The sequence below is a fragment of the Paenibacillus sp. Soil766 genome (assembly GCF_001428105.1).
Taxonomy (GTDB): domain Bacteria; phylum Bacillota; class Bacilli; order Paenibacillales; family NBRC-103111; genus Paenibacillus_E.
Genome location: NZ_LMSJ01000024.1, coordinates 1 through 57,671 on the forward strand (window position 1 = coordinate 1; position 57,671 = coordinate 57,671).

Annotated in this window: 43 protein-coding genes and 1 rRNA gene (1 of these 44 running past the window's edge); 13 read left to right on the top strand and 31 right to left on the bottom strand. The window is 47.4% G+C overall.

Features of this window, described 5'->3' with window-relative positions:
- The 21 genes from ASG89_RS19445 to ASG89_RS19545 form a co-directional block, all read right to left on the bottom strand.
- Positions 1 to 185: ribosomal RNA gene (locus tag ASG89_RS19445) — 16S ribosomal RNA — on the bottom strand; the annotation flags it as partial.
- 221 nt (positions 186 to 406) lie between these two features.
- Complete coding sequence (locus tag ASG89_RS19450) at positions 407 to 1,420, bottom strand: DUF1835 domain-containing protein (protein ID WP_057312683.1); 1,014 nt, start codon at positions 1,418 to 1,420, stop codon at positions 407 to 409.
- 27 nt (positions 1,421 to 1,447) lie between these two features.
- A complete protein-coding gene (gene ligA, locus ASG89_RS19455) occupies positions 1,448 to 3,469 on the bottom strand; it encodes an NAD-dependent DNA ligase LigA (protein WP_057312685.1) in 2,022 nt (673 codons plus the stop codon).
- Positions 3,470 to 3,537: 68 nt separating this feature from the next.
- Complete coding sequence (gene pcrA, locus ASG89_RS19460; protein WP_235549833.1) at positions 3,538 to 5,934, bottom strand: DNA helicase PcrA; 2,397 nt, start codon at positions 5,932 to 5,934, stop codon at positions 3,538 to 3,540.
- Between the two features lie 7 nt (positions 5,935 to 5,941).
- Positions 5,942 to 6,643, bottom strand: coding sequence for a heptaprenylglyceryl phosphate synthase (locus ASG89_RS19465; RefSeq protein WP_057312689.1), 702 nt, complete (start codon positions 6,641 to 6,643; stop codon positions 5,942 to 5,944).
- 177 nt (positions 6,644 to 6,820) lie between these two features.
- On the bottom strand, positions 6,821 to 7,294 hold the full coding sequence (locus ASG89_RS19470; protein WP_157276724.1) for a DUF6130 family protein: 474 nt from the start codon (positions 7,292 to 7,294) through the stop codon (positions 6,821 to 6,823).
- Between the two features lie 188 nt (positions 7,295 to 7,482).
- The gene (locus ASG89_RS19475; protein ID WP_057312692.1) at positions 7,483 to 8,412 is read right to left on the bottom strand and encodes a spore coat protein; all 930 of its coding nucleotides are present in this window, start codon (positions 8,410 to 8,412) and stop codon (positions 7,483 to 7,485) included.
- 28 nt (positions 8,413 to 8,440) lie between these two features.
- Positions 8,441 to 8,665 carry a hypothetical protein gene (locus tag ASG89_RS19480; RefSeq protein WP_057312695.1) on the bottom strand — a complete coding sequence of 75 codons (225 nt, stop codon included), beginning with the start codon at positions 8,663 to 8,665 and terminating at the stop codon, positions 8,441 to 8,443.
- A gap of 114 nt (positions 8,666 to 8,779) precedes the next feature.
- On the bottom strand, positions 8,780 to 9,712 hold the full coding sequence (locus tag ASG89_RS19485) for a DUF4340 domain-containing protein (protein ID WP_057312697.1): 933 nt from the start codon (positions 9,710 to 9,712) through the stop codon (positions 8,780 to 8,782).
- A complete protein-coding gene (locus ASG89_RS19490; RefSeq protein ID WP_057312700.1) occupies positions 9,709 to 11,097 on the bottom strand; it encodes a GldG family protein in 1,389 nt (462 codons plus the stop codon). The genes ASG89_RS19485 and ASG89_RS19490 overlap by 4 nt, the downstream gene beginning before the upstream one ends.
- Positions 11,098 to 11,102: 5 nt before the next feature.
- The gene (locus ASG89_RS19495) at positions 11,103 to 11,819 is read right to left on the bottom strand and encodes an ABC transporter permease (RefSeq protein ID WP_057312702.1); all 717 of its coding nucleotides are present in this window, start codon (positions 11,817 to 11,819) and stop codon (positions 11,103 to 11,105) included.
- Positions 11,812 to 12,891, bottom strand: a complete 1,080-nt coding sequence (locus ASG89_RS19500; protein ID WP_057312704.1) for an ABC transporter ATP-binding protein — start codon at positions 12,889 to 12,891, stop codon at positions 11,812 to 11,814. Before ASG89_RS19500 ends, ASG89_RS19495 begins: the two co-directional genes overlap by 8 nt.
- A 762-nt stretch (positions 12,892 to 13,653) precedes the next feature.
- Positions 13,654 to 14,799, bottom strand: coding sequence for a glycosyl hydrolase family 8 (locus ASG89_RS19505; RefSeq protein ID WP_057312705.1), 1,146 nt, complete (start codon positions 14,797 to 14,799; stop codon positions 13,654 to 13,656).
- A gap of 66 nt (positions 14,800 to 14,865) precedes the next feature.
- Positions 14,866 to 15,795 (bottom strand): carbohydrate ABC transporter permease, encoded by a 930-nt coding sequence (locus ASG89_RS19510; protein WP_057312707.1) that lies wholly within the window; start codon positions 15,793 to 15,795, stop codon positions 14,866 to 14,868.
- A 36-nt stretch (positions 15,796 to 15,831) separates the two neighbouring features.
- On the bottom strand, positions 15,832 to 16,767 hold the full coding sequence (locus ASG89_RS19515) for an ABC transporter permease (RefSeq protein ID WP_235549835.1): 936 nt from the start codon (positions 16,765 to 16,767) through the stop codon (positions 15,832 to 15,834).
- Between the two features lie 136 nt (positions 16,768 to 16,903).
- Positions 16,904 to 18,601 (bottom strand): ABC transporter substrate-binding protein, encoded by a 1,698-nt coding sequence (locus tag ASG89_RS37185; RefSeq protein WP_057312711.1) that lies wholly within the window; start codon positions 18,599 to 18,601, stop codon positions 16,904 to 16,906.
- Positions 18,602 to 18,695: 94 nt separating this feature from the next.
- The gene (locus ASG89_RS19525) at positions 18,696 to 20,483 is read right to left on the bottom strand and encodes a sensor histidine kinase (RefSeq protein ID WP_057312713.1); all 1,788 of its coding nucleotides are present in this window, start codon (positions 20,481 to 20,483) and stop codon (positions 18,696 to 18,698) included.
- On the bottom strand, positions 20,455 to 22,083 hold the full coding sequence (locus ASG89_RS19530; protein WP_057312715.1) for a response regulator: 1,629 nt from the start codon (positions 22,081 to 22,083) through the stop codon (positions 20,455 to 20,457). The genes ASG89_RS19525 and ASG89_RS19530 overlap by 29 nt, the downstream gene beginning before the upstream one ends.
- A 145-nt stretch (positions 22,084 to 22,228) precedes the next feature.
- Positions 22,229 to 23,251 carry an endo-1,4-beta-xylanase gene (locus ASG89_RS19535; protein WP_082593446.1) on the bottom strand — a complete coding sequence of 341 codons (1,023 nt, stop codon included), beginning with the start codon at positions 23,249 to 23,251 and terminating at the stop codon, positions 22,229 to 22,231.
- 43 nt (positions 23,252 to 23,294) lie between these two features.
- Positions 23,295 to 25,364, bottom strand: coding sequence for an alpha-glucuronidase family glycosyl hydrolase (locus ASG89_RS19540; RefSeq protein WP_057312716.1), 2,070 nt, complete (start codon positions 25,362 to 25,364; stop codon positions 23,295 to 23,297).
- A gap of 304 nt (positions 25,365 to 25,668) precedes the next feature.
- Positions 25,669 to 28,221 (bottom strand): DUF3656 domain-containing U32 family peptidase, encoded by a 2,553-nt coding sequence (locus ASG89_RS19545; RefSeq protein WP_057312826.1) that lies wholly within the window; start codon positions 28,219 to 28,221, stop codon positions 25,669 to 25,671.
- Positions 28,222 to 28,449: 228 nt separating this feature from the next.
- Between ASG89_RS19545 and ASG89_RS19550 the strand changes: the two genes are divergently transcribed.
- From ASG89_RS19550 to ASG89_RS19575, 6 genes are all read left to right on the top strand, one after another.
- Positions 28,450 to 31,710 carry an FG-GAP repeat domain-containing protein gene (locus ASG89_RS19550; protein ID WP_235549834.1) on the top strand — a complete coding sequence of 1,087 codons (3,261 nt, stop codon included), beginning with the start codon at positions 28,450 to 28,452 and terminating at the stop codon, positions 31,708 to 31,710.
- A gap of 49 nt (positions 31,711 to 31,759) precedes the next feature.
- The gene (locus tag ASG89_RS19555) at positions 31,760 to 32,011 is read left to right on the top strand and encodes an acyl carrier protein (protein WP_057312719.1); all 252 of its coding nucleotides are present in this window, start codon (positions 31,760 to 31,762) and stop codon (positions 32,009 to 32,011) included.
- A 7-nt stretch (positions 32,012 to 32,018) separates the two neighbouring features.
- Positions 32,019 to 33,218, top strand: coding sequence for a hypothetical protein (locus ASG89_RS19560; RefSeq protein ID WP_057312721.1), 1,200 nt, complete (start codon positions 32,019 to 32,021; stop codon positions 33,216 to 33,218).
- Positions 33,219 to 33,307: 89 nt separating this feature from the next.
- Positions 33,308 to 34,225, top strand: coding sequence for a hypothetical protein (locus ASG89_RS19565; RefSeq protein ID WP_057312723.1), 918 nt, complete (start codon positions 33,308 to 33,310; stop codon positions 34,223 to 34,225).
- A gap of 90 nt (positions 34,226 to 34,315) precedes the next feature.
- Positions 34,316 to 35,470: an MBOAT family O-acyltransferase gene (locus ASG89_RS19570; RefSeq protein WP_057312725.1), complete on the top strand. Its 1,155-nt coding sequence runs from the start codon at positions 34,316 to 34,318 to the stop codon at positions 35,468 to 35,470.
- Between the two features lie 51 nt (positions 35,471 to 35,521).
- A complete protein-coding gene (locus ASG89_RS19575) occupies positions 35,522 to 36,490 on the top strand; it encodes a sugar phosphate isomerase/epimerase family protein (protein ID WP_057312727.1) in 969 nt (322 codons plus the stop codon).
- Positions 36,491 to 36,574: 84 nt separating this feature from the next.
- Here the strand turns inward: ASG89_RS19575 and ASG89_RS19580 are convergent, their stop codons facing one another.
- The 4 genes from ASG89_RS19580 to uvrB all read right to left on the bottom strand — a co-directional run bounded on the left by ASG89_RS19580 (position 36,575) and on the right by uvrB (position 42,402).
- Positions 36,575 to 36,778, bottom strand: coding sequence for a hypothetical protein (locus tag ASG89_RS19580; protein ID WP_056611440.1), 204 nt, complete (start codon positions 36,776 to 36,778; stop codon positions 36,575 to 36,577).
- Positions 36,779 to 37,068: 290 nt separating this feature from the next.
- Complete coding sequence (locus ASG89_RS36505; protein ID WP_157276725.1) at positions 37,069 to 37,218, bottom strand: hypothetical protein; 150 nt, start codon at positions 37,216 to 37,218, stop codon at positions 37,069 to 37,071.
- Positions 37,219 to 37,480: 262 nt separating this feature from the next.
- Complete coding sequence (gene uvrA / locus ASG89_RS19585) at positions 37,481 to 40,363, bottom strand: excinuclease ABC subunit UvrA (RefSeq protein WP_057312729.1); 2,883 nt, start codon at positions 40,361 to 40,363, stop codon at positions 37,481 to 37,483.
- Between the two features lie 41 nt (positions 40,364 to 40,404).
- Positions 40,405 to 42,402: an excinuclease ABC subunit UvrB gene (gene uvrB / locus ASG89_RS19590; protein WP_057312731.1), complete on the bottom strand. Its 1,998-nt coding sequence runs from the start codon at positions 42,400 to 42,402 to the stop codon at positions 40,405 to 40,407.
- A gap of 270 nt (positions 42,403 to 42,672) precedes the next feature.
- Here uvrB and ASG89_RS19595 point away from each other — a divergent pair, with 270 nt between their 5' ends.
- Positions 42,673 to 43,464, top strand: coding sequence for a flagellar motor protein (locus ASG89_RS19595; protein ID WP_057312733.1), 792 nt, complete (start codon positions 42,673 to 42,675; stop codon positions 43,462 to 43,464).
- A complete protein-coding gene (locus ASG89_RS19600; RefSeq protein ID WP_057312735.1) occupies positions 43,448 to 44,269 on the top strand; it encodes a flagellar motor protein MotB in 822 nt (273 codons plus the stop codon). Before ASG89_RS19595 ends, ASG89_RS19600 begins: the two co-directional genes overlap by 17 nt.
- 132 nt (positions 44,270 to 44,401) lie before the next feature.
- On the opposite strand, the gene ASG89_RS19605 is transcribed toward ASG89_RS19600, so the two are convergent.
- From ASG89_RS19605 to ftsE, 5 genes are all read right to left on the bottom strand, one after another.
- A complete protein-coding gene (locus ASG89_RS19605; protein WP_057312737.1) occupies positions 44,402 to 45,685 on the bottom strand; it encodes a PDZ domain-containing protein in 1,284 nt (427 codons plus the stop codon).
- Positions 45,686 to 45,804: 119 nt separating this feature from the next.
- Positions 45,805 to 47,268, bottom strand: a complete 1,464-nt coding sequence (locus tag ASG89_RS19610) for a S41 family peptidase (protein ID WP_057312739.1) — start codon at positions 47,266 to 47,268, stop codon at positions 45,805 to 45,807.
- 108 nt (positions 47,269 to 47,376) lie between these two features.
- Positions 47,377 to 48,570, bottom strand: a complete 1,194-nt coding sequence (locus ASG89_RS19615; protein WP_057312741.1) for a murein hydrolase activator EnvC family protein — start codon at positions 48,568 to 48,570, stop codon at positions 47,377 to 47,379.
- 202 nt (positions 48,571 to 48,772) lie between these two features.
- Entirely contained in the window at positions 48,773 to 49,690 is a 918-nt protein-coding gene (ftsX, locus tag ASG89_RS19620) for a permease-like cell division protein FtsX (RefSeq protein ID WP_057312742.1), read from the bottom strand.
- The gene (gene ftsE / locus ASG89_RS19625; RefSeq protein ID WP_056611468.1) at positions 49,680 to 50,366 is read right to left on the bottom strand and encodes a cell division ATP-binding protein FtsE; all 687 of its coding nucleotides are present in this window, start codon (positions 50,364 to 50,366) and stop codon (positions 49,680 to 49,682) included. The genes ftsX and ftsE overlap by 11 nt, the downstream gene beginning before the upstream one ends.
- A gap of 217 nt (positions 50,367 to 50,583) precedes the next feature.
- Between ftsE and ASG89_RS19630 the strand changes: the two genes are divergently transcribed.
- The 5 genes from ASG89_RS19630 (at position 50,584) to ASG89_RS19650 (ending at position 56,648) form a co-directional block, all read left to right on the top strand.
- Complete coding sequence (locus ASG89_RS19630) at positions 50,584 to 52,017, top strand: VanW family protein (RefSeq protein ID WP_057312745.1); 1,434 nt, start codon at positions 50,584 to 50,586, stop codon at positions 52,015 to 52,017.
- 113 nt (positions 52,018 to 52,130) lie between these two features.
- On the top strand, positions 52,131 to 52,916 hold the full coding sequence (locus tag ASG89_RS19635) for a DUF1700 domain-containing protein (protein WP_057312747.1): 786 nt from the start codon (positions 52,131 to 52,133) through the stop codon (positions 52,914 to 52,916).
- Positions 52,917 to 52,919: 3 nt separating this feature from the next.
- Positions 52,920 to 53,810: a DUF4097 family beta strand repeat-containing protein gene (locus ASG89_RS19640; protein ID WP_057312749.1), complete on the top strand. Its 891-nt coding sequence runs from the start codon at positions 52,920 to 52,922 to the stop codon at positions 53,808 to 53,810.
- A gap of 89 nt (positions 53,811 to 53,899) precedes the next feature.
- Positions 53,900 to 54,670 (top strand): DUF975 family protein, encoded by a 771-nt coding sequence (locus ASG89_RS19645; RefSeq protein ID WP_268795635.1) that lies wholly within the window; start codon positions 53,900 to 53,902, stop codon positions 54,668 to 54,670.
- Between the two features lie 232 nt (positions 54,671 to 54,902).
- Entirely contained in the window at positions 54,903 to 56,648 is a 1,746-nt protein-coding gene (locus ASG89_RS19650) for a methyl-accepting chemotaxis protein (protein WP_057312753.1), read from the top strand.
- A gap of 134 nt (positions 56,649 to 56,782) precedes the next feature.
- Here ASG89_RS19650 and argH read toward each other — a convergent pair whose 3' ends face one another.
- A protein-coding gene (argH, locus tag ASG89_RS19655; RefSeq protein ID WP_057312755.1) for an argininosuccinate lyase crosses the window boundary here: on the bottom strand, positions 56,783 to 57,671 show its 3' portion. Its footprint extends 527 nt past the window's final position; only the last 889 of its 1,416 coding nucleotides appear in the window; its start codon lies beyond the right edge, outside the window; it ends in the stop codon at positions 56,783 to 56,785.

Here is a 57,671-nt window from a genome sequence, read left to right on the forward strand (position 1 = left end):
CGAGAAAACCAGTTATCCGGTCTTAGCTATCGTTTCCGATAGTTATCCCAGTCTTAAAGGCAGGTTACCTACGTGTTACTCACCCGTCCGCCGCTAGCTTACCCCGAAGGATAAACCCGCTCGACTTGCATGTATTAGGCACGCCGCCAGCGTTCGTCCTGAGCCAGGATCAAACTCTCCATAATAGAAAGATGACTTGCTCATTTTGATGCTAGCGAGATTTTGCAATCTCAATTGTAGTCACTTGCGTGACTGAATTTGCTGATTTGCTTCATTCATTTGTTCAGTTTTCAAAGAGCTTTATTGCGTTACCGTTTAAAGCGTTAATGCATCGCTCTTGCGGTGACAAGAACATATACTATCAGGTTTCAAAATGAAATGCAAGCGTCATTTTAAATCCATTATCTTACAGCATAGAAAACCCTGTTGTTACTGCGTTTCGCCGCCATACATCCTTCGTACCAAGTAAATGAACGCCACCGATCCACTCATCGATTCCATTCAGGAAGATATGATCCTGCTTGCACGTAAGAATAAGTTTACCCAATTCTGTTATCTTTACTCTGTATTCATCAAATTGTGGCGGCCATGCTTCATTGTACCTCGGCAGCTTATCACCACCTAGCACTTGGATTAGCGGATATTCGCAATGCCAAAGCCCCTCCAGGATGCCGAAGAATTGCAAATCACCTAAGCCATAGTGGCTCGCTTGCTCTGCAAGGTTTTGAAATAAAGATGGAGGAGATACCTCTTCATCCACTAACAGCTCAAGCGTCAGCTGATGAATGGCGGACAAGCCATTTTGCAGAGAAGGAAATCGAGCTGTATGGGCCGCTAAGGCCTTTTTAAGAAAAGGGAGGGCCGATAGGTCTTCTTCTAATAAAGCCGCCATAGACAAAGGCTCGGAAGCCGAATAGGCTGTCCAGACCTTGCAGGCAAGGGCGAGCTGATCTTCACTTACAGGTAACCAAGTGCCATGCAGATGCAGGATTTGATCCACGGCTAACTGCCCTAAGCCATAGAAAGGGTCTACGCCAGGGAAAGCATCCACGCATATCAAGGACAAGCGGAAGGAATGACGGGGTAAATCAGCGATTCTTGAAAGCAGATAACAAAGCATTAATTGATCATATAGGTCATGTTCAAACCACAGGACAACCTCGTCCACGCCGCTCGAGAGAGTATCTAGCTTCTTTTCCTGCTGTAGGGTCTGTGACTTGAAGGTATCCTCAGGAATTCCATATCGGTTATTCATATAGGAGGCCCTCACAGATAAAAGGACGCTATCTGACATCTGCATGCCAATAGGCCCCTCATAAAGCGACTCGCGCCACACCAAAATCTCACCATCGATACCAGATGCTCGCAGCTTATCTCCAAAAGAGTCTCCGTTGACGATATGCAGGGTTGTTTTTGGCATGGCACTGTCACCTCTCTTATCTAAAAATTAAGCTTCACCCAGCATTTGCAAAAGCTCCTGCTCGTCTTCAATAATTCGGATACCAAGCTCTTGCGCTTTCGTTAGCTTACTTCCTGCACTTTCGCCAGCGATCACGATGTCTGTTTTTTTGGAGACGCTACCGGTGATTTTCGCTCCCATAGCTTCGAGCTTCTTCGCACATTCGTCCCGTCCCATCGAGGAAAGCGTTCCTGTAAGGACGATGGTTTTGCCGAAGAACGGGTTATCTTCACTAGCCACGATGACCGGGGCTTCCTCTGCAACGGGGTTCACGCCTGCGGCTAGCATCCGCTCAATGCTGGATACCATCACAGGGTCGCGGAAGAACGAATGAATGCTCTCCGCTACGATACCACCCACGTCAGGAAGTGTAATGAGCTCCTCTGTCGTCGCTTCCATGATGCGAGAAAGACTGCGATAGTGATCGGCCAGTACTTTCGTGGTGGTTTTGCCCGAGTTCGGGATGCCAAGTGCATACAGGAAAGACGCGAGATCGCGGGACTTGCTCTTATCAAGGGCGCCAAGCAAGTTGCGCGCCTTCTTCTCGCCGAAGCGATCGAGCTTAACGAGATCGTCGAATTGCAAGGTGTACAGATCCGCAGGATCGCGGACATCCAGCTCTTGGTGCAGCTGTGAAGCGGTCATCTCGCTGAAAAATTCAATGTCCATCGCATCGCGCGAAGCAAAATGCGCCATCCGGCCCACGAGCTGCGGAGAGCAGCCGAGACGGTTGAGACAGAAGAGGTGCGCACCGCGCATCTCGAGCTCACTGCCGCAAGACGGGCAATGCGTCGGTGCTACGATTTCTTCGCCGTCATTCTCCTCGGTGACCTTGCCGAGAATCTCTGGAATGACGTCATTCGAACGGCGAATGTAGACGAGGCTGCCGAGGGCGTGCTTGAGGTTCTTACGCTCAATGTCCCCGATGTTGTTGAGCGTACAGTTTTGCACTGTTACGCCTGCGAGATCAACGGCTTCTACGCGGGCTAATGGTGTGATTTTGCCTGTGCGGCCGACTTCCCAAGAAACACTTTGCAGGGTCGTCGTCGCTTCTTCAGCTTCAAACTTGTAAGCGATCGCCCAACGCGGGAATTTCTCCGTATAGCCGAATACTTCCCTTGTGCGCATATCCGTCAGCTTCACGACGCTTCCATCAATGAGGAAGTCGAAGCTGGAGCGCTCTTCCGCGATACGTTCAAGCTCACCACTGACTTCTTCGATCGTGGAGAAATATCGCGTGCGATTACTCACTTTGAACAGATTGTCGCGTAGAAATTGAACCATATCGTCGTGATTTTCAAATTGGAGATCACTGCTATAGCCCACATTATAGAAGAAAGCGTTCAGTTTGCGCTCTGCGGTTAGCTTAGGGTTCTGATTACGCAGGGCACCTGCTGCGGCATTTCGCGCGTTTTTGAGCGGTTCTGCGGCCGTCTGATTGTAAGCTTCAAGGACAGACAAGAACATGACACCCTCGCCTTGCACTTCAATCGTCCCTTGATCATAAGGAATCTCCATGGGGATCGACTTGATTGTTTTGACTTGGGCCAAAATACCCTCGCCAACGGTTCCGTTTCCGCGTGTAGAGGCTTGGACTAACTGACCATTCTCATAAGTAAGGTTTAGTGTAAGTCCATCGAACTTGAGCTCTACCACGTAAGTAGGATCTGGCAGAGGCGTGTCCGGATTCTTGCTATTGTAATCAGCAATCAGCTTGAGTACTCGTGTATGCCACGCTGCTAAATCATCAGCATTTTGAGCCTTATCCAAGCTCCAGAGTCGTGCTAAATGACGGTGCGGTTCGAAGCCTTTGAGGATATCGCCGCCTACTCTATGGGTAGGGGAAGCAGGCAGGGTGACCCCTGTCTCCTGCTCCAGCTTGGACAATCTATCATAAAGCGCATCCCACTCCGCGTCAGAAATCGTGGGCTGATCCAGCGTATAGTAATTGTGGTTATGCTTGTTAATTTCTTGGATGAGGGTTTTCATTGCCGCGAGTTTATCGGTCATGGCGGACTCTTCCTCTCTCATTGGGAGTTGTTATAGGGCAAAGCAAAGCTGACAAGAGCAGAGCGCTCCTACACCTTCGTGATCGGAGCGAATTTCGCGAGCAGGCGCTTCAAGCCGTTCGGCGCCGGGAAAGCAATTTGCAGCTCGGTATCGTCTCCCGCGCCCTTCACGGCCACTACGGTACCGATGCCCCACTTGCCATGCGTCACACGGTCGCCGGCTTTGTAGTCCGTCGTGCCGCCTGCGGCAGGCTGCGGGGCCCGGAACGCAGCCGGTCTTGACGCTGCTGCAGGGCTTGGCGCAGCCGCACTCGGGCTTGGCCGTCCGCCAAAGGAGGACGGCGTTCCTGTTCCTGGCCGCCCCCCGAAGGAGGACGGCGTGCCCCAGGCAGACGAGCCGGTGGCAGCGCCACCGCGGCTCGACGATGCAGCGGTGGCGCTGCCGCCGCTGCCCCACGAGGTGCCTCCGACGGAACGGCCACCTCGGGAGAAACCGCCGCTTGCGCCGCCAGCGGCGACGGTTTCCAGGAGTTCCTTCGGAATCTCCTGCAGGAATCGCGACGGCGCATTCGCGGCGGTGCGGCCGAAGAGTGTGCGCATGCGTGCACACGTGAGGAACAGCTCTTGCTCAGCGCGCGTGATGCCTACATAGGCCAGACGGCGCTCTTCTTCAAGCTCTTCGTTGTCGGCGAACGCACGGCTGTGCGGGAAGACGCCTTCTTCCATCCCGATGATGAAGACAACCGGGAACTCCAGTCCTTTGGCGCTGTGCATCGTCATGAGGACGACAGCGTCCTGCTCTTCTTCGGGCTTATCTTTATCTAGTGTATCGATATCTGCGATAAGGGCTAGGTCAGTTAGGAAGGAAATAAGGGATTTATCCTCATTTCGCTTCTCGAAGTCCATGGTTACGGACAGGAACTCTTCAATATTTTCGAGACGAGCCTTGGATTCAATCGTGTTCTCGCGCTGCATTTCTAAGCGGTACTGGGACATTTCTAGGATCTTCTCAGTCAGCTCGGTTACGGACAAGTAGTCCACCATGCGATTCAGGTTATCCACCATTTCGCGGAAGTCGGCAAGGGCATGCTTCGCCTTCGTATTGATTTCGAGGGAGTCCACTTCCTCCAGCATCACAAACAAGGAGATCCCTCTGCGTCCGGCCATATCCGCCACTTTGTCCAACGTGGTACCCCCAACGCCCCGCTTCGGCACGTTAACAATACGGTTGAGTGAAATATCATCGTTCGGATTGGAGATGAGCCGCAAGTAAGCCAAAATATCCTTAATCTCTTTACGATCATAGAACTTGACCCCGCCGACGATCGTGTAGGCGATATCGGATTTAATCAGAATTTCCTCGATAACCCGTGACTGAGCATTCGTACGATACAAGATCGCGTGATGACCGAAGTTCTTCCCGTTCGACTTATTCTTATTAATTTCATTCGTAACGAAATAACCTTCATCATACTCGGAATCCGCTTGATACAGCTTAATCGGAACGCCGCCTTCTTTATCTGTCCACAGATTTTTCGGCTTACGTCCTGAATTATTCCCAATCACCTTATTCGCTGCCTGCAAAATATTCGAGGTCGAGCGATAGTTCTGCTCTAAGAGAATCGCCGTTGCATCCGGGTAATCCTCTTCGAAATTGAGGATATTGCTAATATCTGCTCCGCGCCAACGGTAGATAGACTGGTCACTATCCCCTACGACACAAATGCGTTTATGCTTGGACGCGATCATCTGACACAGCATATACTGCGCTCTGTTCGTATCCTGATACTCATCGACATGAATATATTGAAATTTGTTTTGATAAAATTCCAGTACTTCCGGAACTTCCTTAAACAAATGAATCGTCGCCATAATTAGATCGTCAAAATCCAAAGAGTTATTAGCTCTTAGCTTCTTCTGATAGAGTGTATAAATTTTCGAGGTGAGCCCGTCGAAGTAGTCCCCGATTTTTTCTTCGAATTGTTTAGGAGAAATAAGTTCATTTTTAGCTGTCGAGATCGCCGCTTGAAAGGTTTTGGGCTCATATTTCTTCGTATCAATGTTGAGCTCTTTGCAGCAGGTTTTGATAACCGACAGTTGGTCGCCTGAATCTAGGATCGTAAAGTTCGAAGAGAATCCGATCCGATTGATGTCTTTGCGCAGCATGCGCACACACATGGAGTGAAACGTAGATACCCAAATATCACTTCCACTGCCACCCACCAGCTTACCTACACGATCTTGCATCTCACGTGCTGCTTTGTTCGTAAAGGTTAGCGCTAGAATGTTCCACGGTGCCGCTTTGCGCGTACCAATGAGGTAAGCAATTCGATGCGTAAGCACGCGCGTCTTACCGCTTCCCGCTCCAGCCATAATTAAGAGAGGGCCGTCTACGGCTTCTACAGCTTTGCGCTGCTGGGGGTTTAACTTTTTGATCGCTTCTAAAATATTGACAGTTTCATTCACGTTAGGGTTACCTTCCATTTCTATCAAAGTTCACATTCACGGTCTGAAGCGCCTGCTCCAAGTCACTATATATAATGTTGCCGACCACAATGGTATCTGCTGCTTCGGCTGCTAGTTGCGCTTTCTCAAGGGAGTCGATCCCGCCGCCATACAATAACCGAGCATTCTCCAGTACCTGCCGCGTCCGACGGACGAGCTCCATATCACCAAAGGTGCCGCTGTACTCCACATACACAATCGACATGTGAAATAGCTTGTCCGCCATACGCGCATAAGCTGCTACGTCCTTCACATCCAAGTTGGTACGCGCTGAGGTCAGCTGGGCTGCCGTCGCTTCTTTATTCAATATAATGTAGCCTTCGGCTACAATCTCATCCCAATTCAGTAATGCGCCATATTCCTTCAGCGCCTCATGATGCTGCCCGACGATCCATTTGGGATCATCTGCATTCAGCACTACGGGGATTAGAAAGAGGTCAAAGCCCGGCACGATCGATTCCTGATTCGAAATCTCTAAGACAACAGGAACCTCATACTGACGGATTCGCGATAGAAGATCCACCGTGTTATCGAAGGTCACTCCAGAGGAGCCGCCTACGAGAATCGCATCTGTACCAGATAAGCAGAGCCGATCTAACGCCTCGTCTGAGATGTCCCGGTCTGGGTCGAGCTTAAATACATGTTTCCACTTGCGTATATCGACGATCAATTGCTTCCCTCCGATTAGGCGGCAGTCCTGCCATACTAACAACAGTCTATGCTACGCTTTCTGGTGTGTCAAATGACAAAAGACGGGCTAATCGCCCGTCTTTTAGAGGAATATGCAACTGTACGTGTCCGATCTTCACTGCTGCTACATTTGCGCCGAAATACGTACAAATGTTCGTTATTTCACGACGATGTTGAGAATTTTCTCCACATTGATTTCTTTGTGATCATTTTGCTGAAGCTCAAGTTTAATTTCATGTGCACCTGTTGTTAAATTCGTGAGCGTTAAGGGGCCTGTCTTACCGATCATCGCCTTCTGCTTGCCATCCACATACAGGTGGAGATGCCCCACACCCAGTACATTGGCTTTATTCATGTCTTCTTCAGATAATTTGAAATTGGACGTTTGGTACGTGATCGTGACATTCTTCCCATCTACCTTGTAGCTGGCATCAATTGCAGGCTTTGCACTCGTTGTTGTAGCTTTCGTTCCTGTTCCTGTCTCCGTCTTCACTTGGATTGTTGTCGCAGTGCCCGCATCCTTCGCCCCTGTTGCTACGGAAGGGATGACCTCATCTTTGGAACCGCACGCTGTTGTTATTGCTCCAAGTACCACTAAAGTAGCCGCACCATATACCCACGTTTTTTTCATCAGCTTAAGCTCCCTTTTCACTAAGTTTGGACATCCTATGTTCCTTATATATGTATGCCAAGCCGTACTCATTCCTGAATTAGAAAAATAGTGGGACAAATTGGAGAAGAAAACAAAAAGACACCCTGCCAAAGGCGGACAGGATGTCTGAATGTCTGGAAACGATCTAAACAGGTGATTTCACTTGTTTAGAAGTTATATTTAGTACCTTCTTGCGACCTATTCATGTAGGAGTTCCCTTCGGAACCTGACGATGGCATGCCTTGCTGTGTGCGGGAAACAATACGGGCTTGCGCGCCTCTGCCTGTCCCCGTTATACCTGTGTTCTCATTCGCATGGTTGGAAGAAGCTGCATATCCCTGGGATCCACGGCCATAGCTCGATTGATCATGACTTTGATCTTGGTAACTCCTTGTTGGAGTTTGGTTATAAGAAGAGGACTGTTGCTGAGACTGACTAGGTGTATATCCTTGGCCTCGACCTTGTTGATTGTTGTACACCGCATTCGGGTACTGGTTAGCATAATTCACTGGCTGAAACGAAGGCGCAGGTGCTGTTGTGGGCGCTTGGTGCAGTGCTGCAACTTGGTTCTGCCCTTGACTTGGTTGTCCTTGTTGCTGATTGTACGCTTGTCTTTGTTGGTACTGTTGTTCGGACTGATGAGACTGTGTTTGGTACGATTGATGCTGTTGTGATTGTGATTGCGACTGAGATTGTACGTAAGGCTGATGCTGTTGCTGAGACTGTGCAGCTGATTCGGAACTCCGCTCTTGCTGGTTAAAGCTTGCTGACACCGCTCTGCTAACATGCTGCTGAACGATGGATTGTACTTGTATCGCTGTCTGACTCTGCTTCTGAAGCTCTTGCTCAATCATCTGTTGCTCAGCCTGCGCAATTTGATAACCGCCAAGACTCTGAATTTCTTGAAAAACAAGCGCTTGATCGTCCAATGTTTTTTGCAATAGCGTTTCGAATGTCTGCCGAATGCCAGGATTAGCCGCCTCTAATGCTGCTGTTGTATATTCACGAGCACTACGTTTTAATTCAGACAGGACGAAGTTGGCAAAGTCCAGATCTTCTAAATCGACTTGCTGTTGTTGCGAATTTGACTGATACATGCGTCTTGCACCTCCTTGTAGGTTCGAATTAATGGGTCATGCCGGATTGTTGTTGCAGGGCATTGATCAGGATACTCATATTTTGCAAACGTTCTTGAGATAGATGAGACAAGGTTTGCTTCAAGGACTGACTTTGGCTGTTCACCGCGCCTTGTACACAAAGCTTCGCTAACAATTCTTCATTCTTGAATGTATCCGATAGATACGAAAGTTCTTTACCAGAAATGGCTTGGTTCTCTTGTGTGTTGTACATGTGCATGTGACCTCCTTTCCTCTTTTTTATTTTTCCCAAAAAATGCCGTTTTATGTCGTTTTAACAAAAAAACTGCTTCGCCACAGCAGAATCACTGTAGGAAGCAGTTTTTGTTTAGGAAGCAGGCTGCGCCGTTTTACCCGCATACGCATCTGCTAGCTTTTGAATATCCTCAGGAGCCAGCGAGTAGGCCCACTGCCCACCCTGCTTGGCTAACCATACTTGTGCTCCGCTCAATTTACCTTCGTAGACATCGGTAACATCTTTCCCGTCTACTGTCATGCCTATCTCCATTTTAAGCTCTCCACCTGTTGTAGGCATCTGAGCTGCCGCTTGCGGTAGTTCACCAGTATGCAGGAAGATTAATTGATCGAGGAGCGGACTTGCCTCCGTGCCCTTCATCTCTTTATCTCCAAGCTTCCAGCTTGCATCTGCAGCGACTTTATCTTTATCTGTCTTTGTAAGCGTCCAGGACTGGCCCTTCCAAGTCAACTTGACACTTTGCACCTTATCGTTCTCTTGATGAATTGGGCTTGTGTCGGCAAAGTCGACCGGCGTTTTGTTCAGCGATGTCAACGATTGGTCGCTGACTTGATACACGGCAGATGAGCCCTGCACCTGAACGTAAGAGAAGCCTTCAATCGGCAGTACAGTCCCTACAAGTAAGCCCTGTTTAGAACCGTCCTTCAAGGTGACTTCATACGTGCCTACCGGTTTATCTAAGCCATATTCGGCTAGATTCGTTGCTTGATCCTCCACGAGCTTGGTCGAGGTCACCAGACCTAACATATCTAACCAAGAGTCCACTTGATTCGAATTGATCGGTGCAGCCGCTGGCTTTTGCATATCCCAACCGTTCGTCGTGCGACTTATCTCAATCTGCCCATCCTCCGTTTTCACCGAGACAGCCTTCACATCTTCTTGCTTCAGGATTAGCAGGGACTTAGGTTCATCTTTCTTCTCTTGGAAGAAGTCCTTGCTTGAGGCGTACCAGAAACCGCCAATGCAAATGACGACTAACAGAATGGTTGGAATAAACCGTTTCATCCTCTTCTCCTCCTCCACCAGATCAGGCCGCCAATTACGAGGAACAAGAGCGGTAAGAACACGATTGTAATGAGGAAAATCGTATTCGCTTGGCTAGGTGTAATCATTGCCTGTTGGAAGGCATCCCCTTGACGTGGACGGATCGTAATTTGATCTTTCTGTTCTTGCAGCCAGCCAATGCTGTTCAAAGCAAAATCCTTGTTACCCTGATTCTGAATATCTTCATCCAACACGAATGTAGAACCACCTAGAATAACAGCTTTCGGCTTGTTATCTTTGTCTGAGATGGCGTAACCCAAGTTAAGCGGACCCTTAACATCGGTTGCATCCTGCTTCGTTTTGTTCTGTGCCAACAGGTTGATGTCTGTTTCACCGTAAGCTTTATCCGTTGTTGTTAACAGCAAGGATTGCGTGTAATCTGGCGCACTTTCATCAGCATTCAAGCTAACTGCCAGTGACAGCATAGTGATCAAATTATTACTGGATAATTTGTTCGTAATATCATGTGAACCGTACTCAGGAATGATCGTTAATGGGTCATACAAGGACGTTTGCTTCGTTTCAATTGCAATCGCATGTTGATCTTGAACACCATAGGTCTTCATGATGGCATCGATGTTTTTCCATTTCGTCGTCATATCCTTATTGAAGCCCAACGCAATATAAATTTTACCTTTACCCTTCAAATAGGTCTGAATAAGCTCTGCTTCTTTGTCATTCAGATCGTTTGTTGGTCCAAGGAGCATGAGCATTTGTGCATCATCCGGGATTTTGCCCTCCACGTAAAGATTCAGATCTTTCACGTCATAGTTGGCAGCAGCCAGGCTGCTTTTAAAAATACTCATAGCAGATGCCGGGTACTCCTGATGACCTGAGAGTAGATAAACCGTATGTTTCTCTGTGGACGTCAGGCTTTGAATGGCTTGTGTAAACTTCTCTTCACCTGAGAACGTGTAAGAGCCATCTTGTTGACCCATGAACAGTTCATAGAAGTTAATGTTTTGCTTTTTGGTGCCCATTTCGAAAATAATCGTTCCGCCTTGGTCCACCCCATACTGCTTCGCCATCGAAGGCTGCTTCAGCATATCGTACTCATCGTACGTGATTTTATTGCTCTGCTTCTTATACTCAGCCACCATATCCGTGACTTGACGCGTCACAAAATCGTTGCCATCCCCACTATTCGTGAAGGAGATCACGTGAATATCTTGATTGAGATTTTTGAGCGCTGCGGTTGTTTGCTCTGAGAGCGTGAAATTTTTATTTTTCGTCAAATCGACCTGAAAGCCCTTAAGCGAGTGTAGGAAGATTGTCAGAATAATGAAAATGCCGATAACCGCGATTGATAGGACAGTCGCATTAGTTCCCCGTATCCACTTATTCATTCCGCTCACCTCCAACGCTTTCTTTCAAGGACTTGTATACAAAGAACCAGGAACACGGCTGTTAATGTGATGTAAAAGAGGATATCTCCGCCATGGAAAACGCCTTTTTGGAGGTTGCCCAAGTGACCGGTCAATGAGAATTGACCTACGTAATCCTTCAATTTACCCGTCATACTGCTGCTCACCCAATCTAATAACCAGAGCAAAAGCAGAATGACAAAACCGGTGATCCCCGCAACCATTTGATTATTCGACAAACTAGAAGCGAACAATCCAATCGCCATCATCGCACAGCCCAGCAGGAACATGCTGAGGTACGACAACCACGTGACAGGCATATCCAGTGTACCAAAGGATGACATGATAAGTGGATATACTAAGGAGATTGCCACTAGCCCAACTTGCACGATCAGTGCAGACAAATATTTGCCCAACACGATTTCACTAATGCCAGCAGGTGAGGTTAGCAGCAATTCATCCGTGCCTTGGCGGAACTCGTCCGCTACCAAACGCATGGTTAATAGCGGGATAATGAACAGGTAGATGAAAGTGGTGTTGCCCACAATGGAGCGTGCATCCACAATCGGCGGCTGGCCAGCTACGAAATTAATGTAAAAGAAAAAGCTCGACAACAGCACATAAAAGGCAAACGCCACATACGCAACTGGCGAGAAGAAATACATTTGCAGCTCTTTGGAGCAAATCGCCCAGATTCTACGCATCCGTGTCACCCTCCTCTTGGGATATGCTGCTCGTGTCGGCCGGCTCGTCCGTCGTCAGTTTGAGGAAGATATCCTCTAGGCTGAGGCTTTCCCGCTTCATCGCCAGAATCGGCAAGCCTGCGCTCGCGAGACGGAAGAATACCGCTTCACGGATGTCCTCTGTGCGATCTGCGGAAGTGACGAGGAGCTTCACGGACTCAGCTGGTGCGTCGGCGGAGGTTGGTGAGGCTACTCCGTCTACTTCGGAAGATACAAGTGCAGCCGTCGTTGGTGCGGCTAGCAGCGCTGCGCCCGCTTCCGGTGCATCGACTTCTTTCACTTCGCCGATGGACGGCAGGCTGCGCAGCTCAGTCAAGATTCGCTCGCGAGGTCCTTTGACCTCGAGCGACACCTCGAAGGTCTCGCCCATCGTGCGGCCGAGATGCTCTGGGCGCTCATCGAGGACGACGCGCCCTTGGTTAATAATGAGAACGCGATTACAAATCGCGTTAATTTCAGGCAAAATGTGCGTGCTCAGCAGCACGGTGTGGTTCTCGCCCAGCTCATGAATGAGCTGGCGGATCTCGATGATCTGCTTCGGATCGAGGCCAGACGTGGGCTCGTCCAGGATGAGCAGATCCGGTTGGTGCAGGATCGCCTGCGCGAGTCCGAGGCGCTGCTTGTAGCCCTTGGAGAGGGAGCGAATGATTTGCTTCTCGCGACCTTGCAGTCCGAGCTTGTCGATGGCTTCGCCGACACGCAGTTTTTGCTCGCGCGCAGGCACATCGCGCAGGTTGGCGATGAAGCGCAGGTAAGACTGTACCGTCATCTCGGGGTACAGGGGTGGTGTTTCCGGCAAGTAGCCGATCTTGCGGCGTGCCTTTTTCGGATTGTCGGCCATCGAGTGGCCGTCGACCCATATTTGACCATGCGTTGGATTCAGGTAACCTGTAATCATGCGCATCGTCGTTGTTTTGCCAGCACCATTCGGCCCTAAGAAGCCGACGATTTCACCGCGTTGCATCGAGAAGTCGATGTTATGCACGCCGCGATCATTTCCGTACAGCTTGCTGACTTGTTTGACCTCTAGCATCCAAGATCCCCCATTCTATGCGTTCATTATTAATCATCATCACTATACGGGTGGAACAATAAACCAACCTTAAGCAAATCTGAAAAATAGATTAAAATAATGTGTCTAAATTGTGAACGAAATATATAAACCATCAGGCGGGTTATATGCCTCTTAGATGATTTAACTGGAAAACATACAGGTAAATTCGTTCGATTTACTGTTTTAGATGAATTAACTGTAAAAAGTACAGCTAATCTCGGATGTAAGTCGAAAATGATGAGGAATGCTCGAAATTAACTGTACAATTTCCAGCTAAACATAAAATTAGCTTGAAAATAGATAAATTAGATGTAGGTTTTCCAGTTAAACGGTGCGGGAGAGTGCTGGCATGGTGCTCGATTAGTTGGTGGTTGAGTTGCGGTTGGTTCGTGCACGATTGGTTGGGAATCGAATAGCGTTTGCTGAGAGTTCGATTGGTTGGTGGTCGAGTTGTGGTTGGTTCGTGCTCGATTGGTTGGGGATCGAATAGCGTTTGCTGAGAGTTCGATTGGTTGGTACTTAAGTAGCGGTTGGTTGAAGCTCCACTTATTGATAATAAATTAGCTTTCGTTCGGAACTCGTTTGGCTAACCGTTAACTGGTATTCGTCTATCCATCGGTCGTTCAATCGCCAATTTGCTAGATAGCGATGTGCATTTTTGCCTACGTGGGTGCCGACGCGAGCTCAAACATACACAAAAAACCATGAACGACTTGCGTTCATGGTTCCCCTATTGGCTGCCTACTTAGGCAGCCAGATCTTAAAGTTCCCGCTCAGCGCAAGTACGCTAAACGCATACAAGCAATTATCGTAATACCGTCGTACACCTGTACGAACCGGCGTCTGCCAGAATAAGTCCACACAGGCTTTGGCATGAGCACCTTCTGGCACTGCAAGCGAAGCCATCGCATTCGTAGCTATGATGCCCACAGGATGCAGGGCTTTCTCCTCGAAAGGTGTGCCATCGATCTGATACCGACGATAGTCCTCCGGCGATTTATCCGCGAAAAAGTTCTGAATCCGATTGGCCGTATCGGCATGCCACTTGGAGCCGCCGCACCACGCCGCATCCAGCCCAATATTAGCCGCTACACGATAAGAGTCGCTGAAGAAGTGACCATAGCCGCGATCGTCGTTCGGCGTGCCATCGTAATGCGCATACTCCGGCGCCAAGCCCGTCTCCGGGTGGCACGCAATCTGCATATAAGCCCGGCTAGCTTCCGCAGCCTCCGCCCAGAACGGCCGATCTTCTTCATAGGCCCATAAAGCAAACAGCTCATAGAAATGCGGAAGATGATAGGATGGATCCGAATATTCGCAGTTTGGAACAAACTTAATCAGCTTGTTCTCCGGATTCCACATTGGCTGGCCTACGCCGTCTTCTCCTTTGTGAATGCATGTCCGCAGCAAATCGCGTGCCTGCTCACTGTAGTTATATGGCGCTGCGCCATCGCCCCAGCGATGAGAAGCAAAGAATAGGGACAAGGCAAAGTATTCTTCCCCATCCGGCGCTGGACCGTTCGAACGCTTAGAGCCGTCGGTGTTGCACGACCAAGCAAAATAGCCCGCATTTTCCCCCTCAGTCATCAGCATGTTCGTGTGTGTCCACTTCCAAATGCGGTCAAATACGTCCTTCTGATCCAGCTGTACAGCCATCATCATGCCATAGGACATACCTTCTGTACGGACATCCAAGTTGCCTGTATCCAGCAAATAAGCGCCGGCTTCACCAGCTTCGTAATAGATTCTCGTATCTTCATCTCCGTGGAACAATTGGTTCCACATGATCTGCAATTTGTCTTGAATATCTGCTTCAGCATACCCATACTCCGTAAATAGATTGCGGTTAATGCCTGTAGCCGATGCGCTCATTGCTTGCTTTTGCATATGAAATGCCTCCTCATTAACAAACCCCCAAGACATAGGAGCTCCCAGGGGTTCGTCCAATATCTACTAACCTTTTACACCTCCGACAGTCATCCCTTTAACAAAATACTTCTGTAAGAACGGATACACCATAATGATCGGAAGACTCACCACGATGGTCATGGTAGAACGGATCGACGTTGGGGTTACGGTATTCGCCCCTGCGTTCGCACTGCTTGCAAATACATCCGCCACCGTTTGAGATGTTTGCGTATTCGTATTCTGCAATATTTTCATCAACTCGTATTGTAACGTACTCAAATTTTCATTCGATGAGTTGTACAAGAAGACATCGAACCAAGAGTTCCATTGACCGACTGCGCTAAATAGCGCGACCGTCGCCAATACGGGAACAACGAGCGGCAGCACAATGCGCATGAACATCGAGAAATCGTTCGCTCCATCAATCCGAGCCGCTTCCATAATCCCATCAGGAAGTCCTTCAATAAACGAACGGATAATAATTAGATTGAATACCCCGATCATCCCAGGAATGATGTAGACCCAGAAGCTGCCTAGCATGCCAAGATCCCGAACAAGCAAGTATCCCGGAATTAATCCACCACTGAAATACATCGTGAAAATAAATGAAATCGTGACGAACTTGCGAAGCACGTACTCTTGACGCGACATCGTATAGGCCACCATTGCAGAGCAGAACACGGTAACTACCGTACCGATCACTGTCCGCAACACGGAAATAAAGAACGCATGCACAATGGCAGCTTCGCTAAACACATATTTAAAATTATCCAACGTCCACATGCGAGGAAACAGATAAATCCCTCCACGAACCGCGTCGTTCGCATCATTCAAAGCTACGGCCAGCGTATTAATAAAGGGATACAGCGTTACAACAACGAGACATAACATAAAAAGGATATTGCAAATGTCGAACAGACGATCACCTATGTTACTATTCCGCCGGCTCGAGCTTGTATGTTGCGCAGCTTCCATAGCTGATACCTCCTTGTGAAGTGGTCCAAACAACGGTTAGAACAATCTGGCTTCCCCGGCACGTTTGGCAATCTGATTCGCACTGATCAAGAAGATAAAACTGACGACTGTCTTGAAAATGCCTGCTGCCGTTGCCAACGAGAAGTTACCCAAGTTAATGCCGTAATTGAGTACAAAAATATCGAGATTTTCTGCATAATTTATGTTCATCCCATTTTTGAGCAAATACTGCGGCTCAAAGCCAGACTCAAGAATGTGACCTAAATTCATGATCAGTAAAATGATAATGACCGGTTTAATGCCAGGAAGGGTTATATGCACAATGCGTTGAAACCTATTGGCCCCGTCCATTTCGGCGGACTCATACAGCGCTGGATCAATTGTCGTCATTGCCGCTAAATAAATGATCGTATTCCAACCGACATTCTTCCACACTTCCGAGGCACCAAGAATTCCCCAGAAATACTCGCCCTTGCCAAGCCACAAAATAGGCTCGCTAATCAGATGGAGCTTCAGTAATATGTCATTAATAATCCCGCCGTCTGTCGACAATGCACCTGATACAATGCTTGCTGCTACAACCCAAGAAATAAAGTGGGGCAAATAACTGATCGTTTGTACAAAGCGTTTGAAAATAACTTTACGCAATTCATTAAGAAGAATCGCTAAGGTAACAGCGGTAACAAAGCCTAATACAAGATTAATCGTACTCATCGCCAGCGTGTTGCGCATGACGCGAAGGAATCCATCGTCTTGGAACAGAAATTTGAATTGGTCGAATCCAACCCATTCTTGATCCGCGAACTTTTTGGCCGGACGATATTTTTGAAATGCCATGGACCAACCCCAAAGCGGGACATATTTGAAAATAAATAACCAAATGAGAAAAGGCAGCGACATGGCCATCAATACTTTTTGTTTACCCAGCTTACGAAAAAATAAGGCTAACCCTGTTGATTTCTCGGATAGCATTGGTCTGTCCGCTAGGGATTCTTTTGTAAGGCTCTCCATAGAAAATCACCCACTCCTTAATGCTTTTTATCTAATAAAAGGGACGCATGACACCAATCATACGCACTAGTGACCTGCGTCCCTTATGTTTCATTCCTTATTTCGCCCAGTTGCCTGCAACACGGTCTTTCACAACTTTGGTAATGAATGCTTCATAGCCTTTGATATCAAGCTTGCTTGCTTGAGCCACATAGTCGCTCCAAGCCTTCTCAAACTTATCTGTACCGCTTGCAAGAATCATTTCTGGATAAGCCTTCTTCTGAAGATCACCCATTTTTTGCTCGAAAATCTGTTCAGGTGTGCCTTGTCCTTTGTTGATACTCCAAGCAGGGTACCATGGACGAGCATCAGGCTTGCTAAACATGTCTGTAAAGACTTTCGCGTTGTAGGCTTTCAAAAGTGCGCGGTCGCCATCAGTGTAGTTCTTCTCAGCAACCGCTGGTTGTTTGTTCGGATCGAACGCATTGTCGCCTTTTACAATAGAGAAGTTACCATAACGAGGCCAGTTGTACGCGAACATTTTCAAACCGAAATCTTCATAGAACTTAGGATCTTTAATTTTCGCAATTTCTTCATCTGTACGGAAGAACTTACCTTTGTCATCCACTTCATACGTTTGCCCTTTGATACCCCATTGCTGAAGGATTTGATTGTCTTCTGTCAGCATAGTGTCAAAGAATTTGATAATGCGAACAGGGTCTTTCGCGCTTTTGGAAATGGAAATACCACGGTTGTTGACGAAGGAAGGCGGATCCAAGTATTGGTCCTTAACCCCTTTATCAAACACGATTGGAAGTGCCACATAACGCTTGTCATCTACGCCTGCTTTCGCCAAGTTGTTACGTGCATCGCCAACCTGCCAGTCATACGCGAAGTAACCTAGGACGCGACCGGAAGTCAATTTGGCCAAATACTGATCTTTGTTCATGGTGAAGGACTCTTTATCAAACAGACCTGCTGTATTGACTTCATTGAGCTTTTTCACCCAACGTTTCGTCGTTGCTTCATCAATGGCATTGCTTTTCGCTTCATTCGTTTTCAAATCAATCAGGAGACCACCGTCATTCGGGTAGCCAGCGAGATGGAACGCAGGGTTCGTAATCGTGAAGAAGTTCGTGTCATACGTCATGACGGAGAACCCGATTGTATCCTTGCCATCCACTTGTGGATGCTTGTCTTTATAAGTCTTAATAGCATTGAAGTACTCATCAAGTGTCGTAAGCTTCGGATAGCCAAGCTCCTTCAGTACGCCGCGTTGAATCCAGAATGCGCCTTGGTCAACGTTCGGGTTAGGGGCAAAGCCCTGATTCGCACTAAATGGCAGGTGATAAATCTTGCCGTCTTTTTGCTTCATTTTGTCAAAATAAGGACCATATACGCGCTTGATGTTCGGACCGTATTTGGCGATTAAATCATCAAGCGGAATGAATGCGCCTGCATCCATGAACTTATCAATTTCTCCCTCTGGTTGAACCACATCGGGGAACTCATTACCGGCAATCATAACACCGGACTTCGTCTTGGATTCACCAACAAGGTTCTCAACTTTGAAGTTGACACCTGTTTGCTTTTCTAACTCTTTGCCGATTGGCGTTTCATTCGTGTTCATGTTCTTCCCTGCGTTAAACAAGAAATAGCTAAATGTAGCTGGTTTGAGCTCTTCCTTAGCAGCGGTTGTGCCACTAGGACTACTTGGTGTTTTGGAAGCGGCAGGATCAGCTGAGTTTGAGCTGCTGCAAGCACTTAGCGAAAGCGCTAACAATGTGCCCATCGTGACTAATTTCAACTTTTTCATTCTTGTGAAGCTCCCCTCTCAACACTATCTTGTAAGCACTTTCATTATATAAAACCGCTCACAGCATGATTACCCTGTAAAGTTTAGTATCTTCTTAGTAAAGCTTAGGTGATCCATCATTCCCACTCACTTGGACGGGTGTCGTAATCTTCACTATAGTCCCGACACCATCCTCACTGCTGATCTGTACATCAATGGCATTGCCATAATATAATTTCAGTCGCATAAAAGCATTCTTCATCCCAACGTGTCCGCTCACGTCTTCGTCATTACCCATGTAAGCGTTCAAGAGATCCACTTTCTCCTTCGACATCCCAATGCCGGTATCAGCAATCGTAAAACTCACCTGATCCCCGCTTCTAGTCGCCTTTAATTCGATGGTACCGTGGCCTTGCAAGGGCTCGATCCCGTGAAGACTGGCATTCTCAATGAAGGGCAACAAGGTCATTTTGGGGATTTTACAGCTATATACGGACTCATCCACCTCGAAGCGGTAGCTCAGCTTATCACCAAAACGGTACTTTTGAATCTCCAGGAAGCATAAGATCAAATCCAGCTCATCGCGGAACGTGACCCACTCCCCGCCCCATTCCAGTGAACGGCGGAACATTTTGGCCATATTTTTAATAATTTTAGCCGTTTCATTTTCTTGCTTAATCAAGCTGCGCATGCGAATTGTTTCCAATGCATTAAACAGAAAGTGAGGGTTAATCTGGCTCTGCAAGGCATGCAGCTGCGATTGCCTTTGTTTCAGTTCTAGATCCTTCTTCTGAATATCTGCGATGTATACATCATCAATGAGACTCTTGATTTGCACGGTCATCCGGTTGAATTCCCGCACCAGCTGGCCGATTTCATCCTTTGTTTCAGGCTCATCAATGAGATCGAAATGCTGGTTTTTCACCTTTTTCATATGAACAAGAATACGAACTAGTCGTGTATGCAAGGAGGATGAGATCCATACAATCACAAGTGTCGGCAATACTAGATTAATAAGTGCTAAATAGACGACGAATTGCTTGGATTTGCGCACCGCATCCAGGACATGCCCATCGGAAACGAGCACAATCCGCCAATCCCTTAAATAGTTAGTGCTGTAATCGCGCTCCAATTTAATCGTATCCTTCGGGATCGCAACACTGCGGAAGTTAATTTTCCCCCGAATCCAGTCCAGCTTTGTATCTGTTGTATATTGAATATCCCCTTCAGCGTTCAGTAAATAGAGATTCCCCTGTAAGGCTTGGTTGCTAAACATCCCCTTGATCGCGTCAGGGCTCATTTCAATTTTCAAAATTTTACTGTAGATGTTAGCATTAACGAAATTGTTCATTTGACGAATGACGCTAAGTCCACTGTACGAACTCTCATTATCATCGCTTCGCATAACGAGCGGGTAGGGCTGTCCCCCCGCAAGCACCTTCTGGAGGCTGCGGTACCATTCCGATTCCCGAATAATATCCGTTAGCGGGTGTAAGCCGCCTGAGTCGATAATTGTCGGATTGTTGGTGTACATCTGAATGCCTTTAATTTCGCTATATACCAAATTGTACTTATTAATGTTCGTGGCTAGCTGCGAGTTATACATGCGCACATAATCGATGGTTTCTTCGTATGTTTGCTCCAGGGCATCATTTAAGAGACCGTCCGTATAAAAGACAGATGAAATCCCAACAGCATTGTCGATCTTGGCACGAAATTCATCCTTCAATTTGTCTAAATTTAAAGAGATATCTTCCGTTTTCTGACGCTGAACATTATGAGTAGTGACTTGATAGAAAATTACGTTGGTCAATAATATCGGAATAAACACACTTAGAAAGTAAAGCATCAACAGCTTATTGCGCAAACGCACATTATTTAGTTGGAATCGTCGTATTTTCATGGGAATGGCCGCCTTGTTTAGTCAGTAGTTTTTTGCGATATTCGGATGGAGGCATATCTTCCATTTTCTCAAATTGCGCAACAAAATAGTCCGCGTTATTAAAGCCTACCTTCTCGGCAATTTCATAAATTCGCAAATCCGTTTGACGTAACAGCTTCTTGGCTTCGCCAATGCGGATAGAGAGCAGAAATTCATTGAAATACTGGCCGTACGTTTTCTTAAACAGTTGCCCGACGTATACCGGATTCATATAGAACTCAGCAGCAATGCTTTTGAGATTGATATTCTCTTGGTAATGACGCTCGATATAGCTCTTAATCTTGTGGATGCTGCCTTTGGTTTGTTCTCCCCGCAATTGTTCCATCATGCGAGAACTCTCGATCATAAACGAAATAAATAAGTGCTGCAGCTGGCTAAAAGAAAGCGGTTGGGCATCCCAGCTTAGCATGGGCTTAAGATTAACAAGTAAATCTATTGGCCCTTGCATCCCCTGCAGTGTTCCTACAATTCGGTGCACATAGCGATTGATAATCGTGCGAATCGCGTCTTTGGCTAGTGATTTCGTTTCAATTTCAGCAAACAGCGTCGCGATCGTCGTCTTGATCTTCTCGGTTTCTTGCTCTTCAACAGCTTCCTGAATGCGATGAAACAGACTGACCTCCGGTTCCGCATAGCTTAGCTTCGTCTTAGAGGCTGTTTCATAGAAGAGGACATCCTTCATCCCCTTTACATACTTATATTGCAGCAGCTCATTCGCCGTTTGAATAGACTCGCTAAGCGCTTTCATTTCTTTCACACTAGTGCCGAAATAGAGGGTGACTCCTGCTGTCAGTCTCTTCGCCAGCAGCGTTTGCAGCGCACTCCCAAATCGTTCATAGCTGCCGCCATAAAGCTTCAACGCATCTGAGCTAATAAGAAAAGCACACTGATGATTGCGCAGCTGCACGACAAAATCGCTTGGCACGTCAATTAGCGTCTGGAGGGCATCAGCGACAACGCTGACATCATCTTTGATCAAGTAATCCGTCACGTCGCTCTCCTCGGATAGGCCTCGGTTCATCTCAACAATGCCATATCTTAGCACAGTTCCTTTCGATAACCTTACCCGTTCATCAAGCTCCATTACCGCTTTGGCCGCCAGCTCACCTCTACTTAATTGTTCGAATAAGCCCTTGAGGGTGAGTCGCCCGCTGATCGCTTTTTGCAATCGCTCCTGCTTAATTTGCAGCGCCAACTGCCTTAATGTTTCTTCTAAATCCTCTTCTTCAATCGGTTTCAAAATATAGTCACTCACGCCAAAGCGAATGGCAGATTGCGCATACGAGAAATCATTATATCCACTTAAAATAATAAACTTGCAGGAGCTAAGATTGCGAAGCTTCACTTCTTCTATTAGTTTCAAGCCATCCATGACTGGCATTCGTATATCTGTAATCACAACATCAACTTCGGATGGCCTGGAGGTAATGATTCGCAGCGCATCCTTTCCATTATCCGCTTCGTGGCTGACACAGTACCCCAAGGACTCCCAGTCGATTAGGCCGAGTAAACCTTTTCTGACATATTGCTCATCATCGACTAACATCACTTGCAGTTTCATGACTTTCACTCCCTTGGCAATTAAAAATGGAAAAGCGAGTCCGGTATGAGCCGGACTCGCGGGGGATCTATACGAGCGATCTAGAATTGTGTTTATTGTATCCCATTCTGTCATGTTCTGACAACAATGGGTTGTATCAGTTAATTTAAACTTTTTTCATAATTCGATGAAAAGCCTGCTTCGGTGCGTGTTGACGATCAAAAAGGAACGGCCAATTCTTCCGCCCTTTCACAGGGAAATCATCCAGCCAAGTGTAATCATCCGCTGCTCCCCAGAAAGTAACTGAGATAATGCTGCGCTGGTACGCTCGGAATAGCTCAAAAATTTGCTCATAACGCTCTGCCTGCAGCTCTAGCATCTCTGAAGTTGGCTCCGTGAGATCCGTTCGTCTATCAGTGAATTCAAACACCGACAGATCTAACTCCGTAATTTGAATCTGTACGCCAAGAGAAGCATAAAGCTCTATCGCCGCATGGATCTCCTCGATGGAAGGGCCATGAATGTTCCAATGTCCTTGCATGCCGATGCCATGAATGGGGACGCCCTGTTCTTTTAAAGAGGACACGAGCGCTGCAATTTTGTCCCGCTTCACAGGGTTCGTTTCATTGTAATCATTATAGAACAATAACGCATTCGGATCAGCTTGATGTGCAAAATGAAAGGCTTTCGCGATATAGTCCTCGCCTATGATGTCGAGCCACTTGGATTTACGCAGATAGATATCCGATGTATCCTCAATGGCTTCATTGACAACGTCCCACGCGTAAATTTGGCCGCGGTAACGCTTCACCACGGTTTCGATATGCTGCTGCATCCGGATTAACAGCTGATCTCTCGTAACTGGCAGTCCGTACGCTCCCTCGAACACCCAGTCCGATGTTTGGTTGTGCCAAACTAACGTATGGCCCCGAACCTTTTTACCGTAGGCTACGGCAAAATCGACGATCGCATCTGCCTTGCCAAACGTATAGCGGTCAGGATCGGGGTGAATCTCGGCAAACTTCATATCATTCTCTGCGGTAACACTATTATAATGCCGTTTGATGAGATCGGCTTGCGTTTCAATGGTTTTGGCATTTACAGCTGCACCTATATCGAAATAACCCTCAAATCTCTGATATAACGATGCTACCGCTACTTCCCTATCTCTATCTTTCTCTTTCGCCACGTAGTTTGACCTCCTTCAATTAGATAGTGCCTCAGACCAACCTTTAGTAAATCGTGCGCCCCTGCTCATCCGGAATCCCCGACTTCCTAGCAAAATACGTATTAATGACATCGCGCCACTCCTTCGCATGCTCAGCCTGATTCTGGAAACGCTGCAGCACGTGGGCATAGCGAACTTCATCGATGTGCTCCTCTAGCGACGTCCATGCAGCAACCAATCCAGCTGCCTCATCAACACCTTCAAAGTGCGTGTCGTACACGTGTTGGATGACGGTTTTGCCTGATTGCAAACGATGCGTATACGGCACGTGATGGAAAAATAACAGCAGCTCATCTGGACATTGCGCCAACGATTCGTAGCGCTCTGCCTGCGGCTCGTAATACTGCCTCGTGTAGCCTGTTCCTGATTCCACGGTGCGATCGACGCCAATACCGTAACAATCCGCAAAATGGTAGGTCCCCCATTTGGCATATTCATACCCATCCACATTCGGACCGTAGTGGTGGTTGGGATTCACCATCCAGCCTACGCCCAACGGTGCCGTGTACTTCTCGTAAATGCTCCAAGAGCGGAGCATCATGTCCGCGATCGTTGCAACCACCTCGGGCTGCCGGCTGAACGTCATCATGATCCATTCATGCGCAATGGCTTCTGCAGTTAGACTAGGGTCCCAAGCTAAGCGGCCGTAACCGTAGAGATTCGCTTGCGCTAACACGTGACCCGTCCAATTCCAATCATCTCCGATATTGGATACCGCTGCGAAGCCGCCATGGTGACGTTGGAACAGTACCCCACTGGCAATCTCAGCAGTGGTCGAGCCTTCCCCTTGTGCATACGTATCAAAGTCGATGACTTCTTTCCATTGCGGCACTAAGAAGCAGACATGCTTCTGCTGCCCCGTGTACTCCTGTGTCACTTGCAGCTCCAGCATTTGATTCGTGCTGCGCAACCCGCCTAGAAGTGGAGATACTGGCTCGCGTACCTGGAAGTCCATCGGACCATTTTTGATTTGCAAAATGACATTATCTTTAAATTTCCCATCCAACGGCGTGAAGTGATCATAAGCGGCTCTCGCTCGATCCGTGGAACGGTCGCGCCAATCCTGCAGGCAGTTGTAGACGAAGCACCGCCAAATAACCAGACCGCCATGCGGCCAAAGCGCATTCGCCAACATGTTGGCACCATCGGCATGGTCGCGGCCATAGGTGAATGGCCCTGGGCGGAATTCAGAGTCCGCCTTCACGAGAAAACCGCCGAAATCAGGGATGTATTGATAGATTTCGGCCGCCTTCTCTTCCCACCAGAGGATAACGTCGTTATCCAGCGGGTCTGCTGTCGTCAATCCGCCAATTTCTATCGTACTTGCGTAGTTCACGCTAAGAAATAACGTGATGCCGTACGAACGGAACACCGCTGCGATCTCCGCTACCTCGGGAAGAAACGCCTCTGTGATCAGCATCGTTTCCTGGCGATGTACGTTCACGTTATTGATCGAGATTGCATTGAGACCCACCGAGGCCAGCAAACGGGCGTATTCCTGAATGCGCGTGTGATCCTTGATGATGGCATTCCCCTCGAAGAAAATGGAATGACCCGCATAGCCGCGTTCAATGCTGCCGTCCATGTTATCCCACTGATTCATCATGCGCAGTCGGTTGCTCGGATTGTGAGCAATAGCAAGTTGTTCAAGCGGCTCTCCGCACTGAAGCCAGCGTAGTAGTTCAAATACCCCATAGAGCACACCTTTGTCGGAGCCGCCGATGAGGACGATGTAGCTATGCCCTGAAGTTTCCACCGTTTGAATCAGATAACCATCTTCCTGTATGCTTGCTACACGCTTGGTATCCAAAAGATAATCAATCGCAGTCGTTTGACCTTTGACCCCAAGTAGAATCGCGTGTGATTTCGTAGGTGTTTCTGAATGGATAGGCGTTGCACCTAGTAAACTTATAATCCCTTTACGCAGCTCGTACGCAGCCGTCTGAAAGACTTCAGATATCGTATAGGTGACAATCTCCTGACACCACGTTCGGTACGTTTCTAATAAAGCAGTCTCCTGTATTTGCGAGTATCGAAGCCAACAAAGATCTGTTTCTTCCTTATGTGTAGGCATGCTGCACCACCCTTGTTTATGTATGTATTTTGAAATAAAGCGCTTTCGCGAGTTATTATATCGTTTGAACACCGCGATTCATACCCTACGATGTTTAGATTTTACCCTATAGATTAAAGGAGTTCGAAGAACGATTCCCTATCTGAGAATAGAAAGAAGAAAAACCATAAACGGCTAGCGTCTATGGTTCAAATAGAAAACCTCCCGTTATTTCGCACAAGAACTCCCTAAACTTAAACAAAAAAACCGCCCCCATACATCATGTCGGGAGACGGTCTAGAAATCGTGCCATATCTGTAGCTGCTTATTTCACCAAAGTACCCTTGGTTACACCAAGTTGGTTGGTTGCCTTCAGCGAGCGCCATACTTGTGTGCCACTAATTTGGCCATCGATCGCTTGGCGATACAATTCAAGAATTTCCGTTACTTTCTCCGGTGTCTCTTCCAAGAACTCCACACGGAAAGAGCGAATGCCGAGATCCATGAAGTGGTTCAAATACTCCGCACCAGACTGATCTACTGCATTATAAACAGTATTCCGGCAGCCTTCATCTACGCGTACAGGATGGGACATACCCACACGGTCCTGTAAAGATACACGCTTCTCCTCGCATGGACGGCCACAATTCGTGAAGTCCGTGCCTTCACTCAGGAACGTACAATACACGCAGTGCTCGGTGTGGAACATCGGCATATGCTGATGAATAACGACTTCGAGCTTGGATGTTTCCGCGCGGCGAAGCAAGTCAACCATCTGCTGAATGTTCAAGTCATACGAAGGTGTTACCTTAGATAACCCAGCAGCCAAGAACAAATCTGCGGCCTTATGGTTAGCAACATTCAAGGAGAAGTCGCCAATCAACTGCGGTTGCGGCGCATCCGGATTCTCAAAGCGATGCTTCAAGAAATAGTAGGCTGCGCCTGTATTACGAATCAGAACCGCATCTGGCTTAAGCTTGAGTATATTGTTAAAATAGCCCGTTTCCCCTGGCATATGAATCCGCGGTGTCACGAGGGCGATTTTGCGCCCAGCGGCATGAACGGCCTCAACAGCGGCAGGGAACTGCTTAATAAATTCAAAATCAGCATAAATCAAGTTAACGTCCGTTGTCGCCAACACAGCCTTCACCTGATCCAGGTTACGGCAAAGTGCCGTCAACTGGACCGCATTGCGGTCCGCTTGGGATAGTGCAGGTGCATTCACAGCAGTAACAGCCGCGTGATGCTCGGTCACAGCCGCAGGAACGTCGTCGTACACGCCGACTTCGCGCTTGATGTACGCGCGCGGCTTCTGCCGCTCGTCTTCCATCAACTCGACAGCCGCACGGCGCATGCTGTTCAGCTCACGCATCGGCACGATCAACGCGCCATCTAGCTGGACATCCAGCTCGGCAAGTTCATAAATCGTGCCGCCAAGGCGACCGAACTGCTCGGTGAAGAGCCCTTCGTCCATCGGTCTTTTCTCCGCTTGAACCAGCGGAAGCTCGGACTGAACGAAGACGGTGTGCCCGCCGCGAACATCCGTCCACCAGCTCTTGAGCGTCTCGCCAAGAACGCCGCTCACTTTCACGCTTACCGGGAATGTACGGTAAGGCTTATCCGTCTCAAACGTCTGACGCAGACGTTTGTCTAGCGCAGGATCGTTCGTCTTCCAGATACGGTCGCCCACGTGCAAACGGCCAAGCTCTACATCGTTGCGGCCCATGACGATCTCGATCAATCCACCCTCGGCTTCACCCTCGAGTTTCTCACCCTTGCGGCGCAAATCGTAGATGCGCCCGCCCTCTTCCTTCTTCGTCGGATCCCCAGCGTCGAAGACTAAACCATCACCGCGCTTCAGCGGCGCCTCCAGCTCACAGATCACCGCATCGCGCAGAATCTGCTTGATGCGGCCCACGAATACCCCACGGCTCTTCGGAAACGTGCCGTCAACTAACTGCTTGTTGTTGGTTCCTTGCAGGAAGCCAACGGTAAATCCGCGTGAGAAGCTTTGCTGAAGCTCACGCACTTCCTCACGAGACGGACGAGCGTCCTGTCCCTCGAAATAACGATCAATCGCTTTGCGATATTTGCTTACAACGTTAGCCACATATTCAGGGGTCTTCAGACGCCCTTCAATTTTAAAGGAACGAACACCCGCTTCAATTAGTTCCGGTACGATTTCAATCGCAGCCAAATCCTTCGGCGACAGCAAATACGTGACGTCCCCCATCGGCTTTTGCTCGCCGTCGACCATCAGATCATATGGCAAACGGCACGCCTGTGCGCACTCTCCACGGTTCGCGGAACGGCCTCCCCACATTTCGGAGGTCAAACATTGTCCCGAATAGGACACACAAAGAGCACCATGAACGAACACTTCCATCGGAAGCTTCGCTTGATCGCCGATTTGTTTAATTTGTTTCAGATTATTCTCGCGACCAAGAACAACACGCTCGATATCGAACGGTTTCGTAAACTCAACAGCTTCTGGCGATGTAATCGTCATCTGCGTTGAACCGTGAATCGGGAAATCGGGTGAGATTTCCCGAATCATTTTGACCAAGCCCAAATCCTGAACAATCACCGCGTCCACGCCCGCATCGACACACGCTTCAATTAATTGTTTGGCATCGTTCAACTCTTCCTCGAACACGAGAATGTTAAACGTCAGGAAGCCCTGTACACCATATAGATGAAGGAACGACATAATATCCGGCAGCTCAGCCATCGTAAAGTTATGTGCTCTTGCTCTCGCATTGAATTTCTCCACACCAAAAAACACGGCATCCGCCCCATTGGCAACAGCCGCTCGCAAACAATCCCAATCCCCCGCAGGGGCTAATAATTCGACATCTTCTCTGCGTATCGTACGCATGGCAGCAAATCCTTTCAATATCCATCCTCGGTAATCCTCAAACTCTTCTCTTTAGTGTAACAGAAACGATAGGTAGGAATCTAGGGCAGGGGATAACTACGTCTAAAGCCAATATCCGACAATGCAATCCGTTTCCATGCCTTTAGAAGTTAACAAACGTACCCAATGAATGCTATAATGGCAAGGATAGTGAGCTATATTAACCATTCTAGCAATCGAGGGATCGTTTTGAATTTGTCGAAAATTCGTGTAACCCAACTACTAATCGGGTTAATCCTTGGCTTCTTAGTCATCGTGCTAATCCTTCTATTTTTGCCAAAAGTCGAGGAAACTAAGCTTCTATACGCAACGAACGGGGATTCTTACGATACCGCTGCTTATAGTAATTTCGAGCAAACCTTGCAAGCAGGCGTTCAAATTGATAGAAAAAGCATGCTCTCCCTTTCGGCTCGCCAGCTACGTTCATATCACGCTTTGTATCTGGATCCAGCGCTAGCGCAAGCTTCCACATGGTCCGAACAAGCGGATAAACTCATGGCTTTCGTGAAACAGGGCGGACATTTATTGTTGGAAAATGAGTTCGGTGATCGCTTTCCGCTAGATTTTCTTGGAGCTGCTGGGATCGTTGATTTAAAAAAAGTGTCTTTGAGCACGTTCGGTTCACCTGCATCGGGCGATTCGCTGTCTCTCAACTACCCGCAAGTACCTGTTAATTTGCAAGGCATTCAACAATCGTTTCAATTATTTACAACCAGTTATCTTAAACATAACACGATGGAGGATATGCCCGGGTTTAATCTGGGGTATGGCTTCAGTCCTTCCACGGGTCAAACGATTGTGGGCATGGCTAACCCTTCCGATTTGAGTAAGCCTATCTCTCTTGTCATGCATAATCGTGTCGGTGAAGGTGCCGTGCTCATCAGCAGTAATTTCCTGCCGAATCGTTACTTCCCTACCGGTTTTGATATGAAAAGTGGCTTCGATCCGAAATTAGGCTTTGCCCAACTTGCAGAGAAATACCAAGCGGCAAGCAAAGCAACACCGGGAACGACTTACTTCAATAAAAGAGCACTGCCGATTGAGCCCTATTTTAGCTTCGCTTGGGCGGCGGCGAACATGCAGTATCGCAGTGAGCTGCTCTCCTATGTCGCTAAGGAAACGCTCGGGTACAGTATAAAGAAGAGTCTGGGCCCTTATGGACGGCCTGCAATGGCGTTTCAGAACCATTTTGAGGCGATGCCGGCCATCGGGCAAAAAGACGGCATCGCTTGGGCGGAGAAGCTGAAGGAGTATAACGAGGTTCCCTCGTTTACGCTTGTGCGCAGCGCCTTCTACTGGGGTGAATGGCGCGAGAGCGTGACGGTGCAGCTCAACACAGGAACGAACGCGAAGCCGTCGTTCGTGGGTGAGTTGCCCGGCTCGGGCTACGCGAGCGGACTGCACGTGATGTCGGCTGGCATTCCATTAAGACAAGCCACGTACGGGCCGTATCGTGATCTCGCCGGCACGATTGAACTGCCTTACCGCGCGTACCCGGCCGCCGCGGATCTGAACGGCGACGGCCGCATGGACTTGCTGGCCGGCAGCAGTGATGGATTCGTGTATGTTTACACGAATCTCGGCAGTGATGAGGCGGCTTACGTCAGCGAGCCGCCGCCGAAGGGCATGGCGCTGCCCGACACGTTCGGCGCGCCAGCGAAGCTGCTGCTGGAGAGCGGCGCGCCGCTCCAGCTCGGCCCTTACAGTGCCGTTCACGCCGCCGACGTGAACGGGGATGGCCGCACGGACCTCGTCGTCTCGGACGAGTCCGGCGGGGTGTGGCTCCTGCCGCAGCTCGCGGGCGGCAGGTTCGGCAAGCCCGCGGCTGTGCTCGCGGGCGGAAACGCGCTGCAGCTGCCCGGAGGGCCTGCAGCGCCAGCCGTCGCCGACGTGAACGGCGACGGCAAGCTCGACCTCGTCCTAGGCGCAGCCGATGGACGAGTGTGGCTGTACCAGGGCCGCAGCGCAGCGGCCCTGGATCTAAACCAAGGCAGCGCGATCCTTACGCTGCCTAACCACGCCACGCACGCCGCGCCAGCGGTGCGTGATATCAACGGCGACGGCCGACTAGATCTCGTGGTCGGCAGCAGCGATGGGGACCTCCAAGTGTTCACCCAAGAAACCGGTGGCGCTTGGGCAGACGTGGGTCCTCTCGCAGGGACAACCTTGAACCAAGTCGGCAACCACGCATTGGTTGCTGGGCATTATTCCGTGCCACTGTGGCTGGACCTCAATCACGATGGCAAAGACGATCTCCTTGTGGGTGGTATCGAATTCGGATCTCCTGTGTCGATCGATAACCCTCATTTTCCTTATAAAGCGGAATTAAACGAGTTCATTGCGTATGCGAAAGATCAGCATTTACAATTAAATCCGCATACATTTGTACATAATTTTAAGAGTGCTGAAGATGAGCGCACAGAGTTCAACCTGCATCAACAAGCTTTTGATAAGCTTGGTATTCCATGGTTACATCCTGGCACGAATCAGCACACCTGGCGCATTAATAATGAAGATCACGATCAGACCCTGAATACCGAGAAAGCCCAAGGCATGTGGTACAACTTCGGATTCTTACCATCCGAGTCACCTGTGCTCGCTCGTCCAGAATCCATCTGGTCACTTCCCTTCCTTCTGCAAGATGAGCAAGGAAAGACAGATGCGACGATGCTCATTCATGCTCCTACCCCCGTCCTAAGGCCGGCTGGTGACAATGCGAACACGGATGTTTTCGAGTCCATGGTAAAGCAAGATATGCCGATTGATTATTTCGAGCATATTGAATACCATTTTCCTGAACCACAGAAAATTGCTAACTTAACGGAATTTGCTGATTACTTTGACAAGCTTCGCACGAAGCATGATTATAACTTTATGTCCGAAACACAGATGGCCAAATCGTTCTTAACCGCTATGACAAGCAAGGTGCGGATCAGCCAATCCTGGGCCTCATACCTATGGGACAGACTGAAAGATCAGCTAAGTGGCGGCAGTCCGCATTTCCATGCTACGCTATCCGTTGATTCAACTGCTGTACCTAGCTTATCCGAGGAGTATACGAACACCTTAGGGGTCATCATTGAGAAGGGCGATAAACTAGCCCTCTACTCCCTGCAAAGCGATTCAAACATCTACACGACGATTGAAAACAAGTTATATCTCGGATTAGAGAAGGCAGCTGAGATTCGCATAGGCCCTTCCGCACAGAAGTTTCATGTTGTGCGTTCGAATGTCCCTTTTACCCTTACTAGTGAAGGAAGCACCTATCAGTTGAAGCTAGCATCTGCGGGTCTGCAACAAGTGAAATTCTTTAGTCCTGTGGAGCTCAAATTTGGTTCTTCTAACGATACGACTATTGTTTATGATGCACCTACTCAGACGTACACATTGACCCGATACGGGGACGTAACGACTCTTACTTTTACCGGATCTGCCGCCAATGCGCAGTAACCCTATCAACATTACAAATAACTTTCTTTTGAACCAGGAGGCTTTCCCCATGTCTAACTTATTAGAAGAGCTGGAACAACATATTCGCGAGCGATACGAAATTGCCGAGGATGATGACGATTTCGATGTGGATGTTCATTTGTTCGATTATGGGTTTATTGATTCCGTTGGGGCGACTGCACTCATCGCTCACATCGAGAAAACATACAACCTACAAGTAACGAACCAAGATTTGATGCTCTATCCGATGAACACGGTGAGTGAAATTGCTCAATTTATTTCCAAGAAGACAGCGAGGTAATCGACTCATGACGACAGTTAAAATATCACTGGCCGGTCTGGCTGAAAGCCAACACGGTCAAGTCAAATATGCCTCTGCTTTCGCTGATGAGCATATCCAAGAAATCCTTTTGATCGATGGACACATTATCATCACTCACAACTCGCCAAACGGTGATAAGGGAATTACTGAGCGAGTTGAGCGCCTCATTGAGCGTTTCTCCCATGGGGATTTCGGTTTCAAAGAAAATATCTTGTTCGAAAATAAAGTCGACACGCCTTATGAAGGTGATATTATTGCGGAGCTCGCGGAGCGTAAAGCGATTAAAGTATTGGAGCCCGGCCTCTTCATCTTCCGTGAGCCTTTCTCCAGCTTGATGCGTTTTCTTGACTACTCCTTCGTTAGCAAAATTGCAAGACGTTTCGAAGGCGTGCAAGAGGAGCAATATCCTGCGGTCATCAACAGCCATACGTTGAACAAAACGAACCATTTCACTTCGTTTCCGGAGCACATTCATTTCGTGACGCATCTGCGTGAGGATCTCGATGTGATCGAGGCATTCTCCCAAACAATTCGCAAAGCTGGCGGTTGGGACCAGGAGAAGCCTTTGGCGTTGGACAACAACATGGTCAAGCCAAACTTCATGATGAACCCTTCCACATGCTATCACTGCTATGAAGGGCTCGAGAACGAAACCCTTGAAGGCGACGGCATTGTCGTGACCGCGATTGCGAAATGTCACCGTTTCGAATCCAAGAACCACTCCGACTTCGGTCGCCTGCTCGACTTCTCGATGCGTGAAATTATTTTTGTCGGCAAGCCTGACTTTGTTAAAGAGAATCGCTTGAAATCGATCGAATATTTGAAAGAATTAGCGGTAGAATGGCAAGTAGACAGCTTACTAGAGATCGCGAATGATCCGTTCTTCACGAACGATTTCCAAGTGAAAGCGTCCTTCCAGCGCAACCAGGAGATGAAATATGAGCTTCGTCTGAACATTCCGCATGTGAAGAAATCGATCGCTTGCTCCTCCGTTAATTTCCATAGCAATACGTTCGGTAATGCTTTTAATATTAAAATGGGTAAACGCAATGCCGTCACAGGCTGCGTAGGTTTCGGTATCGAGCGTTGGGCGTTCGCTTTCTTGGCACAGTACGGCCTCGATGAGCAGCAATGGCCTGCCACGTTCCGTGAGCAATACCACGCTTGGCAAGAGAAGGCTTTGTAAGTCTTAATTCAATTTCCCAGGATGCTCGTCTCCTACGAACGAGTCCTTGGGTTTCATTTTAACCAATCCGAAGATAATGAGTGATTCTATTGAAAGCAACCGCTGCTTTTCTCAAAAAAAATAGCTTTGCACTCGGCCTACTGCTCGCCATCGTCGTCTCCGACCTGCTCATCTCTTGGTGGAACCCGATGGCGTCTTCGCGCCGTTTTTACAAAAACGACTTCACCAAAACGCTCTACCACCATAGCTGGTCCCATACGGGTCCGGTTTTCTTCGGTAATTCGGCCGTTACGGGTGCTTATATCGAAGAGAAGTCTGTACATCCCTTAGTGGAGATGGGGCTTTCCTACGGGAAGCTGACCGACTTGAAGGATATGTTAAATAAAAACCTGTACCAGGTGCAGGACGAGCTTGTCATCGGGATCGACGTGCATACCATGCTCGACCCGCTCGAAACGGATCCCACCTACCAGTGGTTCAAGCCATGGTACCAACCCTATGTGTATACATACCGCGATTACTTCCGTGATTCCGGTATCGAGTTTGCTCGCAATCTAAGTAAAGGCAGCCTTGCCTTCGAACCTCGCTGGATTGATAAGGAATTGTATCCAGGTCGCAAGGACGACGCAGCCTTAAAGCTCAAGTGGGACGACTACGATAAGCGCTTTGGCGCCATGACTTTGAAAGATTTTAGCGATAATCTGGATGCCTTACAGTGGGTGCTCCAGTATGCCGATGAGCATGCACTCGCGCTGCGTGTGATTTGGATGCCGTGGAACAAAGGCTACGCCGATCCTCCCTATGTCGCTTCACTTAAGGATGCGGTTAACGGCCAGCTAAAGGCAGCGAACGTTCCCACGTTGGATTTGATGCACGCTTACGATCCTCGTTATTTCCATGACCTCGTTCACCTGAACCGGGAAGAGGGCGCGCCGCTATTTACGAAGGAGGTTGACACATGGTTAAATTCCTTAGGAAAACCGTCGAAATCCTCATCTACCTCGTGATGCTTTACTTGGTTTTCATTTATTTTACCGGCAAGGGATTGTTCATCTACGAGAAGTTCTAAGATCTAGCAAGCGAGGAGTTCTATAGCTATGTTTTATATGCACATGAACGCGATGGTCGCGATGAGTGGCATGATTGCCGTTCTGATGCTCACCCGCAAGTGGGCGGATAATAAGCGCATTTTGATGATCATATTCAGTCTGTGCTTCCTACTGTTGTTTAGTAAGAAGTTGGTCGTTTTCTATGCGGCTTTTACGATGATTAATTATTTCGGGTTTGTGTATCTGTGCCGGACGACGCTGTGGCGGAAAGCGACCTTTATTTTCGGGATCGCCGCGAATATCGTGGGTGTCTTTCTCGGTGTTCGTTTTTTCGTTATGGGTGTTTTCAGTTCTCCGTTGTTCGACGCCATTATTTATTTAGGACTTATTTACAACGTTCTCAAAGTGATTGATTCGTATTATTTCGCTTATTTCTTTGGAAAAGAGGGCGAAGTGCCGGCCATTGATTATGCGAACTATCTGTTGTTCATTCCGACCTTTACGTCCGGACCGATTTTGAAATTCCGCGATTTCATGGCCGACAGCAAGAAGCCCTACACCGTAGATGCCAAGCTGTTTGAAGACAGTATTAAGCGTATTATTCTAGGCTTATTTAAAAAAATCGTCGTCGTCACCTGGATGACTGGGGTGTTCGACCACGTCTTGAAGCAGGAGCTTCACACCCCAGAATCATTGTTCCTGCTGATCTGGTTCTATGCACTCATCTATTTCGACTTCTCGGGCTATTCCGATATGGCCATAGGCTTCGGGAGATTGATGGGCTATACGATGCCGGAGAACTTCAAAAAGCCGCTCCTCTCGCCTTCCATGACGCAGTTTTGGCGGAATTGGCATGCGACACTCGGTGATTTTTTCCGCGATCACATCTTCATGTTCTTCTCGCGTAAAACACCATCCACAGCAGTCACAGCCAGTCTATCTATCCTGATCATGGTGCTGATGGGCTTATGGCATGGCTTTACGTGGTTGTACTTCCTCTATGGACTGTACCATGGCATCATTATCGCGATCGAGAATATCTTCAAACTCACGACCGTAAATAAGAAAAAGGTATCCAAAGCCTACTTCTACTTCCGCTGCTTCGTTACACAAACACTGGTTACGTTCTCGGTCATTATTTACAGTTCGAATTACGATACAGTGCTTCGAATCTACAAAGGCTTGCTTCATTTTACTGGATGATAGTGGTATAATTTGAACTGATTGTTTTATCAATTATGGAGGTGTAATCGAATGAAGTTAGGCGTTTTTATGGTTCTTTTCGGTGGAAAACCTTTCGAGGAAGCACTGGATTATATTGCTGCGAAAGGCTTGGACGCCGTTGAGATCGGTACTGGTGGATACCCAGGTACTGCGCATTGCAACCCAGCTGAATTACTTGCTGATGCAGGGAAATTGAAAGCTTTTAAACAAGCGGTAGAGTCCCGCGGTTTGACGATTAGCGCACTTAGCGCTCACGGTAACCCTCTTCACCCGCAAAAACACATCGCGAAAGAGTTTCACGATGCTATTATACAAACGATTGAACTGGCTGAACGCCTTGAAGTACCTGTTGTCAACACGTTCTCTGGTTGCCCTGGCGACCATGAGGATGCGAAATATCCGAACTGGCCGGTAGCACCTTGGCCGAACGATTTCCAAGAAATCTTAGACTGGCAGTGGACGAACAAAGTCATTCCTTACTGGAAAGAAACAGGTAAATTCGCTGCAGATCGTAATATCAAAATTGGACTAGAGCTGCACGGCGGATTCTCCGTACATACGCCAGCTACCCTTCTTCGCCTTCGCGAAGCTGCAGGTGAGGCAATCGGTGCTAACTTGGATCCAAGTCACATGTGGTGGCAAGGGATTGATCCTGTTCAAGCGGTTCAAATTCTTGGACGCGCGAACGCGATTCATCACTTCCATGCCAAAGATACGTCACATGATTACAACAACACGAACCGTTTCGGTGTCACGGACATGCAATCCTACGCGAACATGCTGGATCGTTCATGGCAATTCCGTTCCGTTGGTTTCGGCCACGATATGAAAGTATGGGCAGACATTATCTCCGCATTGCGTCTGGTTGGTTATGACTATGTCGTGAGTATCGAGCACGAAGACGGCTTGATGTCCGTTGATGAAGGCTTCTCTAAAGCTGTTCAAAACCTACAACAAGTACTCATCAAGGAACCTCTTGGTGAAATGTGGTGGGTGTAAACCAATAGCACGTACACAAAAAGCCCACAGGCTAGAGATCTTCCGATCTAAAGTCCTGTGGGCTTTTTGTTTTACTTGTATGTACTACCAACCTTTGATCATGATGACATCCATGAAAAGAAATACGAGTAGAGATACAGTTCCAAATCCAAGTGCAAAGAGATTTCTTCTTGGGTTAATCAGTTGACGGATAACGGCAATTGCAATCACCACTGTGAAGATCAAAACATAGATATCAAAGCTTGTATACGTGCTAGTTGATGCTTCAGCTGCTTCTGCTAATAACATGGTGAAACCTCCTTATAGTAACTCGGTGCAAGGCACACGTCCTCTATTTTAATACTATGTTAGCTTGATTGGACACGAGATGCAAGTAGTTGCATCGATGTGTAACAAGTTTGTCACCTTTTGTTTGGGATTTGGCCGGTTTGACTAGCCCATACAGACAGATTTCTTTATTATCCCTTATACGTTTACAATGTCCATCTGCGCAACTATTTATTACTCTCCGTTAGAACAACAAAAGCCCGTACGGAGATACCGTACAGACATTGTTCGATTGCGATTTAGAACTATTTTTACACGGCTAACACATCTCGGTGATTCTCGTCTTCTGGAAGCTCAGTCAATCTCGTGTAGGTTAGCTCTTTTTCTTGCCATGCTAGAAATCGGAAAGGATCAATTCCTAATGCAGATACAATTTCCTGAAGCTCTAACGTCGGTTTCATTATTAGCCTCCACAACATGAATTAGATTAGAACTGCTATATCTCTCAATCATCAAGTCAATGGTTAGGTAGAGGGAGATGTTCACTGTTACTTACTATTATTATAGGCCTACTTCCATCATTATTGATAGAGGGTTAAATTGTCGAAGTCTGTATCATTCAATTAAATCTTAGCAAACTTTTAGGCATTTTAGTCAATTGTAGACAAAAAAAGCTTGAAATTGGCAAATGATATACCCAATTCCAAGCTTAATGTTCGCTTTTTAGCTAACGGAGCCTTCTAGGACCTCCATACGCTTCGCATAGTCTTCCGAACGGACGCGATCCCGCTCAAGGATCGGTTTCAAATACTGGCCGGTGTAGGACCCGGCCACCTTCACGACATCCTCTGGCGTACCCGCCGCCACGATCAAGCCCCCGCGGTTACCACCTTCGGGCCCTAGATCGATGAGGTGGTCCGCCGTCTTGATGACATCGAGGTTATGCTCGATGACCAGTACCGTTTCACCGCTCTCTACGAGGCGGTGTAGGACCTTCAGGAGACGATCGATATCATGGATGTGGAGCCCCGTCGTGGGCTCATCCAGAATATAGATCGTCTTGCCTGTACTGCGGCGGTACAGCTCCGCCGCGAGCTTCACACGCTGGGCTTCGCCGCCTGACAGCGTGGTCGCTGGCTGGCCGAGGGTCATATAGCCCAGGCCAACATCCAGAAGTGTATTCAGCTTACGATGAATGCGCGGCAAGTTCTTAAAGAACTCGCAGCCGTCCTCAATCGTCATCTCCAACACTTCCGAAATGCTCTTGCCCTTATACTTCACTTCCATCGTCTCGCGGTTGTAGCGCTTGCCTTTACATATTTCGCAAGGCACATACACGTCAGGCAAGAAATGCATCTCGATCTTAATAATGCCATCCCCACGACAAGCTTCACAACGGCCGCCCTTCACGTTAAAGCTAAAGCGTCCCTTCTTATAGCCGCGTACCTTCGCTTCGTTCGTATTCGCATATACATCACGGATATCATCAAATACGCCTGTGTACGTCGCGGGATTAGAGCGCGGTGTGCGTCCAATTGGCGACTGATCAATATCGATAACTTTATCTACATGCTCTAATCCGACAATTTCTTTATGTTCACCAGGTCGAACTTTGGCACCATTCAAATCACGAGATAATGTCTTAAACAAAATTTCGTTGATCAACGTACTCTTGCCTGACCCGGATACGCCGGTCACACATGTGAATACCCCTAAAGGCACCTTAGCCGACATGTTTCGCAAGTTATTCTCTTTGGCACCTTTCACTTCGATCCACTTGCCATTCGGCTTACGTCGAACCGCAGGAATCGGAATGAACCGCTTGCCGCTCAAATACTGACCTGTTAAGGAGTTCTCGTCCTGCATCAGTTCTGTTGGTGTTCCTTGGGCAATAACCTGTCCACCATGGATACCAGCCCCTGGACCAATATCAATGATGTAATCGGCCGCCATCATTGTGTCTTCATCATGCTCGACAACGATCAACGTGTTGCCCAGATCTCGCATATGCTCAAGTGTTTGAATTAATCGTGTGTTATCCCGTTGATGCAGACCGATACTTGGCTCATCGAGGATGTAAAGAACACCCATCAGGCTCGAACCGATTTGCGTAGCCAAGCGAATCCGCTGCGCTTCTCCACCCGACAAGGTGCCTGCCGCACGGTGCATCGTCAAATAATCAAGTCCGACATTCACCAGGAAGCCTAGACGTGCTCTAATTTCTTTCAGGATCAAATTCGAAATTGTCAGCTCACGTTCATTCAGTTGCAGCCCCTTAAACCATTCCTCCGCTTCTCCGATAGAAAGGGAAGTTGCGTGCGAAATGTTCTTACCGTTAATCGTTACGGCAAGTGTTTCCGGCTTCAAGCGGTGCCCTTTACATTTCGGACAAGGTTTCGTGCTCATGTAGGTCTGAATATGCTCGCGGATGCCCTCAGAGAAGGTATCCTTGAACCTGCGTTCCAAGTTGCGAATGATGCCTTCGAATGGTACCAACGCTTCTTTGGATGCGCCCATATCGTTCTCATAACGGAAACGGATTTTCTCGCCGCCCGTTCCATATAAGATCACTTTCAGTTGGTCGCTGCTGATCTCAGATACGGGGACATTGCGCGGGATCTTATAGTGCTCACAAACTGCCGCGAGAAATTGTGGATAGTAGTTCGACGTACTCCCCGCCCACGCTTCAAATGCACCCTCTTCAATCGTCAACTTCATATCAGGAACGAGTAAATCAGGATCCACGATCATCTGACTGCCTAAACCATCACAATCCGGGCAAGCACCGAAGGGGCTATTAAACGAGAACATTCTCGGAGCCAGCTCTTCAACGCTGAATCCACACTCTGGACATGCCAAGTTCTGGCTGAACAGCAGCTCTTCCTTCTCCATGACATCGACGATGACACGACCATTGGCCAACTTAAGCGCCGTTTCCAAGGAATCTGCCAAACGTGTCTGTACATCATCTTTGACCACGATACGGTCTACGACCACATCAATGGTGTGCTTTTTATTTTTGTCGAGCTCAATTTTCTCGGAAAGGTCTACCGTTTCCCCGTTTACACGAACCCGCACAAATCCCTGCTTCTGCACATCCACGAATAGCTTCGTGTGCTCACCTTTGCGCCCCGAAATAAGGGGGGCTAGAATTTGAATCTTCGTGCGCTCCGGGTACTCCATAATCCGGTCTACCATTTGTTCCACGGTTTGCGAAGTAATCTCGATACCATGGGTAGGACAGTGCGGCCGCCCAATACGAGCAAAAAGCAGCCTTAAATAGTCGTAAATCTCCGTTACGGTTCCAACCGTGGAACGTGGATTACGGCTTGTGGTCTTTTGGTCAATGGATATGGCTGGTGACAAGCCATCAATGGAATCGACATCTGGTTTATCCATATTCCCAAGAAATTGACGCGCATAGGCAGACAGTGATTCTACATAACGCCGCTGCCCTTCTGCATAAATCGTATCAAAGGCCAGCGATGATTTCCCCGATCCACTTAAGCCCGTGAGTACGACGAACTTGTCACGTGGAATGGTGACATCAATATTTTTAAGATTGTGAGCTCTAGCTCCTTTAATAACGATCTGATCTCTAGACACAGATACCCTTCCTCTCCTATGTGAAGCTGAAACCCTCTTGCTTAGGTGTCAGCTTTCATTTCCATAATCGCGTCACGCAGCTGTGCTGCACGTTCGAACTGTAGGTTCTTCGCCGCCTCTTTCATCTCAACTTCAAGGCGTTCAATGAGGGATGCTCGATCTTTCTTCGACATCTTAGCACCCTTCACATCAGCAAGATAGTCGGATTTCTGTTCGGCAACCTTAGTTGCTTCGATGACATCGCGGATTTTCTTGGCAATCGTCTGTGGTGTGATGCCCAGTTTCTCATTGTTAGCTTCCTGCAGGGCACGTCGTCGATTAGTCTCCGAGATCGCTTTCTCCATGGAATCGGTGATCTTATCCCCGTACATGATGACTCGGCCATCCGAGTTCCGCGCTGCCCGACCGATCGTTTGAATCAACGAACGCTCAGAACGCAGGAAGCCTTCCTTATCCGCATCCAGAATAGCGACCAGTGAAACCTCTGGCAAATCGAGACCCTCTCTGAGGAGGTTGATCCCGATTAGCACATGGAAAGTCCCCAAGCGCAAGTCTCGCAATATCTGCATACGTTCAAACGTTTTAATATCCGAATGCAAATAACGCACCTTAATGCCAATTTCTTTAAAGTAATCCGTTAAATCCTCCGACATCTTCTTCGTCAAGGTGGTCACAAGTACACGCTCATCTTTACGAACACGGTCTTGAATCTCGGCGATAAGATCATCGATTTGACCTTTGGTTGGTCGAACCTCAATAATCGGATCCAACAACCCTGTTGGACGAATAATTTGTTGAATCATGGTAGGGCAATGCTCCAGCTCATAAGGTCCTGGCGTTGCTGATATATATAAAATCTGACTAACTTTCTCTTCGAATTCCTCGAAACGCAGCGGACGATTATCCAAAGCGGAAGGCAGCCTGAAGCCGTGATCAACTAATACATCTTTCCGTGCTTTATCCCCATTAAACATCGCGCGGATTTGCGGCAACGTAACATGAGACTCATCCACCATGAATAGCATGTCGTCTGGGAAATAATCCATCAACGTATACGGTGTTGCCCCTCGCTCACGGAATGTCAGTGGTCCCGAGTAATTCTCGATACCTGAGCAGAAGCCCATCTCCTCCATCATTTCCATATCGTAGCGCGTACGCTGCTCCAATCGCTGTGCTTCCAGAAGCTTCCCTTGCTCTCTCAACTCCGCTAAACGATCCTCCAACTCTTGGCCAATGTTCACGAGCGCACGCTTCATCGATTCCTCGTGTGTCACGAAGTGGGAAGCTGGGAAAATGGCTATATGATCGCGCCCCCCAATGATCTCGCCTGTGAGGACATTAATCTCCGTAATCCGCTCAATTTCATCCCCAAATAACTCCACTCGCACCGCATGTTCACTTTGCGAGGCTGGGAAAATCTCCACAACATCTCCACGCACACGGAACGTGCCGCGAACGAAGTTCAGATCATTGCGTTGATATTGAATATCCACGAGTCGATGCAAGATTTCAGTCCGCGATTTCTCCATCCCTACCCGTAACGATAACAGTAAATTACCGTACTCCTTTGGTGACCCCAAGCCGTAAATACACGACACGCTGGCAACAACAATGACATCCCGGCGTTCGAACAAGGAACTTGTCGCCGAGTGGCGCAGTTTATCAATTTCTTCATTGATGCTGGAATCTTTCTCGATGTAAGTGTCGGAGGAGGCAATGTAGGCTTCTGGTTGGAAGTAATCATAGTAACTAACGAAGTAGGAAACAGCATTATGAGGAAAAAACTCTTTGAATTCACTGCACAGTTGTGCGGCTAAGGTTTTATTGTGGGCAATAATCAAGGTTGGTCGGTTTAGTTTCGCTATTACTTGTGCAGCTGTGAACGTTTTACCAGTTCCCGTTGCACCGAGCAGCGTCTGATGCTTGTTGCCGGCTTGTATGCTTTGGACGATTTCCTCAATCGCTTGAGGCTGGTCTCCCTGTGGAAGAAAATCGGATACAAGCTCAAATTTCTTAGAGCTCATGACAAGTTCACTCATCCATTATCACCCTCATTGTCGAAATAAATCGAACTTTTATCCTATAAACTTTCCCATTCGACATTCCGATATAGAAGTCTATGGAACTTTTACGTACATACATGAAGGATTGCAATAACTATCCAACATAAGAATGTTTGTTCTCGTTTTTACATTATACTATTTTTGAATCATGGATGCAAACAGCTTTATCTGTTTTAGCCTTATGCAAGGCGGTTTTCCTGCGTTTTGGCCCCTATTCTTTTTATGATAATTAGGAGTGGTACAGTCATGGATTTGACAACAGTATTAGGATTGCTATTAGGACTTGCAGGTTTAATTGGTGGGTACATGTGGGATGGCGGTCATATCAATTCATTGATCATCCCCAGCGCAATGCTCATCGTTTTCGGTGGAACCTTCGGTGCAGTCGCCGTTAGTTTCCCAGGCTCTATTTTAGCCAAAATCCCTAGAGCACTGAGCATTGCCTTCACGCAAGTCAAAAGAGATCCTGCAACAACCATTAATGAACTTGTCGATATGGCCTCTGTCGCTCGTAGAGAAGGCGTTCTTGCCCTAGAGCAGCGCGCTCAGGAGCACGAAAACCCGTTCCTGAAGGACGGATTGCTCATGGTCGTAGACGGAACCGATCCCGAGTTGACCAGACAAATTCTTGAGCTTGAAATGGACGCCATCGAAAATCAGGTTAATAATATGTCGAAGGTTTTCGAAGCTGGAGGCGGATATGCACCAACCATGGGAATTATCGGTACGGTTATGGGACTTATTCACGTTCTCGGTAATCTAGAAGATCCTTCTTCCCTTGGCCCTGCTATTGCCGTTGCATTCACAGCTACTCTCTATGGTGTTATGAGCGCCAACTTGGTTTATTTACCCATCGCTAACAAAATCAAAGTCCGTGGTAAAGAAATGGTTAATGAAATGGAACTCATGCTAGAAGGCATCCTGGCCTTGCAAGCTGGTGAAAACCCACAATTGATTAAGAAAAAACTGAACTCCTTCCTCCATGATAAGTCGAAAAAAACCGTAGAGGAGGATGATGTGAATGGCGAGGCGCCGTAAGAAGCAAGAAGAGCATGTTAACCATGAAAGATGGCTCATTACTTACGCCGACTTGATTACGCTGCTGCTCGTATTTTTCATTATTATGTATGCGATGAGTAAAGTGGATGTTCAAAAGTATGCCGTTTTGGCGCAAGCCTTAAACCTGCAATTCCAAAAAGCTGACTCCATCTTGGACAAGAACCATGGTATCAGCGGCACGCTGACCCCGAAGCAGGGTGATGCAGACAGCAAGGATAAGGATTTAACGAATCAGAATCAGGATGATAAGAAAGAAGAGCATGACAAGACGAAGACTGAAGACAGCGAGAAAGAAAAGCGCGAGAAAGAGCTCCAGGATCTTCTGAAACAAGTACAAGCCTATATTAAGGATCAAAATTTAGAGGCGCAAGTGTCCGCAAGTGATACGGAGCGCGGAGTAGCGATTACGCTCAATGACTTGTTCCTGTTCGATTTAGGAAAAGCTGATCTGAAGGCACCTTCCTTCCCCATTCTGCAAAAGCTGGCTTCGCTCTTCCCAACCTTGGAGAGTAAAGTTAGTATCGAAGGACATACGGACGATTTGCCCCTTGCACCAGGCTCTCCCTATAGGGATAACTGGGGACTATCTTTTGCTCGCTCTCTTTCTGTGCTTCGCTATTTCAGCGATACGGCTAATCTGGATGATCACAAATTCATCGCCACCGCCTATGCGGATACGATGCCCAAAGTGGCCAACTCGTCTGACGCGAATCGCAGTAAGAATCGCCGCGTGGAAATCATTGTCCTGCGGAACGATATTGCACCAACGACGCCAGTCCAATAATTTGTTTGGACGTATTGAAGCCCTATTTCCACTCTTGTGGAGGTAGGGCTTTGTTGTTGTTGTTTGCCGCCTACTCATGCAAAAAAGAGCCATCCTCGCCCGTAGATTTCACTACGCTGAGGACAACTCTTCTCACAATGACTTCGTCGAGTCATTCGGCAATAAACCCGTTAATTTGCTTCGCAAATAACTAAACAAGTGCATCGGACGCTGCTCCAAGAAGTACAGCACATCCTGATCTGGCGCCAGTAGAATGCCCAGTTGATGATGATCACCGGCAAAGATCCCCCGCTTCAGAAAGCGAACCTCCCCTTGGTCATTCAGAACTTCCAGGCGGCAGAAAGCGGAATTGAGTCCCATAGCCGCATGAAGATCCGTCTTCGTCTTGATCTTGTGCCCATTCACCTTGTGGATGATCTCCCCGATGCCAATACCTAGCTCTTGAGCTGGGCTATTGGGAACAACTGAGAGCACCATAAGCCCTCGCTCCGAGTGGATGTAGAAGGGCGTCTGCTTCGCTTCTACCCATTGGTTGTAGAGCAGCAACCCTTCGTGAAGGGCAATGCTAAGGATCGCGGCAAGGAGCACCAGTGGCGTCCAGTAGTAAGCAGCAACGGCAGCGCCTAACAGAACAAGCCCGTACAAGTAGAGCAGCTTAGCGCTAAAGCGTGCCTGTTTCTTCGGCAGCTTCGAAATCGTCAACTCCGTGAAGCCGATCATCGCGGGGAATGCGAGCATCGTCCAGCCTGCGCTCAAGTTAGAGGCGAACAACGTTTGCCACGGCAAGCCCAGTTCACTGCCTCCAGCCATCGGCACTAGGAGAAACAGAGGAACTGGCCAAAAGCCCTGCAGCTGCTGTGCCCCAATCATTTGCCCGCGCTTGCCTTCCAAGAACAGCGGTGTCGCCATTCGCGCACCTTGGAAACTAACGAGTACCCCTTCCAAGAGATGAAGCACACCTACAATGACTAGCAGCGATGGGATATCTGCGCTTGCGATAGTGTCGAGAATCGTATACGACTCGCTTAGTTGCTCCGCATTTGGAAACCAAGAGAAGATCACTTGAGCAATTCCTAGAATCCCTACTGCATAAGCCAAACATAGGAATCGTATGCGGAATATCATCAGAACAACGGTAATGATCCAGAGCATAATCACGACATTCAGTTGTATGTTGACTCCGACGAAAAGGAGCACAATGGAGGCACCCAACCCGCCTAACCAGCCCCACAGCACCACGCGCCACGTTTCGTTCAACAAGGAATGAAGCCGCGTGTGAAACAGCTTGCGTTCTAATTGGATTTGCTTTCTGTAATGCAACACAATAAAAATGATACCTATATAGTAGAAAGGATTCGTAAACAACTGCCCCACAGCAAGCAGCATTCTGTCCAATAATTGAAACCACACATCCATACGAATCTAGGCTCCTTGAAAAAGAAATAGGAAGGCCGCCTAAGCAACCTTCCTACTCTATTTCGACTGTTAAAGCGTATTTCCTGCCGCGCTACACAATTTCCATTAACTAACGGTCATTATTTCCCAAGCTGCTTCTGAATTTGAAAGACAGCTGCTTTCAATTGCGAGTCATTCTTCGGATCACGAATCTGCGCTAGAATCGCTTTTTCGATTTTGGCAGCTGTGTCCGCATCAACCTCGCCAGTCACCGGCAAATCATTCGTCCGTTGGAACGCTTTGACAGCCAAAGCTGTCTTTTCGCTGAAATATCCATCCGTACGCTCCGGATTGAAACCAATACCAGCAAGCATCAACTGCAAATTTTTCACATCATCGCTGTTGTTGTCTAGTTTCAACACATCTTTCTTCGTCAGAGGAGCTGCTTTGAAATAGGCTGGTTGCTCAATCGGGATATCCGGCGTAATGCCTTTTTTGTGAATCCAGTTCCCATTTGGCGTTAACCATTTGTAGACAGTCATCTTAATGTTGCTGCCATCGCCCATTTCCTTCTCAAACGTCACTTGAACCGTTCCTTTGCCATAGGACGTTTCACCAACAATCTTACTACCTACCGCTTCTTGGAATGCACCTGCAAGGATCTCCGATGCGCTGGCACTTCCTTTATTAATCAACACCGTAACTGGATAATTCTTACCTTTACCTGTAGAAGGTGTTGGCTCACGTTTACCGTCCCGATTCTCCACTTGGAGAATGGAAGCCCCACTCTTCACGAATGGATTCACGATATCAACAACAACATTCAGTAGACCGCCTGGATCATTACGAACATCGATGACGAGTCCCTTCATCCCTTTGGCTTCTAAGTTTTTCAACTCTTCAGCAAAACGAACGGCCGTGTTCGAGGAGAACTGACGAATCTCGATTTTACCAATCTGATCTTGCATCATTTCGCCATAGACCGTTTCAACGTCAATATTGTCTCGAACCACGATAACTTGAACCGGATCTCCTGTTCCTTGGCGGAGTAAATCCAGCTTAGCTTGCGTGCCCTTCGGTCCGCGGATTTTCATGACGGCTTGATTCAAGGTAAGCCCGTCCAACTTGTCACCATTCACAGACAGGACGACATCTTTGGATTGAATGCCTGCTCTCTCGGCAGGTGAACCTTTAATCGGTGATACAATGACGAATTTACCATCCTCTAGCGATACCTCAGCGCCGATGCCTTGGAACGAAGACGTAATACTCTCATCGAATTGCTTCGCTTCCTTCTGATCCATATAAACGGAAAAAGGATCTTCCAATGATTCCAACATCCCGTTAATCGCACCGTTAACCAGTTGATCATGATCAGGCTGTTTCAAATATTTGCTTTCGATTAGCTGAAATGTTGTTGCGATCTTGCTTAAATCCTTGCTCGAAAGACCAGACGAAGCTGAAACAGAGGTAGCTGAACCTCCGGTTGATTGCTCCTTCTGCCCCCAAGTAAAGGAGGGATCAACAATCGTTAATGTGACAATACTGCTTGCAAACATAGCTAACAGAACAAATACAATGACCGTACGACCTTTGAATTGCAAAACGCGTTACACCACCTTTGTACTCAAACCATATTTGAGTTGGACTGTTACTAGTATATGACAAGCCCTTCCTCTTTTATGAGAAAACTTCTAACGAGTTCTTATTTCCTATCGAAGGTACGGTTTTGGATCTCTTGGTACTTCATTCAATCTTACTTCAAAATGCAAATGATTGCCTGTTGATTGTCCTGTAGAGCCCACGCCAGCAATTTTCTGACCGCGCTTCACAACGTCGCCTACTTTCACATAAATCCCATCGTTCATAATATGGCCATATAACGTCCACAGACCATTCCCATGATCGATAATGACGCAATTCCCATAGCCATTCATCCATGAAGCATAAATAATAGAACCATTCTCGGCAGCGAGGATTGGCGTACCTTTCGCTGTACCTAAATCAATCCCTTTATGGTTCTCTGCACGCCCTGTAACGGGATTAATCCGCGCAATGAAGTCAGATGTTAGTGGCGCTTGGGAAGCCAAAGGATACCCTAGCTTACCACCCGAATAAGTGAACGGTGATTTCGCTTTCTGTGCTGCCCGCTTCTTCGCTTGCAAATCTGCCTCTTGCTTCGCCAGTTGTGTGATCATTCTGTCGCTTTCTTCCGAAATTTCCTCGAGCTCTCGCTCCTGCTTGGAAAGGGAAGCAATCTTCACTTCTTTCGCTTTTTCCTTCGCTTGCAGATCATCACGCAGTGCATCCGCTTCCGCGTAAAGCCCTTTCACGTTCTCAAGCTGCTTCTCGGTATCTGCCTTCTTCTGCATAACGGTTTCTTTGTCTTTCATATTCGACTCTAGTATTTCTTTATCTTGATTGACGATAGATTTCAATGCTTCGACTCGATTCAGGAAATCCGAGAAGCTCGTTGCGCTCAGCACTACGTCCATATAAGAAACGAAACCGTTCATATACATCAAGCGAACGCGTGATTTCAGCATATTATCGCGGCTCTCAACACGAGCCTCTGCTTCATCCAATTGCTTAGCGCTCTCTTCCAGGGCGTCCGACACTTGATCAATTTGTTCATTGAGCTGTGTTAGCTTTTTGCTCGCCTCGTTCACCTGGTTGACAAGGGCATTCATATCCTTCGTAGTTTGGTCCTTCTCATTCTGAACTTTCGTGATTTGATTTTGAGCGCTATTGGCCTTCTGTTGCGCTTCCGCCTTCTGCTTCTTAAGCTGCGTCAACTGCTGGTCGATCTTGTCCGTTGCCGAAGCGGCATAACTAGCTGCATGAGGTATAGTAAGCGATATCGCCATACCTAATGTCAAAACGACAGGTAGAATCTTCTTCTTCAAGCACGTAGCCTCCCCATTTTCAAGCGATTGATGCCCCATGTATGGTTTGAATCTCTTACGTTCTGTCTCTAGAAATCTATGAATCTTTGAAAATAAAAAAATAGCGTAGAAGCACAAAAATAAAGCCTTTATAACCGGCTTTCAGAACGAATGGGCTTCAAGGAGTCTCCTCGTTACCAAAGTCCGGTTATAAAGGTTTCCGCTACACGCGGAGGAACTTTCTTACGGAGATGAGGGAACCCCATACCCCAATCACAATGCCTAAGCCAATAAGAAGCACAGTCAACGTTGGTGCAATATCTTCAAATGGTGTTAATTGAATCATCAATAAATTCAAATTCAAGGAGCTCAAGTTGAGCAATTTCCAATAACCAGCAAGAATAATGGCGGTAGGGATTGCAGAACCAATGAAGCCGAGCAGCGCACCTTCAATGAAAAACGGCCAACGAATAAAAGAGTTCGTTGCACCCACGAGCTTCATAATTGAAATCTCACGTTTTCTTGCCAAAATCGTTACTTTGATCGTATTCGCAATCAGAAATACTGCTGTAAAGGAAAGCAACACAACGATACCAATGCCAATCCAACGTGCAATCTTCGTCACTTTAAATAACGCTTCTACGGTTCCTTTACCGTAGTTTACTTTGTATATAGGCTTAGGATCCTTGCCAACGTTAAGCGCTGAGATCTGGTCGGCCACAACCGCCACATTCCGCGGATCATCCACTTCGATCGTAAATGCGTCATTCAGCGGATTGTTATCCCCCTCAAAGCCATCTAGGAGCGCTTTCCCGCTATCCCCTAACTTTTCGCGCAAGTAGACAAGTCCTTCTTCTTTCGAAACAAATTTAATCGTCTTCACTTCAGGAATCGCCTTGATTTGTGTTTCGAGCGCTGTAATTTGATCCTGAGCGGTGTTTACCTCCAGGTACACATTGATCTCAACTTGTTGCTCAATTTGCGTAGCAACATCATTCACATTTAAGGTAATGAGTACGAAAATACCAAGAATAAATAGGGAAATCGCGATGGAGCTAATCGACGCGAACGTCATCCAACCATTTCGCACGACATTTTTCGTACCTTCTCGCAGATGTCGAGAAGCTGTACTAATCTTCATAGCCATATTCCCCCCGGATTTGATCGCGAGCAATAAGGCCATTCTCAATCGCAATCACGCGCTTACGCATCGTATTTACGATTTCTTTGTTGTGTGTAGCCATGACAATAGTAGTACCGCGGAAATTAATTTCCTCCATCAACTTCATAATGCCCCATGATGTTTCAGGGTCCAAATTTCCTGTCGGTTCATCCGCGATAATGACGGAAGGGCTGTTTATTATTGCCCGGGCAATAGCAACACGCTGCTGTTCGCCCCCAGATAACTGCGATGGGAGAGAGTTTGCCTTGTCCTTCAACTTCACGAGCTCAAGAACTTCCATGGTGCGTTTCTTGATTTGCTTCTTAGGAGCCTCAATCACTTCCATGGCGAAAGCTATATTTTCAAAAATCGATAATTTCGGAAGTAAGCGATAGTCTTGGAAAATCACGCCGATATTTCGACGAACATAAGGAATTTTGCGTTGTTTTAGTTTCTCTAAGTTAAATCCATTAACGAAAATTTGACCTTTCGTTGGTCTTTCTTCTCTATACATCAACTTCATGAAAGTAGATTTACCTGCGCCTGAAGGTCCAACCACATAGACGAACTCATTGCGGTCCACTTTTACATTAATACCTCTTAATGCATGGGTCCCGTTGGCGTATGTTTTCCATACGTCCTGCATTTCGATCACAATATCACATCCTAATTATATAGATAGCCTATATCAATTCGACACAAAAGGTGAAAATCCTTCTAAAAACACTTTGAAATTCATGGGGAATACCGTCATTATACCATGCATTGTACATATTTTAGCCGATTCAGGAATCTGTACTAAATTGGCATCGAGATTGATACATATAGAGAGACAGGCCGTATCACATTCGTATGTAAAGGAGTGTCTCTTCATGACACGCTCATTCAGAAACCCCATCCTCTATTTCTCGGTCGCTCTTGGTTTGTTCGTCACGTGCGGCACCGCACTCTACATATATGGATCTCAATCTACCTTCTCCGGGAATGTCACGATTGCTGGCTGGCGTGTGGGCGGAATGTCCTATGCGTCATTTCAGTTAGAATCCGAACAGCGCTTGAAACGACTAGCCGCGTTCCCTGTCCTTTTGCATACATCCTATCCTGAAATTACAGCCAAAGAATTGTCCCTTGGACAACTAGGTATTCGTTATGACAAGAGCCTCCTTACACAATCTCTCAAGCAATTAACTAGTGGATCTCCCTTCGAACGCGCAAAAGCCCGTTGGACCTTGCGAGATGCAAATATCCCTTTGAATGTCTCAGTGGATTCCGCTGCGCTTACGGCCACCGTCAAGGAAACTTGGAAAGAGCTATATACGAAACAGCCTGTTGCCGCCAAGCGTATCCTCCAATCACAAGATCAGGTTGCTTACGAACCCGAGCGAAATGTGCTGCGCATTGATACCGAGCACTTGCAAGAAGAGCTGCAAAGCATCGCTCCTAGCTTAGGTACTCTAACGCATACCGCACCACTAGGGCTCTCATTACCCGTGTACGAGATGAGCCCCTCTGTCACAATGGCATCCTTGAAGCAGCAAGGTATCGATGGCAAAATTTCCGAATTCACGACCTCGTTCCCCCAATCAGGCGAAGGACGCGTTCATAATATACGTGCAACTGCTACATCCATTCAGGATTACTTGATGGCACCTGGCGACACCTTTGATTACAGTAAAATTATTACACAGACAGAAGCCAAATTTGGTTACAAGGAGGCTCCTGTTATTCTCAATGGGGTTCTCGTTCCTGGTATCGGCGGTGGCATATGTCAAGTATCTACAACGCTCTATAATGCCGTCTTGCGCAGCGGTCTTGAAATCGTAGAACGACGTAATCACTCTCTCCCGGTTAGTTACGTCCCTCTTGGGCAAGATGCCACATTCGCAAGCGGCTATATTAATTTCAAATTTCGTAACAATACCCCTAGCTACGTCTGGATTCGTACCATAACGACTGATTCAGCGGTTACCGTGAAACTTTTTGGGCATCAAACGCCTGCTATTACCTATGACATTGCGTCTAAGATCGTAGAAACGATTCAACCTCCGATTAAATATGTGAACAATCCGAGCTTGCGTCCAGGGTTAGAACGCCCTATCAGCACAGGAAAGGTCGGTTACAAGGTTGAGACCTATCGAACCAAACGAGAAAACGGCACAATCGTCAGTACAGAGTTAATCTCGAAAGATCAGTATTCACCAGTACCTACAGTGGTCGCGGCCAATCGTAAAGATCTCCAAACAGAAGACTCTGCACCAAAGCAACCCATGGTGGAAGATGGCGTGAGTACGCTCGCTGTCCAATGATACACAATAATTGTGATGAAATCATGAAGGTCATGTGACTGTAGTTACTACGTCATTATGACTTTTTTCTTTTATGATAAGACTATAGAAAGAGTATTGAAGGAGGCATAACGATGAGCAAAGTAGATTATTTCAAAGAGTTGAACTATCGCCTTCGCGGACTTCCCGAGAAGGAGCGCCAAAATATATTAAAAGTGTACGAAGAATTATTTCAAAAAGCCGTTGAAAACGGCAAGCACGAAGATGAGGTTTCACAGTCTCTCGGCTATCCGCGGGTACCGAACTGGGATGCACAGAAAGAGACACCACCTGCTCAAGAGGAAGTTACTAAGCGCTCAATCGATGCATTCGATGCTGATGTGACACAAGTTGAGGAGATTCCTTATTCGAATGAGGAGTTTGAAGAGGAAGTTAGTCCGAATGCCAAACAACCCGATCCGGCCATCGGACCGAAAATTCCCGTACAAGCCCCAGATGCCTGGGTGCCGCCTGCTTATACACAGCCACCTCAACCGAATTACCCACCTATGTACAATACACCCTACCCACCTTCCTATCCAACGGCAAGACCGGAAAATGGGATTAAGGCGATCATCATTTCGATTATGCTTGGCTTCTTTAATCTCGTATTTGTTGTAGGGCCATGGGTTGGAGTTTGCTCTGCGCTGATCGCCCTGTTCGCTTCCGGTTTCGCTCTTCTGATCGCCCCTGTTATTGGAGTACTTACTAGCTTAGCGGGAACGTCGGGTAGTGACTTCCAGTTCATTTCTTTTACGCTTCTTGCTTGCTTTGGCTTAGGCATCATCATCACGACGCTTAGCACTTGGCTGCTCAAGCAGTTTTTCAAGCTCAGCTGGAAGTACATCCAATTCAACGCCAAATTGATAAAGGGGGCTTAAGCCATGCAACTTAAAGTGAAATTTTTCTTAGTGACCGGCTTTATTTGCCTGGCAATAGGCCTGATTGGAGCGGCCGTGTCTTTCCAGTCCTTGGACTTCGAAACAGGTGCCTCGAACATAGATATCGAGAAGAAAATTGCCGCAGCGAATATTGACACATTAATTATTGAAAATGATATAACAGGCGTAACCTTCGTCCCTAGCAACTCCGATGAAATTAGTGTTCATCTCGTTGGGGCAGCGCGATCGGAATCCGCACAGAACTGCACCATCGAAGCCACAACTGAAGGCACAAATACATGGCGTGTAGGGGTGTGCACGAATACAAAGACACACATTAACTTCGGCTTCGATCTTACTGAATTCAAAAGCTTGTTCAGCGGACAACGCCTTCGTCTACGGACAGAGGTCAGTCTGCCCGACAAGCTGTACAAAGCCATTACCGTTAGCACAGACACCGGCAGCATCAACTTCAAGGAAGTGAAAGCGGAGAAGCTAACTGCTAGTACCGATACCGGGACTATTACGGTTGATCGCTACGAAGGAAAATCAGTGAATCTGCAAACCGACACAGGCAGTATTCATCTTAATGACGGGCAGGGCAATGTAAAACTGAAAACCGATACGGGTTCGATTACAGCGAAGCTCCGTGAGCTTGGTGATACGGTTACGGCTGAATCCGATACGGGATCAGTTCGCATACAGCTGGATCCTGCACCTGCAGATGCAACCTTTGAACTAAGCACAGATACGGGCAGTGCCAGGTTGGATGTGCCAGGTGTGAACGTTCAACAGCCGAACAGACATAATGTAGCCAAAGGTTCTATCGGCAATGGCAGCAAAAAAGTTACAGTACGGACGGATACAGGCTATGTTGAGGTTAAGGGTAGATAATACTCCTGTTTTTATCAGGTACACATCGTTTTTCCAGCAAGAGCCGATTCTAAGGAGTCGGCTTTTTTTCTCGTTCATAAGGAAATAGTTTGAATGATTATTATTTTGTCGAAAAAGAAGGAGTTAAGTCATACATCCCCGAATATACAAAATTATTCAGTTATCCCCTGTATTTATCCAAAAGAAAAGGATACTGTATAAGAAAAAAGAGAAGAGGGGCAACATTGAAAAAAAGTAGAGAAATTCGAGAAGAAGCAAGAAAAGCATTGAAGGGGAATTGGTTTGCAGCCGTTGGGTTGTATCTGATTACCATTCTAATCACAATTCCTTTTGGGGTTGGCAGTAGTTTAACTGAAAACGGTGAGCATTACGTATTATCTATCTTGTTTAGTTTGGGATCCATCCTTCTTTCCGTTATTATATCCACAATTGTATCAACGTACTTTCTTCATGTAGCTAGACAACAGAAACTTGGGTACGCCGACTCGTTCTCATTTGCATTTAAAAATTTCTGGCCATTTTTCAAGTTGACTTTACTAATGGGGCTTAAAATATTGGCTTGGACACTGCTATTTATCATTCCGGGTATCATTGCTTCTTTACGCTACTCGCAAGCCATATACATTAAGCTAGACCAACCAGAATTATCTTCATCGAGAGCCATACGGCTTAGTTCGGAGATGATGAAAGGGTACAAGTGGAAATATTTTTGTTTAGCACTTAGTTTTATAGGCTGGGCACTATTAGTTCCATTTACTTTATTTATCGGAGCATTATGGCTTGGTACTTATTATAATACAGCGCGAGCGGTATTCTACGATATCTTGAATGCGGACAGATTAACTAAAATAACATCATAAAGACAACAAACGCAACAGATAAAGCTCCTCTCGAGCATCCAATGGATGACGGGAAGAGCTTTTTTACGATTTTCTATTGTATAAATCATGTGATATGACTTTGTAATGTCGAAATTTATGAGAAACATGGTTTTCGTTTCCTCGAATTGTAAATATTTTGTCGAAAAAGAGGGATTACAATGATTAGCAAGAATATATACAAAATAATACAGAAAGTAGGTAAATTAACCATATGTTAAAAAGTTTTCAGATGAACATTCAGATGAAGATTGTGACAACATCTCTGCTTTTACTACTTATCCCCATTCTCATCCTCGGCAGTATCTCCTACTATGTTTCTTCCAATGTCACGAATTCCTTGATCGAAAAAGACTTACGGAATGCCGTGCAAATGTCTATCCAACTGATTAAATCCTTCGATGATTCTGTTAAGTCGGGGAATATAACCAAGGAAGAAGCGCAGGAAAAAGTGAAAATATGGATGCTAGGTCCTAAAAGCGATGGGAAAAGACCGATCAATCCCAAGATTGATTTAGGTGAAAATGGATATTTCTTCGTCCTTGATAACAAGGGAACCGAACTTGCACACCCCTCGTTGGAGGGCCAAAACATTTGGGATAAGAAATCGAATGATGGTCAACTTTTCATCCAAGACATGATTCAAAAAGCAGAAAATAACGGTGGATTTACGACCTATATGTGGCCACTGCCCGGCGGTTCCACGAAAGAAGCTATGAAAATTACCTATGCGGAGAAGGACCCACTGTGGGGATGGGTTGTGGCAGCCGGCTCCTATATGCAAGATTATAACGCTGGACAAACGGACATGTTGAATACGATCATAATTACTTTTGTCATTTGTTTGTCAGTCGGTCTGCTGGTCCTCATCCTCTTCGCTAGACATATCTCTAAGCCTCTCGTCCGAGTAGAACGTCAAGCCAGTCAGATTGCGACAGGCAATTTATCGATAGCAGATTTGAATGTGATTAATCGTGATGAAATCGGCAAGCTGGCCCGATCTTTCAATCAGATGAAAGCCTATATCAAGCAACTCGTGTCGCAAGCAAGCTTAAGCTCCGGCGCCTTAAATGAGGAATCTAAGCAAGTCTCACATTCGCTGGATCAAATGGCACAAGCAGCGAATCACATTTCTTCTGTGATGCATGGTGTAGCAGCTAGTACTAACACTCATGCACTTCATGTCGTGGAAAGCTCCTCCGCTATGAAAGAATTGTCCGATAGCATACTGCAGGTCGCATCCAGCTCTTCTATTGCCTTCGATTTATCCGAAAACACGGCATTTGAAGCGGAAAAGGGAAATGCCTATATTCAGCAAGCCAATGCACAAATGCAGGTCGTTAGCTCAACCATGGACAACCTGTCTACTATCATCGACTTACTGCGTGATCGCTCCCAGCAGATTGGTGAAATCGTGTCGATCATCTCCGACATCTCGTCACAAACGAACCTCTTGGCTTTGAATGCATCGATTGAAGCAGCACGTGCCGGAGAACATGGCAAAGGGTTCGCCGTGGTCGCTGGAGAGGTTAAGAAGCTTGCGGAGCGCTCCAAACAGTCCTCGGAGCAAGTCACAGAGCTGATCGAGGGTATCCAAGGTGACATCCTCGGAGCCGTAGATACCATGCACAAAGGTGACCAAGAAATCTCATCCAGCGTAGGGACGCTGCAGGAAACGGGGTTCGCTTTTGAACGCATTCACAGCGCTGTTAAGCAGGTGCTGGGGCAGGTACAGCAAGCAGCCTCAGAAGCTGATCGCATGTCAGCTACCTCTCAACAGATCATGTCATCCTTATCCGAAATGGAGAATTCTGCCGCCCAATCCGCAGGTACCGCACAAACCATATCCGCTTTGACCGAAACACAGCTATCCAGCATCGACGGCATCTCATCCTCTGTGAAAAACTTAAATGACATGTCAGCCCAATTGCAGGATGTTATTCAACAATTTAAGGTATAGGGCGGTTTCCTGCCAAAGTAAAATGAAAAAGCTCTTCTCCTTCATCCACATAGTAATATTCCTTTTAAATAGACAAGGATATTACCATAATGATGACGGGAAGAGCTTTTTTACGTGTCTAATTGAAAATAAACTTATTTGCTTTTCTCTAAGAAATCATGCAACCATGCCTGCGATTCCGCCAGCACCTGCTCTGCGCGACCAATGGCCTCGCTCACTTGATTGCTCGCCGTACCGCCGAACACATTACGTGCGTTCACGACTTGCTCAGGTTGAAGAACGGCATAAATATCGGACTCGAACATCTCGGAGAAAGTTTTGAACTCCTCGATGCTCATATCGAGCAAGTATTTCTTGTTCTGGATGCAATACAGAACTGTTTTGCCAATCACTTCGTGCGCTTGACGGAAAGGAAGCCCCTTGTTCACTAGGTAATCCGCAATGTCCGTTGCGTTCGAGAAATCTTGATTCACAGCTTGGCGCATGCGCTCTGTGTTCACTTTCATCGTGGACACCATCGGAGCAAACAGTTGCAATGCGCCTTGCAGGGTACGAACCGTATCAAACATGCCTTCTTTGTCTTCCTGCATGTCCTTGTTGTACGCCAGCGGCAGCGACTTGAGTACGGTCATCAGACCGAACAAGTTGCCATAGACGCGGCCTGTTTTACCACGGACAAGCTCCGCTACGTCCGGGTTCTTCTTCTGCGGCATGATCGAGCTGCCGGTGCAGAACGCATCATCGAGTTCGATGAACGCGAACTCGGTCGAAGACCAGAGCACCATTTCCTCGCTGAAGCGAGAAAGGTGCATCATGATCATGGACGCGTTGGAGAGGAACTCCAGGATGAAATCGCGGTCACTGACCGCATCCAGGGAGTTCTCGTACACGCGTCCGAACCCGAGCTGCTCCGCTACGAAATGGCGGTCGATCGGGAAGGTCGTGCCCGCGAGCGCGCCAGCGCCGAGCGGCAGCATGTCTACGCGCTTGTAGCTGTCCTGCAAGCGCTCAAGGTCACGCTGG

Bases quoted from the DNA above. Each gene is read 5' to 3' on its own strand.
- ASG89_RS19580 (WP_056611440.1), bottom strand. From the start codon at position 36,778: ATGTTATTAGCAGAAGCAGCTGAAGCATCAACTAGCACGTATACAAGC.
- ASG89_RS19530 (WP_057312715.1), bottom strand. From the start codon at position 22,083: ATGAAACTGCAAGTGATGTTAGTCGATGATGAGCAATATGTCAGAAAA.
- ASG89_RS19575 (WP_057312727.1), top strand. From the start codon at position 35,522: ATGAAGTTAGGCGTTTTTATGGTTCTTTTCGGTGGAAAACCTTTCGAG.
- ASG89_RS19500 (WP_057312704.1), bottom strand. From the start codon at position 12,891: ATGCTAGAGGTCAAACAAGTCAGCAAGCTGTACGGAAATGATCGCGGC.
- ASG89_RS19450 (WP_057312683.1), bottom strand. From the start codon at position 1,420: ATGCCAAAAACAACCCTGCATATCGTCAACGGAGACTCTTTTGGAGAT.
- ASG89_RS19490 (WP_057312700.1), bottom strand. From the start codon at position 11,097: ATGAATAAGTGGATACGGGGAACTAATGCGACTGTCCTATCAATCGCG.
- ASG89_RS19605 (WP_057312737.1), bottom strand. From the start codon at position 45,685: ATGGATGTGTGGTTTCAATTATTGGACAGAATGCTGCTTGCTGTGGGG.
- ASG89_RS19555 (WP_057312719.1), top strand. From the start codon at position 31,760: ATGTCTAACTTATTAGAAGAGCTGGAACAACATATTCGCGAGCGATAC.
- ASG89_RS19470 (WP_157276724.1), bottom strand. From the start codon at position 7,294: ATGAAAAAAACGTGGGTATATGGTGCGGCTACTTTAGTGGTACTTGGA.
- uvrB (WP_057312731.1), bottom strand. From the start codon at position 42,402: ATGAGTGAACTTGTCATGAGCTCTAAGAAATTTGAGCTTGTATCCGAT.
- ASG89_RS19515 (WP_235549835.1), bottom strand. From the start codon at position 16,767: ATGCTATCCGAGAAATCAACAGGGTTAGCCTTATTTTTTCGTAAGCTG.
- ftsX (WP_057312742.1), bottom strand. From the start codon at position 49,690: ATGAAGATTAGTACAGCTTCTCGACATCTGCGAGAAGGTACGAAAAAT.
- ASG89_RS19650 (WP_057312753.1), top strand. From the start codon at position 54,903: ATGTTAAAAAGTTTTCAGATGAACATTCAGATGAAGATTGTGACAACA.
- ASG89_RS19560 (WP_057312721.1), top strand. From the start codon at position 32,019: ATGACGACAGTTAAAATATCACTGGCCGGTCTGGCTGAAAGCCAACAC.
- ASG89_RS19505 (WP_057312705.1), bottom strand. From the start codon at position 14,799: ATGCAAAAGCAAGCAATGAGCGCATCGGCTACAGGCATTAACCGCAAT.
- ASG89_RS19495 (WP_057312702.1), bottom strand. From the start codon at position 11,819: ATGCGTAGAATCTGGGCGATTTGCTCCAAAGAGCTGCAAATGTATTTC.
- ASG89_RS19480 (WP_057312695.1), bottom strand. From the start codon at position 8,665: ATGTACAACACACAAGAGAACCAAGCCATTTCTGGTAAAGAACTTTCG.
- ASG89_RS19570 (WP_057312725.1), top strand. From the start codon at position 34,316: ATGTTTTATATGCACATGAACGCGATGGTCGCGATGAGTGGCATGATT.
- ASG89_RS36505 (WP_157276725.1), bottom strand. From the start codon at position 37,218: ATGAAACCGACGTTAGAGCTTCAGGAAATTGTATCTGCATTAGGAATT.
- ASG89_RS19525 (WP_057312713.1), bottom strand. From the start codon at position 20,483: ATGAAAATACGACGATTCCAACTAAATAATGTGCGTTTGCGCAATAAG.
- ASG89_RS19640 (WP_057312749.1), top strand. From the start codon at position 52,920: ATGCAACTTAAAGTGAAATTTTTCTTAGTGACCGGCTTTATTTGCCTG.
- ASG89_RS19540 (WP_057312716.1), bottom strand. From the start codon at position 25,364: ATGCCTACACATAAGGAAGAAACAGATCTTTGTTGGCTTCGATACTCG.
- ASG89_RS19635 (WP_057312747.1), top strand. From the start codon at position 52,131: ATGAGCAAAGTAGATTATTTCAAAGAGTTGAACTATCGCCTTCGCGGA.
- ASG89_RS19545 (WP_057312826.1), bottom strand. From the start codon at position 28,221: ATGCGTACGATACGCAGAGAAGATGTCGAATTATTAGCCCCTGCGGGG.
- ASG89_RS19485 (WP_057312697.1), bottom strand. From the start codon at position 9,712: ATGAAACGGTTTATTCCAACCATTCTGTTAGTCGTCATTTGCATTGGC.
- ligA (WP_057312685.1), bottom strand. From the start codon at position 3,469: ATGACCGATAAACTCGCGGCAATGAAAACCCTCATCCAAGAAATTAAC.
- ASG89_RS19600 (WP_057312735.1), top strand. From the start codon at position 43,448: ATGGCGAGGCGCCGTAAGAAGCAAGAAGAGCATGTTAACCATGAAAGA.
- ASG89_RS19630 (WP_057312745.1), top strand. From the start codon at position 50,584: ATGACACGCTCATTCAGAAACCCCATCCTCTATTTCTCGGTCGCTCTT.
- ASG89_RS37185 (WP_057312711.1), bottom strand. From the start codon at position 18,601: ATGAAAAAGTTGAAATTAGTCACGATGGGCACATTGTTAGCGCTTTCG.
- ASG89_RS19510 (WP_057312707.1), bottom strand. From the start codon at position 15,795: ATGGAAGCTGCGCAACATACAAGCTCGAGCCGGCGGAATAGTAACATA.
- ASG89_RS19595 (WP_057312733.1), top strand. From the start codon at position 42,673: ATGGATTTGACAACAGTATTAGGATTGCTATTAGGACTTGCAGGTTTA.
- ASG89_RS19475 (WP_057312692.1), bottom strand. From the start codon at position 8,412: ATGTATCAGTCAAATTCGCAACAACAGCAAGTCGATTTAGAAGATCTG.